Source organism: Bifidobacterium jacchi, assembly GCF_009078285.1.
GTDB classification, from domain to species: Bacteria; Actinomycetota; Actinomycetes; order Actinomycetales; family Bifidobacteriaceae; genus Bifidobacterium; species Bifidobacterium jacchi.
The window spans coordinates 1-43,003 of sequence record NZ_RQSP01000022.1 but is presented as its reverse complement, the minus strand read 5'-3'; the positions used below and the strand labels follow the sequence as shown (position 1 = coordinate 43,003).

At 63.7% G+C, this 43,003-nt stretch carries 30 protein-coding genes, 1 tRNA gene and 1 pseudogene; 20 read left to right on the top strand and 12 right to left on the bottom strand.

Going from position 1 to position 43,003, the window contains the following annotated elements:
* Positions 1-352, bottom strand: a pseudogene (locus tag EHS19_RS06955) (hypothetical protein); the annotation flags it as partial.
* A 52-nt stretch (positions 353-404) separates the two neighbouring features.
* Here EHS19_RS06955 and rpmB point away from each other — a divergent pair.
* The 10 genes from rpmB to EHS19_RS06905 all read left to right on the top strand — a co-directional run bounded on the left by rpmB (position 405) and on the right by EHS19_RS06905 (position 5,235).
* Positions 405-644, top strand: coding sequence for a 50S ribosomal protein L28 (rpmB, locus tag EHS19_RS06950; protein ID WP_151917044.1), 240 nt, complete (start codon positions 405-407; stop codon positions 642-644).
* 57 nt (positions 645-701) lie between these two features.
* Positions 702-872, top strand: coding sequence for a 50S ribosomal protein L33 (gene rpmG, locus EHS19_RS06945; RefSeq protein ID WP_151917043.1), 171 nt, complete (start codon positions 702-704; stop codon positions 870-872).
* A 15-nt stretch (positions 873-887) separates the two neighbouring features.
* Positions 888-1,193 carry a 30S ribosomal protein S14 gene (rpsN, locus tag EHS19_RS06940; protein ID WP_151917042.1) on the top strand — a complete coding sequence of 102 codons (306 nt, stop codon included), beginning with the start codon at positions 888-890 and terminating at the stop codon, positions 1,191-1,193.
* Between the two features lie 97 nt (positions 1,194-1,290).
* A complete protein-coding gene (locus EHS19_RS06935; RefSeq protein ID WP_151917041.1) occupies positions 1,291-1,548 on the top strand; it encodes a type B 50S ribosomal protein L31 in 258 nt (85 codons plus the stop codon).
* A gap of 41 nt (positions 1,549-1,589) precedes the next feature.
* Complete coding sequence (gene ykgO, locus EHS19_RS06930; protein WP_150354018.1) at positions 1,590-1,712, top strand: type B 50S ribosomal protein L36; 123 nt, start codon at positions 1,590-1,592, stop codon at positions 1,710-1,712.
* On the top strand, positions 1,712-1,879 hold the full coding sequence (rpmF, locus tag EHS19_RS06925; RefSeq protein WP_151917053.1) for a 50S ribosomal protein L32: 168 nt from the start codon (positions 1,712-1,714) through the stop codon (positions 1,877-1,879). Before ykgO ends, rpmF begins: the two co-directional genes overlap by 1 nt.
* Before the next feature lie 58 nt (positions 1,880-1,937).
* Complete coding sequence (locus tag EHS19_RS06920; protein ID WP_175578358.1) at positions 1,938-3,557, top strand: metal ABC transporter substrate-binding protein; 1,620 nt, start codon at positions 1,938-1,940, stop codon at positions 3,555-3,557.
* An 80-nt stretch (positions 3,558-3,637) separates the two neighbouring features.
* The gene (locus EHS19_RS06915; protein ID WP_151917039.1) at positions 3,638-4,087 is read left to right on the top strand and encodes a Fur family transcriptional regulator; all 450 of its coding nucleotides are present in this window, start codon (positions 3,638-3,640) and stop codon (positions 4,085-4,087) included.
* A gap of 89 nt (positions 4,088-4,176) precedes the next feature.
* Positions 4,177-4,524, top strand: a complete 348-nt coding sequence (locus tag EHS19_RS06910; protein WP_151917038.1) for a lectin-C — start codon at positions 4,177-4,179, stop codon at positions 4,522-4,524.
* Between the two features lie 9 nt (positions 4,525-4,533).
* Positions 4,534-5,235 (top strand): DUF4143 domain-containing protein, encoded by a 702-nt coding sequence (locus EHS19_RS06905; protein WP_151917037.1) that lies wholly within the window; start codon positions 4,534-4,536, stop codon positions 5,233-5,235.
* Between the two features lie 66 nt (positions 5,236-5,301).
* Here EHS19_RS06905 and EHS19_RS10950 read toward each other — a convergent pair whose 3' ends face one another.
* The 5 genes from EHS19_RS10950 to EHS19_RS06875 all read right to left on the bottom strand — a co-directional run bounded on the left by EHS19_RS10950 (position 5,302) and on the right by EHS19_RS06875 (position 10,477).
* Positions 5,302-6,285 (bottom strand): MerR family transcriptional regulator, encoded by a 984-nt coding sequence (locus EHS19_RS10950; RefSeq protein ID WP_194162101.1) that lies wholly within the window; start codon positions 6,283-6,285, stop codon positions 5,302-5,304.
* A 715-nt stretch (positions 6,286-7,000) separates the two neighbouring features.
* Entirely contained in the window at positions 7,001-7,405 is a 405-nt protein-coding gene (locus tag EHS19_RS06890) for a Fur family transcriptional regulator (RefSeq protein ID WP_151917036.1), read from the bottom strand.
* 262 nt (positions 7,406-7,667) lie between these two features.
* The gene (purK, locus tag EHS19_RS06885; protein ID WP_151917035.1) at positions 7,668-8,837 is read right to left on the bottom strand and encodes a 5-(carboxyamino)imidazole ribonucleotide synthase; all 1,170 of its coding nucleotides are present in this window, start codon (positions 8,835-8,837) and stop codon (positions 7,668-7,670) included.
* Positions 8,821-9,318 carry a 5-(carboxyamino)imidazole ribonucleotide mutase gene (purE, locus tag EHS19_RS06880; RefSeq protein WP_151917034.1) on the bottom strand — a complete coding sequence of 166 codons (498 nt, stop codon included), beginning with the start codon at positions 9,316-9,318 and terminating at the stop codon, positions 8,821-8,823. The genes purK and purE overlap by 17 nt, the downstream gene beginning before the upstream one ends.
* Before the next feature lie 154 nt (positions 9,319-9,472).
* Positions 9,473-10,477: a zinc-binding dehydrogenase gene (locus tag EHS19_RS06875; protein ID WP_151917051.1), complete on the bottom strand. Its 1,005-nt coding sequence runs from the start codon at positions 10,475-10,477 to the stop codon at positions 9,473-9,475.
* Between the two features lie 292 nt (positions 10,478-10,769).
* Between EHS19_RS06875 and EHS19_RS11385 the strand changes: the two genes are divergently transcribed.
* Positions 10,770-13,139, top strand: a complete 2,370-nt coding sequence (locus EHS19_RS11385; protein ID WP_241677132.1) for a 1-deoxy-D-xylulose-5-phosphate synthase — start codon at positions 10,770-10,772, stop codon at positions 13,137-13,139.
* 46 nt (positions 13,140-13,185) lie between these two features.
* On the opposite strand, the gene EHS19_RS06860 is transcribed toward EHS19_RS11385, so the two are convergent.
* Positions 13,186-13,836 carry an RloB family protein gene (locus tag EHS19_RS06860; RefSeq protein ID WP_151917033.1) on the bottom strand — a complete coding sequence of 217 codons (651 nt, stop codon included), beginning with the start codon at positions 13,834-13,836 and terminating at the stop codon, positions 13,186-13,188.
* Entirely contained in the window at positions 13,833-15,149 is a 1,317-nt protein-coding gene (locus EHS19_RS06855; RefSeq protein ID WP_151917032.1) for an AAA family ATPase, read from the bottom strand. The genes EHS19_RS06860 and EHS19_RS06855 overlap by 4 nt, the downstream gene beginning before the upstream one ends.
* Before the next feature lie 295 nt (positions 15,150-15,444).
* On the opposite strand from EHS19_RS06855, the gene EHS19_RS06850 reads away from it, so the two are divergent.
* Positions 15,445-15,518: transfer RNA gene (locus EHS19_RS06850), tRNA-Arg, on the top strand.
* 622 nt (positions 15,519-16,140) lie between these two features.
* On the opposite strand, the gene EHS19_RS06845 is transcribed toward EHS19_RS06850, so the two are convergent.
* From EHS19_RS06845 to EHS19_RS06830, 4 genes are all read right to left on the bottom strand, one after another.
* Positions 16,141-17,544 (bottom strand): MFS transporter, encoded by a 1,404-nt coding sequence (locus EHS19_RS06845; RefSeq protein WP_151917031.1) that lies wholly within the window; start codon positions 17,542-17,544, stop codon positions 16,141-16,143.
* Positions 17,541-18,356, bottom strand: coding sequence for a GNAT family N-acetyltransferase (locus EHS19_RS06840; RefSeq protein WP_151917030.1), 816 nt, complete (start codon positions 18,354-18,356; stop codon positions 17,541-17,543). The genes EHS19_RS06845 and EHS19_RS06840 overlap by 4 nt, the downstream gene beginning before the upstream one ends.
* Positions 18,357-18,495: 139 nt before the next feature.
* A complete protein-coding gene (locus tag EHS19_RS06835) occupies positions 18,496-22,752 on the bottom strand; it encodes an ATP-dependent DNA helicase (RefSeq protein ID WP_151917049.1) in 4,257 nt (1,418 codons plus the stop codon).
* 44 nt (positions 22,753-22,796) lie between these two features.
* Positions 22,797-27,128, bottom strand: a complete 4,332-nt coding sequence (locus EHS19_RS06830; RefSeq protein ID WP_151917048.1) for a PD-(D/E)XK nuclease family protein — start codon at positions 27,126-27,128, stop codon at positions 22,797-22,799.
* A gap of 452 nt (positions 27,129-27,580) precedes the next feature.
* Between EHS19_RS06830 and EHS19_RS06825 the strand changes: the two genes are divergently transcribed.
* The 8 genes from EHS19_RS06825 to EHS19_RS11050 form a co-directional block, all read left to right on the top strand.
* A complete protein-coding gene (locus EHS19_RS06825; protein ID WP_151917029.1) occupies positions 27,581-29,026 on the top strand; it encodes a serine/threonine-protein kinase in 1,446 nt (481 codons plus the stop codon).
* A gap of 30 nt (positions 29,027-29,056) precedes the next feature.
* Positions 29,057-35,089 carry an Ig-like domain-containing protein gene (locus EHS19_RS06820; protein ID WP_151917028.1) on the top strand — a complete coding sequence of 2,011 codons (6,033 nt, stop codon included), beginning with the start codon at positions 29,057-29,059 and terminating at the stop codon, positions 35,087-35,089.
* A gap of 353 nt (positions 35,090-35,442) precedes the next feature.
* Positions 35,443-36,927 (top strand): AAA family ATPase, encoded by a 1,485-nt coding sequence (locus EHS19_RS06815; protein ID WP_421745387.1) that lies wholly within the window; start codon positions 35,443-35,445, stop codon positions 36,925-36,927.
* A gap of 266 nt (positions 36,928-37,193) precedes the next feature.
* Entirely contained in the window at positions 37,194-38,354 is a 1,161-nt protein-coding gene (locus EHS19_RS06810; RefSeq protein WP_151917046.1) for a DUF58 domain-containing protein, read from the top strand.
* A 116-nt stretch (positions 38,355-38,470) separates the two neighbouring features.
* Positions 38,471-41,005, top strand: a complete 2,535-nt coding sequence (locus EHS19_RS06805) for a transglutaminase domain-containing protein (RefSeq protein ID WP_151917045.1) — start codon at positions 38,471-38,473, stop codon at positions 41,003-41,005.
* A 1-nt stretch (position 41,006) separates the two neighbouring features.
* A complete protein-coding gene (locus tag EHS19_RS06800) occupies positions 41,007-41,894 on the top strand; it encodes a PP2C family protein-serine/threonine phosphatase (RefSeq protein WP_151917027.1) in 888 nt (295 codons plus the stop codon).
* A 14-nt stretch (positions 41,895-41,908) separates the two neighbouring features.
* Positions 41,909-42,730, top strand: coding sequence for a variant leucine-rich repeat-containing protein (locus EHS19_RS06795; RefSeq protein WP_151917026.1), 822 nt, complete (start codon positions 41,909-41,911; stop codon positions 42,728-42,730).
* 45 nt (positions 42,731-42,775) lie between these two features.
* A partial coding sequence (locus EHS19_RS11050) for a hypothetical protein (protein ID WP_206666334.1) occupies positions 42,776-43,003 on the top strand: 228 nt, incomplete at its 3' end.

Genomic DNA, 43,003 nt, shown 5'->3' with positions numbered 1-43,003 from the left:
CCCCCACCCCGACACCCATCGCAGATGCCGAGCATATCGTTTTCAGCACACGCCCGACGTCATGCTTCACCGTGCAGCTCATGCAGCACTCCTCCAAGCCGAATGACTCCGACTCGCCGAACATCAGACCGTCGGCACGGGAACGCGCGACCGTGCGGATGATGTCCAGCCCGGACTCGATGGCGGCATTCGGACGCACGTCATAGGCGATCGAACATACGGACGGACAGGAATCGGCCAGCGAAAACGCCACGGCATCAAGATTGAGCCGATCCACACCGGTGAGCAGCACCACCGGCACACCGGCGCCGCGTTCCGCGTTTCCCAATGATTGCAATACCGGATGAACCATAACGACCTTTCTTTTTGATAATGGTTATCATTATGGTGTATAGTCTGCAATCATGTCCAAACAATGTCAAATTCTGGGCACGCGCGCCTCGACAGGCAATCGCGTCTCCCATTCGCATCGGAAAACCAAACGAACATTTGCCCCGAACCTGCAATCCAAGCGGTATTGGGTTCCCTCGCAGGGGCGCTACGTCACATTGACGGTCAGCGCGAAGGGCATGAAGACCATCGACCGCATCGGTATCGAAGCGGCCCTGGCACGCATCGAACGCCGCGCGTCACACGGACGCTGAACCCCGCGACAGGAATCCGCTGCAACTCACAGAACCACATCAACGAAAGAGACAGTCATGTCAAGCAAATCATCGGAAATCAGACCGGTCATCACCCTCAAATCCACGGCGGGAACCGGCTTCACCTACACGACCCGCAAGAACCGACGCAACACGCCGGACCGACTCGAACTGACAAAGTTCGACCCAGTGGTGCGCAGGCGCGTCATCTTCCGGGAATCGCGCTGAGCAGGAAGAAATCCCATGGCCAAAACCAGCAAAATCAACCGACAAATGCAACGCGAGCGCATCGTGGCGAAATACGCCGAACGGCGAGCGCAATACAAACGAGACAGCATCAATCCGCACCTGAGCCCCGAAGAACGTACCGAAGCCATGCGCAAGCTGCACGCACTTCCCCGCGACGCCAGTCCGACCCGTCTGCGCAACCGGGACTCCATCGACGGCCGGCCTCGCGCCTTCAACCGCAAGTTCGGCCTCTCACGCATCAACCTGCGCGAAAAGGCGCACCGGGGCGAACTGCCCGGCGTGACGAAATCCAGTTGGTGACCGTCATACGAACAAGCGAGCGCTCGGTTCCATTCTTCGCCGCCGGCTCCATCCGTCGACTTCGAACCCAGCAACACAACAACGAAAAGAATACGACATGCAACAAGGCATCCATCCCGAATACGGGCCTGTGGTCTTCTACGACCGCTCGGCCGACAAGTACATCCTCACAAAATCCACGCTGGCCTCCAAGGCCAAAAGCCTGCCAACCATCACATGGGAGGACGGCAACACCTATCCGCTGGTGAATGTGGAGGTATCCCGCTACAGCCACCCCTTCTACACGGGCAAGAACGTGGTGCTCGATACCGCTGGCCAAGTGCAGAAGTTCAACGAGCGGTACGGACGGCAATAGCCGTATCAACCACTAATCCAATAAACCCAACAGGAGCTTATATGAAAGTCAAGGCATCGATCCGCTCGCTGGCGCGCAAGGACGGCTCAGTCGTCGTGCGCAGACGCGGGCATTTGTACGTCATCAACAAGAAGAACCCCAGATGGAAAGCGAGGCAAGGCTGATGGCGTTGCCGAAATACCGGACCTCACGGTCACATACCCATTCACGCCGAGCCAACTGGAAGGCGAAAGTCCCGCAGTTGGCCACGGTCACCACGCCGGAAGGCGAAGTCGTCCAGGTTCCCCAGAATCTGGCCGCAGCCGTGCGAAAAGGATATATAAAACCATAGCGGCCAACCTCCCGACATGAACGATCGGGGCGGAGACAACAAGGTAGAAAGTACAGACATGACTAACCCAAATGCTAGCCAGCCCACACCGGAAACCAATCCCAGCACTCACGCATCCATCGGCGACCGTCGTAAACCGGTTATCGCCACCATCGCCGCATTCTGCGTCGGCGCTTTGCTCTCCGGCGGAATCGTCGGCGGAATCGCCTACGCAAGACAAGGTCAGATAGCCGGCGGTGAGCCCGGCAGCACCACGGCAACCGAGGCCGTCGCCGACTCCTGTGATACGACGTTCACCGTGGTCGCCTCGGTGAACCAGTGGGGCTCGCTCGCGCAGCAGCTCGGCGGCTCCTGCGCCGAAGTCACCTCGCTGATCAACTCGACCTCCGCCGACCCGCATGATTACGAGGCCACTGCAGCCGATCTCGCGAAGCTCGCCAAGGCCGATATCGTGGTGCTCAACGGTGCCGGCTACGACGGATGGGCCGAGAAGGCGCAGCTGAATCCGGACAAGCAGCGTATCGTCAATGTGGGTGACCTCATGGGCATCACCGCCACCGAGGAGCACTCCCACGAGCATGAGGAAGGCGAGGAGGGCCATCACCACCACCACGGCTCCACGAACCCCCATGTGTGGTTCAGCCCCGAAGGCGTGCTCAAGGCCGCCGAGGCGATCAATAACGCCTACGTGGCCGAGGCCGGAGAGCACTCGAAGACCGCAGCAACCGTACAGCGTCACTTCAACGAGTGGAACGGCGAATATGCCGACTTCGTCGCGCTGGTCAACAAGGGCCGCTCCGCCGGAGTCAAGCGCAGCTACGTGGCCACCGAATCGATCATCAGCTACCTGCTCGATTACATCGGCGCGACCGACAAGACCCCCGAAACCTACACCAACGCGATGAACAGCGAGGCCGAGCCCTCTGCGGCCGATCTGAAGAGCGCGATGGACACCGTAGCCGGCGACGACGTGGACATCCTCGTCGTCAACCCGCAGGAAATGGGCGGCTTCGCCAAGAAGCTCAACGAAGCTGCGGTCTCCTCCAACAAGACGATCATCTCCGCCACCGAACAGCTGCCCGAAAACCAGAAGACACTGCTCGGATGGCTCACTCTGATCGCCAAGCAGGCACTGGCGACCGACACCACGAACGGCTTCTTCCTCACTCAGGACGTCAAGGACCGCACGCTCGCCGATTATGAGGGCGAATGGCAGTCGGTGTACCCGTACCTTCAGGACGGCACGCTCGACACGGTGATGGAGGCCAAAGCCAAGAAGGGCGACATGACCGCCACCGAATACAAGCAGTACTACGACACCGGCTACAAGACCGACGTGGAGAAGATCTCCATTAAGGGCGACCGGATGAGCTTCACCCGTGGCGGCAAGACCGTCACCGCGACCTACAGGTACGACGGTTTCAAGGTTCTCGATTACGCGAAGGGCAACCGCGGTGTGCGCTTCCTGTTCACCGCCACCGGTGATGTACCCGAGGGCGCGCCGAGGGTCGTGCAGTTCTCCGACCACGGCATCGCGCCGGGCAAGACCGCACACTTCCACATCTTCATGGGTGACTCCTCACAGGAGGAGACCCTGAAGGAGATGGACAACTGGCCCACCTACTACCCGGCCTCAATGAGCGGCAAGGAAATCGCCACCGAAATCATGGCACACTGAGCCATGCCCGTGGCGTCGTTCCGACTTGTCCTCCAAGTGATAATAATTATCATTAGCTAAAGAAGCGGGGGGAGGGAACAATGGCTGACCATGACGAGCGCACGGCGCAGTCGCCCAATCCCCGCATCACCAGGCCACGCATGCTGATCGAGCAGACGCTATCAGAATTATCACGCTTCGCCACCGCCCAGGAGATCACCGATATTCTGCGCAACCGCGGCACGCGTATCGGCACCACTACCGCATACCGGAATCTGCAGATGATGGCCGATCAAGGCAGACTCGACGTTATTCATCTCAATGGCGAAACCCTGTATCGCGCCTGCGATGACCACCGTCACCACCATCACATCATGTGCCGGAATTGCGGGAAGACCATAGAAATCGAAATTCCGGGACTGGAACAATGGATCGAACAGGCAGCAGCCAAACTGCACTACACCAACGTCGCCCATGAGCTGGAAATCTACGGCCTGTGTCCACGCTGCGCGCGGAAGACCATCAACGGCGCCCACAACGACGAGCAGTGAAACCGGTAACCACTTTCACTAACTTTCGCACGCATCACACGCGGCTTACCCTTTCAATCGAAAACATGAGCGCATTGAAAGGAAAAACAATGACCATCAAGACCATCGATCAGCACGCCTACGAAATCGTCACCGAAGAAGGCACTTTCGCCGTCTGCAAAGACACCCTCGCCAAGTTCGATGTCACCAAGCACGAGCACGGCGTTGCCGCATGCGGCTGCTGCGGCTGCTGCTTCACCGGCGACTGCTGCGACGACAACGACTGCACGCACGGAACCGACGAGGAGTGCGAGGGCAAGGCCTGCCTACACGCCTGCCACGAGAACCGCGAAGGCCACGAGTGCGCGTTCTGTCACCTCGCCTTCGACACCAACGAGAAGTGCCACGAGGAGATCCTGGCCAATCTCAAGGCGCTCAAAGCCGAGCTCGCCGCCTGAAACGCATTTGTGCAGCGCGGCATTCTCGATCTGTACCGTCAGGACATCGCCAAATACGCCGCCACCAAGATGCACATCCGCTCCATCTTCGACGCGATCCCCTCTCAGCTCGACAAGAAGAACAAGCGGTTCGTTCTCGCCGACCTATCCAAAAGCGCACGCATGGAACGCTACGCCAGCGATTTCATGTGGCTCGCGGACGCCGGCGTGGTCATTCTCTGCCGCAACGTGACCGAACCGGTCAGCCCTCTGAAGATCAACGAGCACCGGAGCCTGATGAAGGTGTTCATGGCGGATGTCGGCCTGCTGAGCGCATTCGGCATGGGGGACGCGCGCCGCGAGCTGCTCACCGGCGATGCCGGCATCAACTGGGGCAGCTTTCTTGAGAATCTGATAGCCCAGGAACTGCTCGCCCACGGGCTCGAGCCCTACTATTACGACCGCGCCCGGATTGGCGAAGTGGATTTTCTCGTCGAACGAGACGGACAGGTCATTCCCATCGAAGCGAAATCAGGCAAGGACTACACGAGGCATGCGGCCTTGAACAACCTGCTGGCGGTCAGGGAATGGGGGTTGGACCAAGCAATCGTGCTGTGCACAGACAATGTATCCGTCGACGACGATGAACCGGCCATCACCTACATGCCTTGGTATATGACGATGTTCATCGAAAAGCCACAGCCCGAACACATCATCATCGAAGAGCCATGATGATACGTCGTCCGATTCCGCACGATGTCCCAAACAATCCGCCGATGGTCACGGAACGTAACGGAGTCAACCATCTGACAGCCAAATCGCATTGTCCGGGCGTGCATCATGTGCAAAACGTTCGGCGACATGCTGCGCGTGGATGCGGGTGGCCTCGTTGACGAAGTCTGCGCAGGCCTTGCTGTCGTAAAGCGCCATACCACAGGGGTCGGCAAAGCGCGGGTCGCCGGTCAACGCGGTGCGAATCGCGCCAAGTATGGCCGACAGCGGCATGGCCGGGGACGGCGAATCGGCATCAGGCATCGTAGTGTTCGCCGTTGCGGCGGATGGTTGACCAGCCGGCAGTGCCGTTCGCGCAGCCGCTTGGATATTCCGGTTCATGATGCGTTCGGCCAGCTGCTGCGCTTCCACCGAATCTGGGGAGACACCGGTATTGAACAGTTGCTCCCATTGCTTGGCGTCGGCGAGCATCGTTTCATGTGCATGGCGTTCGGCATCGTCCCGCGCTCGTTCGACTTGTTTGCGTTGCTCGTCGGATAGCTTGTCCCATCGCTGTGCCGCAACGATTCCATATCGAGCCAGTGCCGGATTGGATGCGGTCTGGCGCATCTGCGGAATATCGCCGTTATCGTCGCACAGGTCAGACAGGTTGTGCAGCACTTGCAGCTTGTGTTGCATTGCTGCGATTTGACGGTGCATATCCTCCGTCTTGGCATCGATTGCCTGTCGGATGTCGTGTGCCCCCGGCTGTACTATCGCGGCGATATCCGCAATAGACAGTCCGGCATCGCGCAACAGGATCACGAACTGGAGCCGGATCAAGGTCGGCCAGTCATACCATCGTTCGCCGCCGATGGAAGTCTCGGTTGGCTTGACTAAACTTGTCTCGTCGTAATAACGTAACGTACGCGTCGTCACGCCGCTGACCAGAGCAGCCTGATTTATCGGCCATAGCTGATTCACATCCAGCAGGTCACCCTCCACATCGAGCATATCGGTATCGGCATCGATGTAGGTCCCATTGTTCGCCGTATTGTCGTGCTCGCTCATGATCCATCTCCTTTGCAAGCAATCATCCGTTCCTGTCCACGACGCACGGTCTGCGTCGCTGCAAACAGTATGGCCCTTTACGTAACGTCAGCCGCAAGTCGCGTCACCACGCATCACACGAGCATGTACATGGGCATGGGCATGGGCATGGGCATGCGAACGTACATGCCCATGCGTGAGCCGGTATACGCCGGTAAGGGCCGGTGTCAAATGGCGCCCACTGCTCGTTGTGGGCCCGTCTGCTCCATCAACAATCATCGTGTGCATGGAGCGTACATATCGGGGGCACGACGGACCACCTTGACCGTGTCGTGCCGTCGATCGTGTGCATGACACGTACGTAAGGCGCTCCTGATCGTGTGCATGGGGCGTACATCTACGCGATCGTGTGCATAGAACGTTCACGAAGCGCACGTTTTACGGCTCTACACATACGTTCCATGCACACGATGCTTCCGACGGCATACGTGGGATGCACACAATGCCCGCACGACAGTCCATGCGGCATACGTTGCATGCACACGATAGGTGCGAAAGGCACGGTGAGGGCCTGTTGGGGCGGTCTCCAGTGAACATTATTCGGGAGTAATGGGCTACATTCCCGAAAACAGTTCACTGAGAAGTCCCAGTCAACATAATTCGTCAGATCGCAGTTCTTGTGATTGCGCCATGTGGACTGCTGCATCACCGGTGCTGCATCACCGGTCAGCGTCGATCAGCGCGCGGTTTCTTTCTGACAGTCGGGGCACAGACCGAAGACCTCGAGCGTATGGCTTTCGACGGTGAAGCCGTGGCTGGTGGCGATCCTGCGAAGCCACGCCTCGCTCGGAGGGTCGATCTCGACGGTCTTGCCGCACTCGCGGCACACCAGATGGTGATGATGCCCGTCGTCGCCGCACAGGCGGAACAGCTGCTGGCCGTCGAGACGAATCGTGTCGGCCGCGCCGGAGTCGGCGAGCGCATTGAGCTGCCTATAGACGGTCGCCAAGCCGATCTTCACGCCCTCATCGTCGAGTCTGCGATGCAGATCCTGCGCGGAGACGAAATCGTCGCATTCGCGCAGCTGCCGCAGCACGGCGTCCTTCTGTCTGGTGTGTCTTGCCGGTGAATCCGCGGTCATGCTCACATCCCCTGCCCCGCCGGCAATGTCGTATGCCTCTCGTATGCGCACCAACCGACGTTATTATCAATAACAATCAACTAATGATAATAACGTCTGCGGAACTATGCAAGGAGGCCGGTCGATATCACAACCGATTCGACCGCCCTCCTCATGCAACGGCAGTTCCCAGCGCCTCCGCGAGGCGGCCTCGAACAGACTCCAGCGGATTGTTCTCAGCGAATTGCCGCATCGTCCAGACCACTCGAGATCTATGTGAGGTCTATTTGAGGTCATCCCAGCAACCGGTGGCCTCCAGCTCGGCGACCGTGCGGGCGGTGTCGTCGGTGAGCACGGTGATGTGACCCATCTTGCGATTGTGGCGCACCTGCGCCTTGCCGTAGTCGTGCACGTTCCATTCCGGATGTTCGGCGATGAGCGCGCGCGTGGGCGCGACATGCTGACCGAGCACGTTGACCATGACGGCGGGACTCAGGAGCTTCGGCTGGATGAGCGGCCATCCGGCGATGCCGCGGATATGCGCGTCAAACTGGTCGATCGAGCACGCCTCGATGGTGTAGTGGCCGGAGTTGTGCGGACGAGGCGCGAGCTCGTTGACGATGACGCGATTGTCGCGGGTGACGAACAGCTCGATGGCGAGCGTGCCGGCGAGCTCGAAGCCCTTCGCGAGCGCCAGCGCCATCTCGTGCGCGGTGCGCGCGATCTCGGGCGAGACTTCGGCGGGGGCGATCGTCATGTGCAGGATGTTGTTGCGGTGGTCGTTGCGCACGATCGGGAATGTGACGTAATCCTTGCCGTTGCCGGAGACGAGGATCGACGCCTCGAACGCGAAGTCGACGAACCCTTCGAGAATGCTCGGCGGGAAGCCGCCGCCGCGATCGCCGCGGGCGCGGATCTTCTCCAAATCCATATCGTTTTTGAGCACGTGCTGGCCATGGCCGTCGTAGCCGCCGGAGCGGGTCTTGAGCACGCACGGGTAGTGCAGCTCGTCGATGGCTGCCTCGAGCTCGTCGAAGTCGTTGACCTCGCGCCACGGCGCGGTTTCGATGCCATGCTGGTTGATGAACGTCTTCTCATGGATGCGGTCCTGGGTGACGCGCAGCAGGTCGGTGCCCTGCGGGGCTGCGACCAGGTGGCGCACCTCGTCGATGGAATCGGCATCGACGTTCTCGAACTCGTAGGTGAGTACGTCGGATTTTTCCGCCAGATCATGGATGGCGGTCTTGTCATCGTACTCGCCGACGATCTGGAAATCGGCCACCTGCGCTGTCGGGCAGTCCGGCGTCGGGTCGAGCACGCCGATGCGGAATCCCATGTATTTGGCCGACAGAGCCATCATGCGCCCGAGCTGGCCGCCGCCGATGATACCGATCGTCGCCCCCGGCTGGAGCATCTTGACCGCGCCGTGCGTTTCCTCAGACAAGCTGGGCATTGGATTCGGCCACCTTTTCCTTCAGTCCGTCACGATAATCCTGCAGCGCGTTGGCAAGCCGCTCGTCATTGGTGGAGAGGATCTGCACCGCGAGCAGGCCGGCGTTGGTCGCACCCGAGTTGCCGACCGCCGTGGTGGCGACCGGAATGCCGCCGGGCATCTGCACGATCGACAGCAGCGAATCCCAGCCGGACAGCGCATGGGAGCGCACCGGCACGCCGATGACCGGCAGCGTGGTCTGCGCGGCGACCATGCCGGGCAGATGCGCGGCGCCGCCGGCACCGGCGATGATGACCTTGAAACCGTTGGCGCGGGCGGCATGCGCGAAGTCGCCCATCAGCTCAGGAGTGCGGTGCGCGGAAATGACCTGCTTGTGATAGGGCACGGCGAACTGGTCGAGGATGTCGCACGCGTGCTTCATCGTCTCCCAATCGCTTGCCGAACCCATGATGACCGCCACTTGTGGCCTGCTGTCTGCCATAACGAACCTCCGAACATGGATACGAACGGTAATGCGGATACCGACACCACTGTACGCAATCCCGGCTACAGCACGCCGCCAGATCATCATCAATCCGCCGTCAATCCAAGTTGATCCGCCATCAGCGCATCATCAACGCATCATCAACGATTCATCAACGCACCGTCAACGCGACCTTGCCGAACGCCTCGCCGGAGTGCACCCGAGCGAACGCCGACCTCGCATCGTCAAGAGGAACAACGGAATCGATCACCGGATGCAGATCGGCATGCTCGACGAAGCGCAGCAGCCGGGCGAAATCCTCGCGCGTGCCCATCGTGACGCCCTGCACGCGGATATCCTGGAAAAACACGCGCGTCAGCTCGGCTCCCGGCTGATCGCCGGACGTGGCCCCGCAGATCGCGATCGTGCCGCCGGGGCGCACCGATCGCACCGAATGCCCCCACGTTGCGGCACCGACCGATTCGATCACCGCATCGACCCTGCGAGGCAGTCTGGCACCCGTCTCGAACGCAGCATCCGCGCCCAACGCCAACGCACGCTCACGCCGCGAAGCGCTGCGCGACGTGACGAACACCTCCAGACCGGCCGCATGCGCCAATTGGATCGCGGCGCTCGACACGCCGCCGCCCGCGCCCTGCACGAGAACCGTGTCGCCCGGGCGCACGTCGGATGCCGCAAACACCAGCGAATACGCGGTAAGCCAGCTGGTGCCGAGCGCGGCCGCCTCGGCGAAGTCCAGATTCACCGGCTTGGCGAAGACGTTCGCATCCGGCACCTGCACGTATTCGGCCATCGTGCCCTGATACCGCTCGGAAAGAATCGACCGCCGCTCCCCCGGCTCGACACCGACCCCGGATCGTCCGTCCAGCGAGCCGACGACGGTGTAGAGCACCACCTCGTCGCCGGCCTTCAGCCCGGTCCGCCCGGGAAGGTCCTCGACCAGCGTGCCCGCCGCATCGGTGCCGAGAATCATCGGCGTCTGATCGGCGGACAATCCGACGCCCTTCAGACTCCATAGATCATGGTGATTGACCGTGGCGGCGCTCACCGCGATGCGCGACCAGCCTGCGCTCGGCGTCGGTTCCGGCCGCTCGCCCACGGCAAGCATGTCCAACGGATGCTGTGCATCGGTTCCTGTGGCGTATACGGCTTTCATCATCGGCTCCTTCATTGGGCGCTGCGGCATCGTCGGTCGGCTCGCGGCTGATTCACGGTCGCCACATGGCTGACTCGCGGCTGATTCACGACTGACTCATGGCATGGGCGATATATGGGCAATTGTATGGACATATACGGAGAAGTTGAGCGCATCGGCCGCTACGCCACCGGCAGCGCGCGCATAACGACTATGATGGCCGTTTCGGATTGATGATACGGCAACCGGCGGGAACGGGCGAGACGCGGGCACCCATTGCGAACCTGCATCCAGGGAAAGGACGGAGACAGGCATGGCGGACGACATGGCGAACGGTATTCTCGGAGCGATTCATTCACCGTCCGACGTCAAACGACTTTCCCGAGACGACCTGCACGAACTGTGCCGCAACATACGGGAAACGCTGCTCACCTACGGGCACGCGCATGGCGGACACATCGGCTCGAACCTCGGCATGGTGGAGGCCACGGTGGCATTGCATCGCGTATTCGACTCGCCGCGCGACCGCATCGTCTTCGACGTGTCGCATCAGAGCTATGTCCACAAGATGCTCACCGGACGATCCGCCGCATACCGCGATCCGTCCAGATTCCACGAAGTGACCGGATTCACGAACCCCGAGGAAAGCGAACACGACCAGTTCGTGCTCGGGCACACCGGCACATCCATCTCGCTCGCCTGCGGATTGGCGAAGACGCGGGACATGGCGCGCGCGGCCGGCGAAACGACCGCGAATTCGACCGGAGCGGGCATCGGCAACGTGATCGCCGTGATCGGCGACGGCTCGCTCAGCAGCGGCATCGCCTTCGAAGGGTTGAACAACGCGGCGGAGCAGGGCGGCAATCTCATCATCATCGTCAACGACAACGAGATGTCGATCGCCGGCGATTTCGGCGGCATGTACCGTACGCTGGCCAGGCTGCGCGCATCGAACGGCACCGCGCAGCCGAACCTGTTCAACGCGTTCGGACTCGACTATCGCTATGTCGAGCATGGCAATGACGTGGACGCGCTCATCGAGGCGTTCACCGAGGTCAAAGACATCGATCATCCGGTCGTCGTGCATATCCATACGCTCAAAGGAGCCGGATTCGACGGCGGCGCGAACATCGGTCACAGCGCGATCGCCAACCACAGCGCGATCGCCAGCCACAACGCGATCGCCAACCGTGGCACGAACGGCACTGCCGATGCAGCCGCAGCAGCCAGCGCAACCGGCATCCAGCCGACCGGCAACGTATCCCACGACGAGCCGTGGCATTCCGACCATTGCGATCTGCCCGACGCGGAACCGCACGAAGGGCAGTGCGAGGCATCGCACTGGCAGACTCCGGACAGCGCGTTAAACCGACCTGATGATCCGCGCAAGGCGTTCGGCAAACTGGCGATGGCCGCATTGGAGCCGCGCTTCGCCACCGAGCCGGGATTGGTGGTCATCTCCCCCGCCACACCGGGTTCGAACGGCATCACCCATGCTTTCCGGGAACGTGCCGGAGCGCACTATGTGGACACCGGCATCACCGAGTCCCATGCGGTGACGTTCGCCTGCGGCATAGCCAAGGCGGGTGGCACACCGGTGGTGGCGACCACGGCATCGTTCTTCCAGCGCGCCTACGACCAGTTCTTCCAGGAGATGAGCCTCAATCGCTCACGTGTGACCATCCTCGACTTCCTCGGTGGGCTCTCCGGTTCCGACAACACCCATTCCGGCGCCTATGACGTGGCGATGTTCGCGAACATCCCCGGCATCACCATGCTGGTGCCCACGTCGACGCGGGATTATCTCGATGATCTGGCATGGGCGACGATGCCACGGCACGTCGGCGGTTCGCCGGACGGCCCCGTCGTGATTCGTGTGCCCGGCCAGCAGATCCTTGATCGGGAGCGCGCATGCGGGCATGATCCGGCAAGCGTCGCATCGGCGCTGCGTCTGACGGGCAAGACGTCGGTATTCGCTGCCGCCGGGCGCGACAGGTCTGAGGGCGGCAACACAGGCGGTGATTCGGGAGAACGCGACGCAATACGCGATACGCACGAACGCGACATGCTGGCGTATCGGGTGAATCATCGCGGCTGCGGCGTGGCGATCATCGCGCTCGGCAACACCCATCCACTGGCCGAGCAGGTCGCGCGGGAGCTGCTGCGCGCCGGCGCCGGCAACGCGCCCGGCGGCGACGCAACCGACCGCAACGCGATTGGCGGCATGGCAACCGGCTGCAACGTAACCGACGGCAACGTAACCGACGGCAACACAGGCAACGGCAACGCAGCCTGCGGCAATGCAACCTGCGGCAATGCGGAAATCCGCGATTCAGCCGCCGCAGCAGCGACAATCGACGCGACGGTCATCGATCCGCGGCAATGCTCCACGCTGGACGTCGCGACCCTGGAATCGCTGCGCGCCGACCATCGGCTTGTGGTCACGCTGGAGGACGGCCAGCTGGAGGGCGGATGGGGCGAGAAGATCACCGCCTACTACGCCAACCATCCCGGCATCGGCTCCACCAACGGATGCGACGGCGAGCGCGAACGGATGCAGGTGCTGAACTTCGGCGCGCGCAAGGAGTTCACCGACCGCATCTCGCTGCACGATCTCAACGTGCGGTATGGATTGACGGTCGGCGACATCGTGTCAGCAATCCGCACGCGACTGCGCCCGTGACGAGGGGGCGCGGCGGAACAACACGGCCGGCCTCAAAGCGCAGCAGTCAGCCAAGCGTTTCAATCACCCCCGGCATATCCGTCCACGGTGCGTAATCCGATTCCCGATTGGGCTCAAGCTGGTTTCTTGCCACCGCCTTGTCCTCTTGCGAATTATGGTCTTTCGCATTCCGCACGGCGTCCCGCGTATGCCCATCAATGGCTTCGAAGTTGATGTATTTGTTACGTTTGCCGGCAACCACCCCAAGCTCACCTGCATAGCGTTCCACCGCCGCAGTATCGGTGTATGAAATCGGACATCGCCGCACATGATCGATCAGCCACACTTCGAAGCAGGGGTTGGAAACGACGAGTCGAATCCCGTTGTCTTTGCAGATACGCTGCGCTTGGCGATGATCGTGATAATCATCCACATCCACGACAACGAAAACCGCGGCATAGCAGTCAGCCGAATCGTTATTGCGCTCATCGTCGCGTTTGCATTTCACCGCATAATTCGCAAGCTGAGACGGTGCCATGGTCTTGGAGATCACCCTTATGACTCCCGAATCCATAGACGAACTATAGTGCTCGAAATACTCCGGCTCCGTGGCCTGCCCTCCACAGACGACGAGGTAACGCTTCGCCCTTGCGCGCGTCCTACGGCGCGCATTTCGCCCATGCCGCGGAACGGCGTACTTGCTTTTCACCCGGCTCATTCTGCACCACCTTCCCCGATGATTCTGGCGAACACGGAATGAAACTCCGGCTTTGGAACGGCGCCATACACGCCGTTGAGATAGTTCCGGCCGACATTCTCCTCCTTGCGCACCTTCAAATCAGTCACCGGATACAGCTCGGACGCCCCATCCTTGTTCTTCTCCACCAACCACACCTGATCGGGATCGATAAGGCGACCAGCCGAACCTGATACGTTGATCAAAGATGCGTCATGCGTGGTGAACACCAACTGCGAACCATGCGGATTGGTCGCGGGGTCGGTGAACAACGCGATGAATTCCTCCACCAACGACGGGTGAAGACTGGTGTCGATCTCGTCAATCAGCGTGACCGTGGGACGGGCGAGTTGGCGCAATGCCAGTGAGAAGAACGACAAAGCCGCAATGGTTCCCTGAGACTCGTTACGCTCATCGAACGCGACGGTCGTTTCGGCACCGGCATGTTCAAACTGCAGCTCGGATGCTTGACCGAAAGCAAGCAATCGATCCAACTTGTCAGGGTCGGCCCCAAGCCGTTCCCCGATCTGGGTCTTCAAATCATTCATCACCGTCTTGTCGATGCTCACCGGAGCGCTACGGACATCCACGATTCCAAAATCCGCGTAACGAATCAGAAGAGCCAATTCCTTGGCGAACGACGTCTTACGATTGAACTCCCCCAGAATGTGCGGCTGCTCGTCACGATATCCCTGTGCGTCGCAATACGCGATTCCCTTCATGAAGAAATCGAACGCGGACTGCGTGCAGGCGATGCCCGCGGCAGCCGCCGCCGACAGCACCAACGCGTTCGGCCTCAGCTCGATCGTCTTCCTGATCTGAGACCTCGGACCGCGAAACGCATTGCCAAAGTTGATGCCGCCCTTATCCCTCGAGAACAAACGCGTAGGATGCGAGGACGTTCTATCGCCGATGAGCTTGTACAAGGACAGTTCCTCATGCAGGATGACTTCATCATTGAAGCAGAACCAATACCGGTAGCGCTGACTGTCCTCCGCGATGAACTCCGCGAAGAACGACGAGTCCTCAGGTTTCCCCCCGTCTGACAATAGGAAGGAATCACGCGGTATGTTCGTTCTGGCGCCACCCTGACTGTAGCTTGTTCGCACCATAATCGCCATCGCCCACAACGCTTTGAGACAATTCGATTTCCCTGACGCATTCGGGCCATACACTGCCGCAATAGTGGATTGATTCGCGAACACCCCTTCGGAAAAGCGCTTGTCACGAGTCATGGAAAAACTCTGCTCATCACGGAAACTTCTGTAGTTCGAGAAGCTGAAGTCAATAAGCATGTCAGGCTCCCTTCCTCCACTATTAATGAGTAAATATATCATAGAAAATCACAATATTGCGGTTTTTTGCAAAAAAGCCTCTTTAATTGAATAAAAATATGAAGCACCTGCTGATATCTTGGCCGGCTTCCCATCGGACCTCCGTCCGCTGTTCGACATCCAACTTCGACATCCAACTAACGGGACGCCACCGGAACCGAAGGACCTCATGTTTTGGAACGGTGCGCAACACCAAGGGGAAAGACACGCCCCAGACCCATGTGCCCAGCCGTGCTGGTATGATTTCTCCTCGTTTGGCCCCGTAGCTCAGCTGGATAGAGCATGTGACTTCTAATCGCCGTGTCGCCGGTTCGAATCCGGCCGGGGTCACTAGTGAAAACCCTTGGAATCATGCCGATTTCAGGGTTTTTTATATGGGCGTTTTCCGCTTGTTTTCATCTCAAAACAACCAAAATCGACAGGGCTAAGGATGCACGGGAGATGCAAAGCCATTCAGCATCCTTGGCACTCGACACGCCTCACAGAAAAAACTTGGCGGGGTTATTGCACGACAACCGATATCCTTAGTCAATGAGTCGTTGACGAATTCACAACCCCCCTCAATCCCACTCCGTGGGAGAGGCGAGTTACAGTGCAGTCAATACGCGGATTGCCCTCGGATATCGTGTGGATCGCTGTGTGGATCGCTGCCGATTGCCGCGTAGAGCGTCTACGAGTCGCCTTCGGTCTGTCACGCGGCGTTAAAATCGATGTTTTTGTCGCCGCGTGACACAACTGCGACAGTCTGCGATAATCCGCCATCATGCCACATACCACAAAACGGCGGAATTCCAATGTTTCTTGATGAGACTGGATTAGACTCGCGTGTCACGCGGCGCGAAAAGCGGGCAAAACGCCGTCGCGTGACAAATCGGTCTGTCACGCGACGACGAAATCGTCGATAATTGCGTCGCGTGACAGATTGGCCGCCCCGGATTACCGTTCATCCGAATCACGACCGGCCATCACGACCGCCATCACGACCGCCGCCCGTGCCTCTCGATCGAGACAGCGCCCATCCGAGCACCGCGAGCGGCACCGCGCAGGCGACCGCGATCCAGGGAATCATCATGCTCGCATGCGGTCCCGCCGCGTCAAGCACCGCCCCGGCGAACGTGGAGCCGAACGACGTGCCGATCGACCCGGCAGTGGTCAGCCACGACAGCCCTTCGGTCAGCGAGCGCGCAGGAACCAGCGATTTGACGATCAGACTGCCGGTGGCGAACAGCGGCGAGACGCACAGGCCGGCGACGATCTCCAATGCGCCCAGCAGCAGGAAATTGTCCATCGCCAGACGAAACAGTGCGAATCCGATCGCCAGCAGCGTCAAAAACACCACCATATGCCGCCAATGCGAGCCCTTCAGTTCACGCGAGCCGAAGATCATCGCACCGACGCATGAGCCGACCGCGAACATCGCCAACTGGAGTCCCAGCCATTGCTCCACGCCGGCGGCCTTCATCGTGGCCGTGGTCGACACGTCAAATGCCGTGAAACTCATGTTGAACACGATGAACACGACGAGAATCGGCGCAATGCCGGGCATAAGCAATACGCTGCGCGACGCGCGCCGCGAGCCGCCGCGAGCGCCGCCGCGGACACCGCCCAGCAGCGAGAACGAATCCGCTCGCCCGCCGTTCGCACCCGAATCCGACACGGCGGAACCCGAATCCGATACGGCAGCGCCACCGGCATCGACCTCGACCCGCTCGACCACCGGCGCCGAGGACCGCAGCGAGAAGAACACCGCTCCCCCGATGCCGCACGCCAGCGTCGGCACGAACAGCTGCGAGACGGGATGCACCGAGGTGGCGAGAAACGCGGCGAGAATCGGACCGACGATGAACACGATCTCATCGATCGCCGCCTCCAGCGCATACGCGGTGTTGAGCAGTCGCGGATCGTCGCCGGCATGCGAACGAAGCGCGTATGCCCACCGGGTACGTACCAGCGCGCCGAACGAGAACTGGGTAAAGCCCATCACGATCGCCAATGCGAACAGCAACGGGATCGGCACGCGGCTCAGCGCGGCAAATGCGAACGCGAGCATGGCGACCACCTGCACACCAAGCGCCACTCGTCCCACGCGGCGCTGGCCGAGCCGGTCGAACAGCCGCGCATAGAGCGGCGTGACCGCGGCGACCGCCAGAATGTAGGCGGCGCTCATCGAACCGGCCACCGTCCAGTTGTCGTACAGATGGTTGAGCGCGAGCACGATGCCGAGCGCCATCATCGAGATCGGCAGTCGAGCCACCGCTCCGGATATGCAGAACGCCTTGGTGCCCGGTATGGCGAACAGGCGGGCGTATGGCGAACGCGTTTTGTTCGCGCGTTCGACCGATGCGGCGACGTTCATCGAGTCACCTCCGCCATGCCGGCCGTTTCGCCAACCGCAGCAGACGACGCAACGATGTGGGCCGCACCCACCCGTGTGCCCGGCCGCGCCGCGGCACCGGGCACGCCGGCATAGATGAACAGATCATCCAGCCCGCCGCCGGCCGCACCGCCGCCGGCCGCGCCGCCATCCGCGCGATGATCGGCGGCGAAGCGCTCTGCCACGCGGTCAAGTCCCTGATGATCATAGAATCCGACATCGCAGCTGGAGTCGGTATGCAGGAAGAACCGCTCCACTCCGGCCGAGGCGAGCGCATCCATCGCGCGACGCCACATCCCGCCGCCGATGCCGTGGCCGCGCGCGGATGCGGCGACGAGAAACAGTTCGATCTCCGCCCACTGCGCGACATCGATGCCGTTTGCGGATTCCATGTCGGTCTCCACACGATGCCATCGCAGCGTCTCATGCAACGAGCGCGCACCGATCGGATCGCCCTCCAGCCGCGCGTCGGTCTGCGCAAGCAGCTCCTGCGCCTGCGCGAACAGGCGGGGCGCGCCGGGTACCCGATAGATGAGCGTACCGGCCGGCCGACCGTCGATCTCGGCGATGATGCCGCCTGTCGCCGGTTCCAGATAATGCAATACGAAATGTCTGGAGACGACGACGGATGCCGCCGTGCCCGCAGCCGAGCTGCAATGCCCCCAGGTTCGTTCGAATTCGTCGGTGATGGCGTCGAGATCGGTCCATCTGATCGGCCGGTACGTGACGGTACGCCCGGTCGTTTCGCCGCCGACTGCGGCTTTGGTTGTGCTGGTTGCGCGCATCGCAGCCATGACATCGCTCCTTAACTGTCGTTGCGTCCTCGATGTGTGCCCGCCCACACATCTCGTCCAAGGGTCGCGGCTCCCATCCGCCACGCTGCCGCAATGCGTTTCCTTGCGGTCCGGCCGCGACCCCTTTCGCCGCGTTCCGTCAGTCGTCGTCGGATTGTTCAGGGATGCCGGAGCTCAACTCGGCAAGGATCTCCTGTTCCGTTTTCGCGCGGGCATGAATCTCGCGCCGGCCCTCATCGGGCTCACTCAGATAGTAGAGGGTGGCGTCGATGCTGTCCAGCGGGACACGCTCCATGGCCGACAGCAGCAGTCGATACCAGTCGAGCTGCACCAGCTTGCGCTCCACGTCATCCGGCCTGGCGGGTCGGCGACCGGTTTTCCAATCGACGATCACATAGCGTTTCGTCGGATCGGATTCGTCCAATCCGCCGTGGAAGACCGCATCCAGCTTGCCGTTGATGATCGCTTCGTCAATCGCGTTGTCGGTCGCACCGCCGGCGGCACCGTTGGCGGCATCGCCGCCGGCATCGGCCGACGTCGCCGCATGCCTGGCGAACAACTGCGGCATCGACACGACGATCTGCCGTTCCGCCCACGCGGGTCGGCGACGCGCCCACCGCGAACCGACGAGTCGGCGCTCCCACTGCATCAGTAGCCGCTGTTTGGCGTCGAGCCGATCGGACTCCTGTTCACGCCGGTCCAGATCAGCGATCATCGATTCGCGCGATTCGCCCGCTGCGTCCGTGCCAAACGCCAGTGACGTCATCAGACCGTCCGTGGCATCCAGTGCCGCCATGCCGTCGGTCATCACATCGTCGCCATAGGCGTTCATGAAGCGTTCCGCCCACGCATGAAACAGCGTTCCCGTTTCGGCGGCCGGCGAGACGACGCGCGGAATCGGACGGATCATGCCCCGCCACAGCAGTCTGGATTCCCGCTCGGAGCGTTCCGACGCGCGCATCTGCAATGCGGTGACGTTCTGCCGCCCGCTCGCCAGCAGGCGCGCGGCCTGTGCATGCACCTGCGCGTCGATGCGCGCATCGTCCTCGGCTGAGCGAGGCATGAGATCAGGGTCCGAGACGAGCATGCGCGCGCGTACCAGCAATGAGTCGTCGTCGGAGGCGACCGGAGAACACGCATGCGGCGCTTGCGCGCGAAGCCCGGTGACGCGCAGCCTGTCGAGCAGTTCCTCGGATGGCGATACCGGCCAGCTGATCTCGGTATCCTCCTGCGACAGATCGATTGGCGCGTTCCATGCCTCGTCCACCACCGTATGCAGATAGTCGGCTGCGTTCTCGCCCACGAAGAATCCCGTGGGGCGGGCGGCGCCGATCGCGGACAGCGACACGGCATTCCCGTCGTCGGTGTCGCCGCCGGCGCTATCGACGGTGCCGTCGGCGGTCGCATCAGCAGTCACATCAGCCATATCGACAGCCGAGTCAGCAGAGTCAGCAGAGTCTGCCTTGTCAGCCGCGTCAGCCGACGCATCGATCAGCCCGGGATGCTTGGCGAGCATGTTGTACACCTCCTGCCAAAACACGGACGGCTGGTTCCTCTTGTCCGATTGGCGATCGGCGCCCGTCGCATCGGATGCGACGAGCGTGTTGTCGGAGGAGTGGCTGGAGGTGATCAGCAGGTCATGACGCGCTCTGGTCAGCGCCACGTAGGCGATGCGACGCTCGTCGGCAAGCAGACGGCGACCGTACTCCTCGCCCTGCGTCAGATACCAGTCGTCCGGGTCGACGGCATCCACATCGTCGCCGATGTCATCACGACGCAGATCGCCGTATATCTCATCGTCGATGGCCTCGACGTCGTCCAGCCCGTCCAGAGCGGCAATGGCTCCCTCCACGCCGCCCGACACGTCGGCGTCATGCGGGAACCGCGGCAGGATGCCGGCATCCACACGCACCGGAGCGGGCACGGCAGACGGATCGTCCAGCCACGTCTTGGTGGAGACATGGTATTCGGGCGGCGTCCACGTGCCGTGTTCGAGACCGCCGGGATGCCGCTCATCGTCCGTGATCGACAATCCGCCCTGCGTGCTGGGGAATCCGCCCTTCTTCATGTTGACGACGGCGACCGCATCCCATTCCAATCCCTTGGCCTGGTGGACGGTCATCAGCACCACGTCCACCGGCGTATCGGGCACCTCGACGTTCTTGTCGTTGACATCCTTCAGGGAGTCGATCCATGCCATGAACCCGGAAAGCGTGGGTTTGCGCCCTTCGGCGATCTCCTGCACATAGGTCACCGTCATCGCCTTGAACCGGTCGATCGAGGATCGCGCCCGGGTGGGGTTGATCGCACGCGACGGATAGGCGATCGACTGGGCCACGACCAGGTCGATGTCAAGTCCAAGCGCCTCGACGGCTGTCTCGATCACCTCGTCGAGAGGATTGTTCATCACCGACCGCACCTGCCTGAGCATGCGGCCTGCGTGCACCAGTCGCGCAATGGTCTCGTCGTCGCCACGCATGGCGTCTGTCTTCGCCAGCAGTTCCGCCAGATCGTCGCGCACCAGAAGGTCGGCGAGGAACACCGCGTGCGGTATCCGGTCACGGTACTGTCTGACGATGCGTTCCCGCCGGCGAATCCACTCGTCCGACCATGCGCCGCCATCCGACGAATCTGCCGACTGCGGCGAATCGGACGAAGCGGACGAATCGAACGAATCGCCGCTATCCGAGGAATCGGCGGCATCCGGCTCGACCAGCCCCGCCTCGACCAGCACACGGTAGCGATGCGCGGTGTCCAGCCGATCAGCAAGCTTGGACAGCGCCGACAGCGTCTGCCGGCCGAAGGCGAATCGGGGCGTCGCCAGCAGCCGCATCAGCTCCCCCGAGTCGGTGCGATCGGCGGCGACGTGCAGCAGCGCAAGCAGATCGCGCACCTCGGGCCGTTTGAGCAGCTCCGAGTAGCCGACGATCATCGTCGTCAGCCCGTACCTGTTGAGCCCCTGTTCGAATTCCGTCATGCGTTCCTTGCCGCCGCGGAACAGTACCGCCACATGCGGATGCGCGTCGGTGCCGTCGCCGGACGCATAGCGGGCGATGGCGTGCCTCGCGAACCGCGCCACGGCATCGATCTCCTGGCCGAACGTGTCGAAGTCAAGCACGCCAAGCGTGCCCTCATCGGCATCGGGCAGCGCGGTCAGTTCGGATACGCCGACCTCGCGCATCAGCGAGCTGGAGGCGCGACGCTGCGTCACGCGCAGCGGCTTGGTCAGCCCATTGGCCGCCTCAAGCACGATGCGCGAATTGCGGCGGGTCACGCTCAGCGGGAACGGCTTGGTGTCCGCGGCCATGCCGAAGTCCCTGATGAACATGCGGAACGCGCCGGGGCTGGCGCCACGCCACGCGTAGATCGACTGGAACGGGTCGCCCACCGCGTTCACCGCCGAGCCGGGGTGGAACAGCGCGGCGATCAGCATGGACTGCGTGGTCGACGTATCCTGATACTCGTCCAGCAGCACATGCGTGTATCGGCGTCGGTATCCGGCCGCGATTGAGGGGAACCGCGTCACCAGCTGGTTGGCGGCGATGGTGAAGTCGCTGAATTCCGCCATGTTCTGCCGACGCTTGGTGCGCACATAGTCCTCGACCAGATCGAGCAGCACCTCGCGCTTGCGTGTGGCGGAGCGCAGCACGTCGCACTTCCAGACGCACAGGCTGTGCCACTTGGCTCGGTAGTCCTCACGTTTGCGCGCATACGACTCATCGGTGTCCTTCTTGGTCCGCTTCTTGGGCTTGCCGGGATTCGGCTCCGTGATCGGCACGATCTCATCGCGCAGCGCGACATCGAGTCGTTCGATGAACGCGGCATCCCACCGCCTGATGCGCGCGATGGCCTCCTCCATGTCGGTCACGCCACCGCCGATCATCGCGCTGCCGATCGCGGAGGACAGGTCGCGCACGTGCTCCACGACGGTGTTGAACGCTCCGAGATCCGCGCCGAGCACATCCTCGGCATGACGGTCCACAACCTCGACGGCAAGCTGGATCGCGCCCGCCTCGCTGAGCGGCTGGGTGTTCTGATCGAAGCCGACCAGCAGACCGTACCGGCGCACGATCGACTGGAAGAACGCATCATACGTGGAGATCTCGGGCTTGAGGAACGCGCGACGGGAGCGCGCGGCATCCGCATCGTCGGCAATCGGATTCGCGTTCACCGCGGCCGAAACGCGCGACAGCAGCTCCGCAGCCGCCTTGCGGGTGAAGGTGAGTCCCACAATGCGCTCCGCAGGCACGCCCTGCTCGATGAGCGTGACGATTCTGCGGGTCATCGTGTAGGTTTTGCCGCTTCCCGCACCGGCCACCACAAGCACGTCCGCATCGCTTGGCGCTGCGATGACCGCCGCCTGCTCGGGACTGTCGGTGAATGTCGGCTTGTGCATGTCGCCCGCCTTGATCGTGTTCTCGGTATTCCTGATTTCGCCGCTCATGCCGTCCTCGATTCGTAGATGGTCTCGATGCCGCCCGCGCATGCCGGGCATACCTGCAGCATGCGGCAATATTGAAGATGCGTCTCGCTCGGATGATGGGCCTCGATTCGTGTGGATCTGCTGGCCGCCGCCGCGTAGAACACGCGGGAGATCATGGTCAGCGCCCAGATCGTCTGCGTGCCGCGCAGACCGACCAGCGACGCCCATGCCTCGTCCGACACGCCTTCTGGCGGCGTCTGCGCAGGATCCGGGGCATCCGACAGGCCAGAAAGTGCCTTGTAGCGGTCACGCACGGTGAAGGCCTGATCATTGAGATGCCCGTCAACGGCCAGCGGCGGCTGAAACAGCCCCTCCGGCGAATAGCTGTGCGCCGGAGCGTTCTTCTGCGCCACATGGAACAACGCGCAGCCGCCGATGGGCGGTATCACGCCGTTGTGAGCGATGCTCCGCGCCACTGCCGAATCCGAATCGGCGAACAGCACGCCAAGCTGGTAGCACACCAACTGAAGATCGTTGAAGATCCGCTCCTTCTTGGGTGCGCCTCCAGTCTTGTAATCGATCAGATGCAGAATCGAGGAACCGTCGTCCATAAGCCGCCGTTCGATGCGATCCGCCCGCCCCGACAGGCGCACCCGCAGATCGTCGCGGAAGCCGTCCGGCCAGCCGCCGATCAGGCTCCCCATGATCGCGGCGAGCTCCTCGATGCCGACCGGTGCGATGCCGGGAATCGCATTGTAGAGGGCCTGGATGTCGTTCAGCCCGATCGTGGCCGTGAATTCGACCTCGCAGTCGGACTGCTGCAGTGTGCCGATGGAGAAGTATTTGGCGTTCCCGCCCGGATAATCGGCGGTGTTGGAGGTGACGAAATAGTCGGCGATGTTCCTGATCGTCTCTGCGGCCTTGGCATCCTTCTGCAACGCCTTGTATCGATCCGTGGGATCGGATATGAGACGCGGATCGGCGCGCAGATCGCGATAGACCGCCATCATCTCGTCACGAATCGCGTCGATGCGCCCATCGATCGGCAGTTCGGCATGATGATCCGGCAGATCCCACCCCTGTTCCGCCGCCTTCTGGGCGACCGCATGGATGATCGTGCCGAATGAGAGCGCAGCGCTTGAGATGCGCGGACCGGAGAATCTGTTCTCCAGCAGCCAGCACACCGGGCACTCCCATAATCCATCGACCGCGGACGGCGACAGCACGACGATGGGTGCGGCATCCGCCCGCACGGCCGAGTCGGTCGAATCGGCTGATCGAGAGGATGCAGACGACGCAACCGACGCCGCCGACGCGCCGGGCAGCGGCTCGTGCACGGCAGGCAATGCATCGCCTTGCGCATGGCGCTCCGCCTCGTGCGAAAACGCCCATTGCTCGGGGTCAGCCGCATCGATTCCGGCCGAAGCCAGTTCGTGCAGTGCTGCGACGGCATCCGCGGCACCGGCCGAATCATGGGCGTTCGACGCGAGCTCCACGCGCGCGGCGGCAACCAGCGCACGCGGCGTCATATCGAGTCCGGCGAAGCGGTCGTCATGCCCCACTTCGGTGTATCGGCGACGATGCGGATCGGCATGCTGCGCGCGATCATACCGCTCCGGCAGATAGCCGTAGAGGAAATCGGAGGGCGTCGTGTCGTCGTTGCACACCGCGCTGATGGACAGTCGCTCGTCGGCGCGCGTGATCGCCACCAGCAGACCGCGTTGTTCGGCGGCCAGCGTCGCCTCCAGATGGGGATCGCCCCCCTGGTCGCGCTCATCGGACAACACGCCGTCAAGCACCACGTCGGCAAGATCGTCGCCGCCGAACATGGCGTTGCGTTCTGCAAGATTCGGCCATACGCCCTGCTGGATCGCGGGAAGCCACACCAACGGCCAGTGACGACCCGCCGCACCGGCCGGCGTGGTGAGCGTCACCGCCTGGTCGAGTGGCGCGACCTTGGCCAGCGAATCCGCCTCGATGCGCATCGAACGCACCTGCGCGATGAACCCGTCGAGATCACGGGCGGCTGCGGCACCCGACGCATAGTCGAACAGCCGCATCGCCGCATCCAACCGATCATTGGCGGCACGGGCGGCGTCGTCATTGCCCAATGCCACGCGCTGCCAGCGATTCGCGACATCGCAGGTCTGCCAGGCGAGCCACAGCGCGTACTGCGGCTCGTCCGACGGCAGACCGGCGAACCCGCCGCGCACGCGATCGACCAGATTCCACAGGTGAGCGAACGCGTCCGCATTGCGATCGGAGCCGCACACCGCCTGAATCGAGGCGAGCACCTCATCGCAATCGCCGAACATGATCAGCAGATAGAGCGCATCCCGCCCGAACGACGGCTCGTCGACGGCCGCCGATGCCACCGTCGGTTGTGCCGACAACGGTGCCGCGTTCGGTGCGGCTTGCGGCGACGTGGCTTGCGGCAATGCGGCTTGCGGCGACGTTGCCGAATCCGCCGACTGCCCGGCGACCAGCGAATCGTCCACGATCACGTCCGCTTGGCCGCGCGCCTGACGCGCCCTGCCCAGCATCGCATCCCACTCATGGATGAGCCCCATCAGCCTAGTGCCGGCATCGGATCCAATCCCGGTCCCGACCCCGGCAGCGGCGTTGTCTGCCGCATCGCTCTGCGCCGCAGCCGGCGACGCGGCATCCGCGTTGTCTGCGCCGACGATTCCAGCGAGCGATCCGATCGAGTTCATGGCCGATTCGATGACGTCCAGACGTGCCGGACGCCCCTCGTGCGTGCGATCCGCGCCAACGGCGATCAGCGGACAGTCCATGAGCATCCTCACCCGCGAGCGCACCGTCGCCGCCAATGCGGTCAGGCTCGCACCCGAATCGATCGGGCCGCCGCCATCGCCATTGCCCCGCCGCGCCTGATCACGCAGACGGGCGAGCTCCAGCAGCGCGAAAAGCCCTTGAACGAACGGCTCGTCACGCAGCGGGCGTGTGACCGACGAATAGCGAACCGGCACGCCGTCGTGGCGCAGGCGCTCGCCGAACGCGCGAACGGTCGTGTTGTCATGGGCGATGAGCGCCATGTCGCTCCACGGGCGGCCATTGAGCAGATGCTCGCGTTTGATGCGCCATACGACGTCGTCGATCTCCTCGGCGGGGCTGCGGTACAGACCGGTTTCCACGCCGCGATCGGCCGCCCTGCGGTCGTCGGCGGCAAGCGTGCGGATCGGCGCGGCCCCCTCAAGCGCAGGCTCCTTGCCGGCACGCAGCGCGATGGGGCGATCCTCGTGCCGTGTCGAATGAATCGACAACGAGATGCGCGACGCCAGCAGATCGGCGTAGGTGCCGCCTCCGTCTCGCAGCGCTCGCAACGTGCGCTCGTGGCGCGGGCGGTCTGCGCGACTGCTGTGGTCTTCCGCAATGATGTCGGCGGGACTCACGATGCGCAGTTCCCTGGCGGACAGGCGGGTGCGGGCCTGCTCGAACAGGTACTCGGGGAACGAGCCGCGGAAGGTCTGCACGGCTTCGTCCGGGTTGCCGACGAGCGCAAGTCCGACGCCTCGGTCGTGCAGCGTCTCAAGGAAGGCGAGGCCGGCCAGCGTCAGATCCTGATATCCGTCCACCACAATGAACCGGGGAAGCAGCTCGTCGGGGCAATCGCGCGCGATCTGTGCGCCTTCGACAAGCAGCCGCGACGAGTCGAGGCGGAATTGGCCGGGGTATGCACGTTCGATCATGTCCGCATATTGGCGTCGCAGCGCGAACGCCAGCATCCATTGGATCCTCAGTCGTTCGACGCGCGCGGTCCACAGCGGCGCGTTGCGCGGACCGGACGGCGCGGCCGCACCCAGTGCCGTGAGGATGCGCGGCTCGCGGGAGGCGTCGATGCCAAGCTCGTTCATGCGCGAGATCATGTCGCGCAGCTGCATGACGAACGAGTCGTCGATGCCGCGGGGCAGATCGTCGTCGCGTTCGCGCGACATCACGTTCGCCCAATCGTCGGATGCGAAGTACGAGCGCAGCAGCGCGCACACGTCGCAGGGTTCGCCGGTCTGGACGTGGCGCACATGCGAGTCGGCGACCTGACGCAGCAGCGCATCCTGCTCGGCTCCGTTGAGCAGCTTCGGCAACGGCATGCCGCCGCGCGAGCGCATCGCGTTGATCAGACGAAACGCCACCGCGGACAGCGTGGTCACCGGTCTGGCCTGTGAGGTGGCCCCCAGCTCGCGAATCACCTCGTCGCCGATCCGGTCGGCCTCCTGACGTCCGGCGACGCACATCACGCCTGCACCGTCGCCCGCCGCGCGAAGCCCAGCGACCAGCAGGCGACGGCACAGCAGCGTCTTGCCCGACCGCGATGGACCTCCGATCAGCATGACATTGGCATCGCCGCCCGAAAGTAGCCCCGATGCCAGTTCATCCACGCCGATTCGGCGATTGTCCGCAGGCCGCCCGTCGGAGCCGAGCGGCTCGACGCACGGCCAAGCGGCGCCACCCCCCATCACGCCGGCCGCATTCGATGCGCCGGCCGCATCCACTGCTCCAGCAGCATCCGCGGATCGGGCCCTGCGGCCGTCATCCGTTCGTTCGTCACGGTTATGCATATGCCACCTCATTCCTTGATCGGTCCTGATGACTCGATGCTCATTGATTTCCATTGCCGCTTTCGCGGGTCTCACCATCATCAACCGGACAATATGGCCACACACGTCGTGGGGGCAATCCTATCGGCGGCAGACGACGCGCGGCACGCCATCCGAACACTGTCCTTGCTCCAACATAGGAATAGGAGGAACGATGTCCGACGCGAGGAAGGGAGGGCAGGGACATGGTCTCGCATCCCATGCCGCCGCAGCTGCCCGGGTATGATTTCGTGCGCGCGCTGGGCTCCGGCTCCACCGCGTCCGTCTATGAGTATCACCAACGCGTTCCCGCGCGGGACGTGGCGGTGAAGGTCTCCAGCTCGTCGCTGGACCCGCGTGCGGCGGCGCGTTTCCGCAACGAGGCGAACTTCATGGCCGCGCTGAGCACGCATCCCTACATCCTTTCGATCTACGACGCCGGCGTCACCAGCGAGGGACTTGGCTATATCGTGCTCGAATTCGCGCCGGGCGGCTCCTACAAGGAGATCATGCGCACCCATCCGCTCGACGCGCCGGGCATGCTCGATCTGGGCATCAAGCTCGCAGGCGCGCTGTATTGCGCCCACAGACGCGGCATCGTGCACAGGGACATCAAGCCGGCGAACATCCTCATCACCGCGCAGGGGCTGCCGGTGCTGGCGGACTTCGGCATCTCGACGAACGTGTATCAGGCGAATGTGCGCACCGGATTCTCCTACCCGTGGGCCGCACCGGAGGTGCTCACCGGCCGCAGCGGCGGCAACGAGGCCTCCGACATCTATTCGCTTGCGGCAACGTTGTTCGGCATTCTCACCGGGCGTTCGCCGTTCGAATACGGGTATGCCGTGCACACGCAGGACGAGCTGGCCCAGATCATCGTCAACCGGGAGCTTCCGCATCTTCGTCGGCCCGACGTGCCAGCGGACGTCGAGCGCGTGCTGCGCCGCGCGATGAGCAAGGACCCGGACGCACGCTACGGGTCGGCCCTTGAATTTGCGCGGGCCATGCAGCGGGCGCAGTATCGCTGCTATGGGCGAGTCACGCCGGTCACAGCCGAAGGCGTGCCCGAGTATCCCGATCGGCTCATCGAACGCCGCGGACCAGACGCTGCCAATCCTGCCGCCCCCTCGCTCGCCTCGGCGCGGCGCAACTGGGTCAGGCCCGCAGCGATAGCCGCCGGCATCGCGGCCGTCATCGCGGCGATCGCCATCATCTTCGTCACCGTCGTCGCGCCTCGGCTGGATGCATCCCCATCCGAGGACCAGTCGAGCCGCACCTCGCCGCTGACCGAGGACGATCCGGGCGCAGACAAAGGCGGCGACGGCAGCGATGCGGATGCCGATGCCAACGCCGATGCGGTCGCCGGACAGAACGTGCCATCGCCCACGAACGCGACTGGCTCGTATCAGGGCGACGCCGTCACCTTCACCTGGACCAACCCGGATCCCCGGCAGGGCGACACCTACGCCTGGCAGCTGGTGGAGGGGGCCGCGGTCGATTCCAGCACGGACACCGGCATCGTGGACAAGCCCACGGTGACGATCACTGACGTCACGGCGGCGCAGACCTGCATCCGCATCAGCATCGTGCGGTCTGATCGGCACATGTCCACCGAACCGACGATCGCATGCGCGGTACGCCCTCAGGGCTGATAATGGCATTGAGCTGCTAAGGAGAGGGATATGGGCATTCGACAGACGAACAGACGCTCCGGACCATCTCGATTCGCGCTTCGACGCCTTCTGCCCGCCAGCGGACGCACATGGGTGACGCCCGTGGTCACCCTGCTCATGCTGCTCGGCATCATCGCCGGTGCCGTGATCATCAGTTCGGTCACCAATCCCCACGTCCATCTCGACGACGGCACCGTATGGGTGACCTCGCTCAACAACCGCAAGGCGGCACGGCTCAACGTCCGGCTTGCCGAGCCCGATGGCGCCGTCTCCTCGTCGGCGGCGCGCTTCGACGTCGCCCAGCACGATGCCGACATGGTGCTCGCCGAGGGAACCAAGGCCACCGGCTTCTCCGCGTCCACGCTGTCCATCGCCGGCAGAACGCAGATCACCTCCGCAATGGACGCACAGGTGGGCGGCGACACGATCGCGTTCCTCGACTCGAAAAGCGGCAAGGTGTGGACGGGACTGGCCTCGAAGCTCGACGCCGTCTCGCCCACATCGTCAGAGCCTCGGATGACGCTGGGCGCGGGAGGCAGGATCGCTCTCACCCACGACGGCAAGGTCTACGGATACCGCCCCTCAGACGGTTCGGTGCTGGTGATCGACGACCCGCAGTCGTCCTCGCCGCGCACGCTCCTGACGCTCAGCGACGGACGTCCCGCCCCGGCAGACGACTTCACCGTCATCGCCGGCGTGCCGGTCATCGTCGCCAACGGCGTGATCACATGGAGCGGCGGCACCGCATCGACCGGCTCCGGCGAACGGCTGGTCCTGCAATCGCCCGACACCGACGGACGCCAAAGCGGATGGGTCGCCGCCGCCGGCGCCGGAACGCTGTATCTGGCGGATCTCAACGCCTCCGGTCAGGCGCGCCGACTCGCCTCGGGCGGCGACGGCGAGGCGGCGAAGCCCGTGTCCGCCAACGGCTGCGTGCACGCGGCATGGGCGCAGAGCGCCAGAAACTACATCAGGGCATGCGATCGCAACAGCAGCGAGAAGGCCTTCGAATCACTCCCCCAGGTCGGCACGACATCCGATCTGGTGTTCCGCACCAACCATCGTCTGGTCATTCTCAACGACCGCGCCAACGGCAACGTCTGGAATCCCGACGTCAACACCGATCTGATCAAAATCCAATGGAACAAGATCCAGACGGAGCAGACCTCGACGAAGAACAGCAACGACCAGTCCGCCAACAACCAGCGTCGGTTCAGCCGGACCTGCTCCGCCCAGTCCGGCCAGATCAAGGCGCAGGACGATCAGCTTCAGGCACGCGCCGGCGGGCATCAGATCCTCGACGTGCTGCGCAACGACCAGCAGACCGACTGCTCGGTCCTGACCATCACCAAGGTCGGCGCGCCGGACGGAGCAAGCATCGCCGTCTCGCCGATCTATGACGGCCGGTTCCTGCAGCTCGACGCATCCAAGGCCACGGCCGGCACGGTGACGTTCAGCTACGACATCAGCGACGGACGCGGCCAGACGTCCTCGGCCACGGTCACGCTGACCATCGTCTCCGCCACCGGCAACGGCGCCCCCAAGCAGACCGACACGCCTCCCGAATACGATGTCGAACAGGGTGCCACCTACACGACGAACGCGCTCGGCAGCTTCTCGGACCCGGACGGAGACCCGCTGACGCTCGTCGGCGCAACGGTGCGCAACAGCGATCAGGTGGTCGTCTCCACGCGCGCCGACGGACAGCTGACCTTCGACGCCGGTTCGGCCACAGGAGGGCGCGTGGCCGTGGAGCTCACCGTTTCGGACGGCAGAAAGACCGGCACCGGTCTGGCGTATTTCTCCATTCGCCCAGCGAACACGCTTGCCGCGACGATCGACGCGGTGGCGCGACGCACCATGCCGGGCACGCAGACGACGGTCGATCTCAAACCCTATGTGCACGGCACGTCGGCGCAGCCCGCGCAGCTGTCCGCGGCGGATACGCCGTCCGGCACGAACGTGACGGTGAACGCCGCCGATCTGACGCTGACGTTCAAGGCATCCGCTCCGGGCACCTACTATGTGCCGTATACGATCACACAGGGCACGATCGCGGCCACCGGACTGGCCCGCATGGAGGTGGCTCCCGCCGACGGCCAGAACGCGAAGCCGGTCGCCGCCAACGACGTGGCGCTGCTCGACTCCGACAACACGGCGATCGTGGAGCCGCTCGCCAACGACGTCGATCCCATGGGCGGCGTGCTGTCCGTCACATCGGTCACGGCCGACCCGTCGCTCGGCGTCAAAACCGGTCTGGTCAGCCATCGCAGGGTGTATATGACCGCGCGTCAGGTGCCCACCAGCCCGGTGGAGATCACCTACACGGTTGCCAACGCCGCCGGTTCGTCGCAGGGCGTGATCGTGCTGCAGCCTCCGGCGCTGACCGGCTCCGACAGCGCACCCAAGGCGTCGAACATCAACGCGCAGGTGCGCGCAGGCGGCATCGTCTCGGTCAACGTCCTCGATCACGTCTCCCACGCGGACGGCGTCGGCGTCACGCTGCAGAACGATCTGAAGACCGACAAGGCCACCTTCAGCGGACTGGCCTTCGTGTCCGGCGACACCGTGCGCTATCAGGCGTCCGACAAGACCGGCGTGTTCCCGATCACGTACACGGTCAAGGACGACCGCGGCAATGCGGCATCCGGCACGATCACCATCACCGTGCACGAGAAGAACGCCTCCGGCAAGGCCGCACCCACCCCCGCCGACGTCGAGGCGCAGGTGGCGGCAGGGCAGAAGGTCCGCATCCCCATCACGCTCACCGGCATCGACGTCGATGGCGACGACGACCAGCTGCTCGGATTGGGCAACAAGGCACCGAAGCTGGGACGCATCAGCGAAGTCGGCGCGAACTACATGGTCTATGAGGCGTACGCCGATTCCTCCGGCACCGACACGTTCTCCTACGCCGTCGAGGATTGGACCGGACAACGCGCCCAGGCGCAGATCCGAGTCGGCGTATTCCAAGGGGCATCCGATTCGGGCGTCTACGCACGGGACGACGAGATCACGCTGCGCCCGAACACGGCGGCCACGGTGCCGGTGCTGCTCAACGACATCTCCGGCGACAACACCGATCTGCATATCGAACCCAAACTCGATATGCAGGGGATCCAGGGAGCCAAGGTGAGCGACGACATGATCGCGTTCACCACGCCGAACGCGGCGACGACCGGGTACATCGTGTACACCGCGGCCGACAAGGCAGGGCTGAGCGACACGGCGACGCTGACCGTGCACGTCGATCCGAACGCGCCGATCGAGCCGCCCACCGCATACGACTATCGCGTGCCGGCGGCGGCGACCATCGACAAGAAGACCGTCGAGGTGGACGTCTCCCCATGGATCGCCAATCCGTCCGGCCCCATCGACGAGCTCAGCGTCGATGTGGACGCCTCGGCCAAGGCCCATGCGCGACTCAAGGGCGGGCAGCGTTCGACCGTGATCTCGGTGGATCTGACCGAGGAGGCCCGCGCCGTGCCCTATACGGTGACGAACACGAAGTACCACATCACCTCCACGGCGTTCATCCAGGTGCCCGCATACGGCGTGTTCCCGCCGACGCTGCGCCCGAAGGCGCCGGCGCTGCGCGTCAACGCGAGGGAAAGCATCACCATCAACATCGCCGACTATGTGCGCGTCGGCGTCGGCAAGGAGCCGTATGTGGCGTCCCCCGACTCGGTGAGCGCCACCAAGGCGGCGGACGGCGACCTGTATGTCGATGATCAGACGCTCAAATTCACCGCTCCCAAGGATTATGCGGGACCCGCGTCCATCACGTTCACCGCAGTGGACGCCAAGGACACCGACAAGGCGAAGATCGTCAATTCCGCGGTGCTGACCCTGCCGATCACGGTGATCGGCCGTGACGTGCCCCCGCCCACGTTCTCCTCCTCGACGATCGACGTCGTGGCCGGTGAAGAGGCGAAGACCATCGATCTGACCGCGCTCACCCATGCGCCCGAAGGACTTTACGAGGACGAGAAGGCATACACCTATGCGGCGTCCCCCGTGTCCGGACCGATCGAGGCGAAGGTCAGCGCGGCCGGACTGCTCACCGTCAGCGCGCCGAAGGACGCGAACCCCGGAACCACGGTGAGCGTGCCGATCGCCATCTCGTATGCCAAGGGCACGGTGAACGCCGGCGTGACCGTTCAGGTCGTCCAATCCACCAGACCGCTGGCGCGTGTCAGTGCGAAGGAGGCCAAGCTCAAGGCTGGTTCGACGACAAGCGTGGATCTGCTGGAGGGGGCCTACAATCCGTTCCCGGAAACGCCGCTGAGCGTGATCGGCTGCACGTCCGACGACGCCGCCAAACTCTCCGTGGAATGCCCGGCAAACGGCAACGTGACCATCAGGGCCGCGTCCGACATCGGCGCGTCGACGAACACGGTGCTCGCCACCATCCAGGACGGAACGAAGACGCAGGCGCGTCAGGTGACGGCTTCGATCACGGTCTCCGTGATCGATCGGCCCGCGGCACCGCTGCTGTCGCCTATCTCCGGCAAGCCCGCGGACGGCGCGGTCGATCTGAGCTGGACGCCCGGTGCCGCCAACGGCAGCCCGATCACCGACTACGAGGTCTCCTGGGACGAGGGGAAGAAATCCTGCGGAGCGGTCACCACCTGTCATATCGATTCCCTGACCAACGGCAAAACGTATTCGTTCACCGTCAGGGCGCGCAACGAGGTCGGCTGGTCCGAGCCCTCCGCCCCCGTGACCGGCAAGCCGGACAAGGTGCCGTCGGCGCCCGGCAACGTGCGGGTGGAGGGCGGACACAACGTCGCCACCGTCAGCTGGGATCGGCCGAACTACGAGGGCACGGCTCCGGACGGCTACACGGTGACGCTCACCGGCAGCAAGGGGTGGACCGCGACGCAGACCACCGACGGGGCGACCCGCTCGCAGTTCACGGTGCCCAATGAGGCGATCGTGGACGGCGAGACGTTCTCGGCCACCGTCAAGGCGCATAACGTCACCGGCGACGGCCAGCCGAGCAAGCCGAGCGACGGGGCGGTCGTCTACGGAGACCCGGACAAGCCGACGCTGACGCTCACGCAGGACGGCGACAGGATGCGCATCAGCGTTGCGCTCGGACAGCTGCGCAACGCGGGATGCGCGTCGATCGACATTTCCGGATACGCCACAGGAGTCCTCCCCTGCGATGATCCGACAGATACCAAGGACATTCCACAGCAGGATCTGTTCAGCAAGAAGCGGATCACCGCGACGCTTAAACCTCTGCAGGCGAGTGCCCGCTCCTCCTCGGATACGAAGGAGATCGAGCTGAAGGGCGACATCAGCAAGCCGAAGGATGTGGCCATCAAGGCCGGCGACAGCTCATCCGATCAATGCGTGGTGACGTGGGCGCCCGGCGATTCAGGGCACTGGGACTCCTTCACCGTCAGCGTGAACGGCGGCGGCACGACGACCACCAATGCGACGAGCGCATCGTTCACCCTCAAGCCGTGGACCACCTGCACCGAGCCGAAGGTGACCGCGAAGCTCAACGGGCGCGACGGCCAAGGCGTCACCGGAACCGGCAGCCACACGTACAAGCGCGCGGCTCAGATCAGCGACACGGGCTCGCTGAGCTGGGATGAGAAGGAGCATGATCTCATCCATGTCACGCCGCCCGTCTACGAAAGCTGGGGGCAGCCGAACGAACTGCGCTACGTCATCACCGTAGACGGCAAGTCCTATGAATTCGGCGCATCGAAGGAACATACGATCGATGCCAAGGGCATTCCCGATGCCGACACGTACCAGTGGACGGTTCTGGTGAAGGGCACGGACAGTGCGCTGGACACCGTCAGCGACAAGCATGACGTCGAGCGCAAGCGCGCGCCGGTCACCACGCCGGTCGAACCGGACAAGCCGACGGAACCGACCGAACCGACCGAGCCGACGGAACCGACATCATCAACGCAACCGACGTCGCTGCCCGACATGATCCGCGCCGCGCGTCAGGAACGTGTCCGGTATCCCGGTTTCGCGGCTCTCGCGCTCAACGCACTGCGCGAAGGAGGACTATGACGCGACAGGCATCATCCATGCATCCATAGTCCATCACTCCGCCATCGTCATCACCCACATTGCCATCATCGAGAACATCGCCATTCTCAACCACAGGAAGGGAACCCATGAGCACACCGAGCATCCCGCCGCTGGACGATCCCACCAACATCACCGATCCGACGCATATGTCGGATGCCACGCACATCACCGATCCGACGAATGTCTCCGGCGCTTCGCCACTGGATGATGCCACGCAGCTCTCCGACGCCACGCATATCACGTCCAACAGCCGTGCGGTCTCCACCGGCACCAGCGCGACGCTGGTCGGTGCCGCAGCCACCTTCGACGACACGATCACCCGCGCGCCGATCATGCAATCGCCGGCGGCAGCTGCCGTTGCTGCAACCGCGGTCGCATCGCCCGCCATGCCGACTCGGCCGGCGCCTGCGAGGTCGTCCACATCCGCGGCGTCAGCGGTCAGCGCAACGCCAGTCTCGACTCCGTCGCTGCCGACGGCTCCGGTGTCGCTCGACGACAAGACGCGCGTGATCACGGCAACAGGACGCGCGGCTGCGGTCTCCGCCGCGATTGCCCAACAGTTCGGCGGCTCGCGGGAAGGAACGGCAGCATCACCCGCCGCAGGAGCGAATCAGCCATATCCGGCCGCATCGCCGGTCATGCCCACTGCGGCAGCGACCCCGACGGCACCGGCCATACCGGCCTCGGCAGCCACCGTTCAGCCGAACGCGACCGCCGCGGCAGCGCCGATCACCGGAGCCGCCACGTCGTTCAGCCCCGCGGCAACGAATCCCGCAGCCACAGCCACCGCAGCCACAGCCACCACAGCCACCGCGCGCGCCGCATCGTCGCCCGTACTTGCCGCCACGCCAAGCGCGCAGGTGAGCGAATTCCAGCATGCGTTCAACGCGCTGCTCACCAACGTCTCCCGCGTGGTGGTCGGCAAGGAGCGCGCGATCCGCCTGTGTCTGACGGCGCTCATGGTCGGCGGCCACATCCTGCTGGAAGACAACCCTGGCACCGGCAAGACGCAGCTTGCCCGAGGCATCGCGCACTCCATCCAGGCACCGTTCAAACGCATCCAGTTCACGCCGGATCTGCTGCCGTCCGACGTGGTCGGCGTCACGTTCTACAACCAGAAGACCGGCGAATTCACATTCCGAGAAGGACCCATCTTCGCCTCCATCGTGTTGGCGGACGAGATCAACCGCGCCTCGCCGAAGACCCAGTCGGCACTGCTGGAGGTCATGGAGGAGCGCAAGGTCACCGTTGACGGCGTCACGCACGAGGTGCCGCAGCCGTTCATCGTGATCGCGACGCAGAATCCGATCGAGCAGCTCGGCACCTACAAACTGCCGGAAGCGCAGATGGACCGATTCCTCATCAAGACCTCGATCGGGTATCCGGGTCATGATGTGAGCGTGGGCATTCTCCGCCAGGTGGACGTGACCGATCGCGCCGATACGGTCTCCCCCGTGCTCACCGGCGATGATGTGATGCGACTGCGCGGCGTCGCCGAAGGCATCCACATCGACGACGCGCTCCTCGAATACATCGTGCGCATCGTCGAAGCGACCCGACGCAGCGAGAAGATCGCCGTCGGCTCATCGATGCGAGGCGCGTTGGCGCTCACCCGCTGCGCGCGCATCTGGGCTGCGGCGGACGGACGCGGATACGTGGTTCCCGACGACGTCAAGGAGCTGGCGGTTCCGGTGCTCGCCCACCGCATCGCACTCACCCCCGAGGCGACGTTCGCCGGCGACGACGCGCAAAGCGTGATCACCCGACTGCTGGAGGATGTCCCCGTGCCGACGGTCGGCGCGGCATTCGGCGCGTAGGATCGCACGGAACCGCACAAATCGCACAGACCGCACAGAACCCATGTCAGACCGTGGAACGCGAGGAGCGTAGAGAAGCAACACAAGGAGCATCCATGGCACATCCACAGGCCGCGCGACAACGCATCCGGCGGGATTCCGCCGACAGGCGCTCCGACAGGCGCTCCGGCAGGCGTGTCGAGAAGCGCAGTGCGAAGCGCGCTGATCAGCGCTCCGATAAGCGCGCTGACCGCCGTTCCGTTGCGCAACGGCGCATTCGCCGCATCATGCGCGCGCTGCGTCACGTGCTAACCGGCTACGTCTCGACGCTCGGCTGGGTGACGATCGGCATCGGCGCGCTCTCCTTCGCCGCGTTCGCCCGGTTCGGCTGGCATGAGCTGCTGGCGATCGGTGCCATCATGACGACGATGATGCTCGCCGCGCTGCTGATGTCGTTGGGCAACACCGGATTCCGCGCGTCGATCGATGTGTCGAACAAGCGGGTGGCGGTCGGCGACGAGGTTTGCGTCAACGTCGACATCGACAATCCGGGGCGCACCGCCACCACGACCGCTCGCGGCGATCTGCCCATCGGCACGATGCACGAGCGGTTCTCCATCCCCATGCTCGCCCCCTCGCAGTCGAAACGGACGGTCGTGCAGTTCACGGCGATGTCCCGCGCGGTGCTTGGCATTGGCCCTCTTCGCGTGCGCAAGGGCGATCCGTTCGGGCTGGCCCGCCATGAAAAGGATCTGGCCGAACGCGTCACCATATTCATCCATCCACGCATCGTGCATCTGCCGAATCTCGACGCCGGCGTGGCGCGTGACCTCGAGGGGCAGCCAAGCGGGCAGATCGTCGACGATGATCTTGATTTCTATGGTCTTCGCGAATACCGTCCCGGCGATGATGTGCGCAACGTGCACTGGCTGAGCTCGTCGAAGACCGGCACACTGATGATCCGGCAGTACGAGGCGACCCGACGCACCGACACGTCGCTGACGATCAGCGTCAATCCCGAGGACTACATCAGTCAGGACGAGTTCGAGCTGGCGATCTCGGTCTACGCGTCGATCGGCGTGCAGTGTCTGGCGCTCAACAGGCCGCTGGCCTCGCATGCCGCGAACGCGCATGCCACGCCGAAGCTGGCGATGGCGTTCCTCGACTCGTGCAGCGCGATCGTCCCCGATCGCGGCGACGATCCGAATCTCGTCCGGTCCACACTCGCCCACACGCCGGATGCATCCTTCTACTACTTCGTGGTCGGCTCGATCAAAAGCATCGACCAGGTCAAGCGCATGCTGCTGGCACTGCCCGCATCCGCTCGCCGACTGGTCATCCAGACCGTTCCCGGAGCCAACAAATCCATCCGCCGATTCGAAGGCTTCACGCTGGCCACCGTCGCCTCGCTCGACGATCTGCCATTGGTCATGGAGGCACTGTCATGAACGTTTCCTCCGGCAACGCGGCTCCCCGCCATTTCAATCCACGGCCGGCTTCCCCCGGTTCCCCGGCTGCTCCGGTCGCCCCGACCGCATGGTCGACAGCGGCCGCTCAGCCAGGCATGCAACCCGGCGCGCAACCCGGCGCGCAACCCGGCGCACTGCCGAACCCGCAGCACGGTCCTCGTCTCGACGCAACCGCCTCGGCCACCGCGTCGACCACCGGTTCGTGGGCGGATTCGACCCGTTCGGTGATCTGGATGACGCGTGGCGGCCGCCCTAGGCACCCGGTGGCGTACGACGAACGCCATTGGGGCGCATCCTGCGTCAGCGCTCTGGTCGCGGCGGCACTGACGTTGATCGCCACGTCGAACCTCATCGACATCTACGGCTCGTTCCTCCTATGGGTGCCGGCCGCGCTGACGGCATCGCTGATCGGCGCGCTGATCGGTCTGGCCGGCGTTTCCTCGGCGCTGCGGCTATGGTGGCAGCTGGTGTTTCTGGCGGCGGCGCAGTGGGTGATCGGCCCGATCCTCGCGCTCAACGAGACAACCATCGGACATGTCGTGCCGACGCTCGACACGCTGAGCCGTGGATGGTCGGCGACGTTCGGATCGTTCAAATACCTGATCTCCATTCAGCCGCCCATCGGCGCCGATGGCGGCTCGCTGATGGCCGTATGGACGATAGGCCTGTGGATCGCCTTCCTCACCGCCGCGCTCGCCGTGGCCGAACCGCGCTGGGCAGTACTGCTGTGCCCGCTGCCGCAGGCCGTCGCGCTGGTGGCATGCGCACTGCTGGGCACATCATCCGGATTCCATCGCATCGCCTCGGGTGTCGCCGCCGCGATCATCGCCGTCATATGGATGTCGTGGCGCATGGGACTGCTCGAATTGGGCCGTTGGATCAGCGCGACGATCATCGTGACGCTCGCCGCCGCGATCGGCATCGGCGGCTGCATCCTGATCGGTCAGCAGCGCATGACGCTGCGCGACATGTACGATCCGCCGCTGAGTCCCTACGACTATACGAGCCCGCTAAGCGGCATGCGCGCCTATATCAAGGACCACAAGGACGATACGCTGGTGCGCGTCACCGATCTGCCCCAGGGCACGCCGCTGCGTCTCGCCGTCATGGATTCATTCGACGGCAGCGTGTGGAATCTGTCCGACTCGCGCGAGGCATCGGGATCATCCGACTACCGCCGCGTCGGCACGCGCATCCAGCGCGCCGGCGACGCGGACGATGCCAGCGACAACAACAGCAACAACAGCAACGGCAGCAACGGCAGCCGCAAGACGGCAGGCACCGCGATCAACAGTACGTTCACCATCGAAAAGGGCTTTTCCGAATACTGGCTTCCGCTGGCCGGCGAGGCCACGTCGGTGCGATTCGGCGACCAGTCCCTCACCGATCGCTTCTACTACAACACCGACACCGATTCCGCGATCGTCAAAGACAAAGTCGGCGGGGGCGTCACCTATACCGAGGAGGGCGTCATACCGGCGACGCCGACGGACCGGCAGATCGCCGACGCCGACGCCGCGCAGGTGCTTCAGCCTCAGGCCAAGGACGTGCCCGATTCCGTCGGCAAGTTCGCCACCGCCGCGGCCGGCGGGCAAGGCCATGCCGGTTCGACTGCCCTGACGCTCGCCACCAAGCTCAGGGATTCCGGATGGTTCTCGCATGGTCTGACCGGCGATTTCCAGTCGCTTCCCGGGCACGGCAGCTATCGCGTGAATCTGCTGCTGGCCGGCACGCAGATGGTGGGCGACAGCGAACAGTACGCCTCGGCCATGGCGCTGATGGCCCGTGAACTGGGACTCCCCTCGCGCGTGGTGCTCGGATTCCTCCCGAAGGACGACGAGGGCGGCATCAGCGACAAACGTACCGTCAAGCAACCGGACGGCTCCACGCTCACCGAGTTCAAGGGCAACGACATCGAAGCATGGGTCGAGATCAAACTGGAGGGGTACGGCTGGGTCGCGTTCTATCCGACGCCCAAGGAATCGAAGATTCCCGACGACAATCAGGATCTGACGCCCCCGAACCCGCAGACGCTGGTCCGACAGCCTCCAGTCCCGCTCACCGATCCGCTGCGCGACGAGACGCAGGCCCGCGGGCAGTCGGCGCTCGCCGGAACCGATGCCGAAGGCGGCAACGCCGACGATCTGGCGTGGGCGCGGATTCGACGCATCGTCATCACCGTGCTGATCTGGTCCTCACCCCTGTGGATTCCGCTGCTCATCGCGCTGCTGATTCTGCTGATCAAAGCCATCGCACTGGCTCGCTCTCGCCGTCGCGGCAATGCCGGGCAGCGCGTTGCCGCAGGATGGCATGCGATCCACGCGCTCGCACGGCAAAGCGGCATCGCGGCATCGGGAACACGACGCGAACAGGCCGTCGCCATCGCCCGGCAGCTCAACATCGACGCGATGCCATTGATCACGCTTGGCCGCGAAGCCGACTATGCGGCGTTCTCAGCAGAGCCGATCGACGATGCCCAGGCGCACGACTACTGGCGTGACGTGATGCGCACGCGTCGCACCATGCTCGCCAGCCAGCCCCGTCTTCGGCGCATCCGCACGAGGCTCTCTCTGCGAAACGCGTTCAACGGACCTATACTGTCACATATCAGGAAACGAAAGGGCCGGTGATATGACCGAACGGCATATTCAAGCCGCCATAGCCAGCAATATCGGGCTTCGGCGCAAAAACAACCAGGACAGCGGCATGGCGGAGAACGGCGTGTATCTCGTCTGCGACGGCATGGGCGGAGGTGTCGGCGGGCAGCGTGCGAGCGCCTCGGCAGTGGCCAGACTGCGCGATCTCGCCGCGATGCCGTTCCGCTCACGCGCCGACATCGAGAACGTGCTCGCACAGGCGCAGCATGATGTGCTGGCCATCGGCGACGAGCTGCACGGCGTGTCCGGGACCACGGTCACCGGCATGATCAGCCCGCATGCCCTGACCGAAGGTGCCGAGCGGGAGCCCGGCATGTGGTACGTCATCAATATCGGGGATTCACGCACCTATCATCTTGATCGCGACGAAAACGGGGCGTGGGACGCTTCGACGATCTCGCACGTCACCAAGGATCACTCCAAGAGGCAGGAGGCCATCGACTCGGGCACCATGCTGCCCGAGGTGGCCGAGGCGACGATTCCGCGCAATATCATCACCCAGTGCATCGGCGATCCCGAGGGCATTCGCCCTGACTTCTACGCCGTCGAGCCGGATGGCCGGTTCATCATCTGCTCCGATGGGCTGCACGGCGAGGTGGACGACGATACGATCGCCTCGATCGCGGCCGCGAACCGTGAACCGCAGGATGCCGTCGACGCGTTGATCGCGGCCGCCTTGGATGCCGGAGGCACCGACAACGTGACCGTCATCGTCGCCGATATCACCAATGAAGACGATTCGACCCTTCTTCCATGGCATGCAAGTAAACTAGCCGAGGGAGAGGATCTTGAATCCGTTTCGGACGAGACCCTTGATGCCCTGCGCATCCAGACCACGTTCGACCATGCCCAGGAACAATAAAGAAAGAGGTAACCATGGTTGATTACGAACTCGCCGTTGCAACGGTGCAGGATCCGAACGCCGATCCCGTGCTGCTCGCGAAAATCGCCTACGAGAATCCCGATTTCGGTGCCAATGTCGCCGCCAATCCGCGTGCGTATGCCGGACTCAAGCGCTGGATCGCCGAATTCGGCGACGAACGCGCCCGCCAGTATCTGGCTTCTCTGGGCATCGTCGCCCAAGCTGGTCCGGTCGTCGATCAGCAGGCTCCGGCCACTGCTGCAGCCGCAACTCCGGCTGCTGTGACCGAGCCTGCCGCAACGCCGGCTGCGGCACCGGCGACTACGGAGCCGGCCGCACAGCCTGTGGCGGCAACCTATGACTATGCGCAGCCGGCCGCTCAAGCCGCTGTGGAGCCGACCGCTCAGCCGGCATATGCCGCCGCCGATTACGCGGCGCAGCCTGTGTCCGATGCAGCCTACGCCGCCGCACAACCGCAGAACGTACAGCAGACCTATCAGCCTGCCAACTACGCCGACGCTTCGCAGAGCGCGTATGCCGCGGCGTATGCGGCCGAGCCGCAGCCCGCGGCCGCACAGTCGGCGGCCGTCCAGCCCGCCGCCGCGCAGCCCGCCGCATCCGGATTCGAGGTTCCGGTGGCGACCAACCAGTACGGCTACACTGCGGAGCAGGCTCTTGATCCGAACACCGACGCCACCACGCTGGCCTACATCGCCCAGTACGCGCCGGAGCTGCGTCCGTGCCTCGCGCGCAACCCCAGCACCTACCCCGAGCTGCTCGAATGGCTCGGTCAGCTCAACGATCCGGCCGTCAACGCCGCGCTTGCCACGCGCTAAGCGCTAAACGCCTAAACGCCTATACGGTCAGAGGACGGGGCCGGCGTGATGCTTGATGGAGTGCTCACTGCGAGTTATATCAAGCATCACGCCGGCCCCTTGCATGTGAGCCGCATTGCGTATGTTTTATTGCGCGAGTTTTCCCCTCTCCCGTTCGCGAGCGATGCTGCTCGCGAACAATATCTGCGAACGGCATCTGCAAACGGCACCTGCAAACGATATCCGCGAACGACACAGGCCGATCCACACAGCATGGGTTCCATTTGTCGCCTT

What these genes read in the sequence shown, in the direction of transcription:
- rpmF (WP_151917053.1), top strand. Translation starts at nt 1,712, where the DNA reads ATGGCGTTGCCGAAATACCGGACCTCACGGTCACATACCCATTCACGC.
- EHS19_RS06935 (WP_151917041.1), top strand. Translation starts at nt 1,291, where the DNA reads ATGCAACAAGGCATCCATCCCGAATACGGGCCTGTGGTCTTCTACGAC.
- EHS19_RS06840 (WP_151917030.1), bottom strand. Translation starts at nt 18,356, where the DNA reads ATGGCTGCGATGCGCGCAACCAGCACAACCAAAGCCGCAGTCGGCGGC.
- EHS19_RS06830 (WP_151917048.1), bottom strand. Translation starts at nt 27,128, where the DNA reads ATGCTGATCGGAGGTCCATCGCGGTCGGGCAAGACGCTGCTGTGCCGT.
- purK (WP_151917035.1), bottom strand. Translation starts at nt 8,837, where the DNA reads ATGCCCAGCTTGTCTGAGGAAACGCACGGCGCGGTCAAGATGCTCCAG.
- EHS19_RS10950 (WP_194162101.1), bottom strand. Translation starts at nt 6,285, where the DNA reads ATGAGCGAGCACGACAATACGGCGAACAATGGGACCTACATCGATGCC.
- EHS19_RS11385 (WP_241677132.1), top strand. Translation starts at nt 10,770, where the DNA reads ATGGCGGACGACATGGCGAACGGTATTCTCGGAGCGATTCATTCACCG.
- EHS19_RS06845 (WP_151917031.1), bottom strand. Translation starts at nt 17,544, where the DNA reads ATGAACGTCGCCGCATCGGTCGAACGCGCGAACAAAACGCGTTCGCCA.
- EHS19_RS06910 (WP_151917038.1), top strand. Translation starts at nt 4,177, where the DNA reads ATGACCATCAAGACCATCGATCAGCACGCCTACGAAATCGTCACCGAA.
- EHS19_RS06805 (WP_151917045.1), top strand. Translation starts at nt 38,471, where the DNA reads ATGCAACCCGGCGCGCAACCCGGCGCGCAACCCGGCGCACTGCCGAAC.
- EHS19_RS06800 (WP_151917027.1), top strand. Translation starts at nt 41,007, where the DNA reads ATGACCGAACGGCATATTCAAGCCGCCATAGCCAGCAATATCGGGCTT.
- rpmB (WP_151917044.1), top strand. Translation starts at nt 405, where the DNA reads ATGTCCAAACAATGTCAAATTCTGGGCACGCGCGCCTCGACAGGCAAT.
- EHS19_RS06795 (WP_151917026.1), top strand. Translation starts at nt 41,909, where the DNA reads ATGGTTGATTACGAACTCGCCGTTGCAACGGTGCAGGATCCGAACGCC.
- EHS19_RS06825 (WP_151917029.1), top strand. Translation starts at nt 27,581, where the DNA reads ATGGTCTCGCATCCCATGCCGCCGCAGCTGCCCGGGTATGATTTCGTG.
- rpmG (WP_151917043.1), top strand. Translation starts at nt 702, where the DNA reads ATGTCAAGCAAATCATCGGAAATCAGACCGGTCATCACCCTCAAATCC.
- EHS19_RS06915 (WP_151917039.1), top strand. Translation starts at nt 3,638, where the DNA reads ATGGCTGACCATGACGAGCGCACGGCGCAGTCGCCCAATCCCCGCATC.
- ykgO (WP_150354018.1), top strand. Translation starts at nt 1,590, where the DNA reads ATGAAAGTCAAGGCATCGATCCGCTCGCTGGCGCGCAAGGACGGCTCA.
- purE (WP_151917034.1), bottom strand. Translation starts at nt 9,318, where the DNA reads ATGGCAGACAGCAGGCCACAAGTGGCGGTCATCATGGGTTCGGCAAGC.
- EHS19_RS06875 (WP_151917051.1), bottom strand. Translation starts at nt 10,477, where the DNA reads ATGAAAGCCGTATACGCCACAGGAACCGATGCACAGCATCCGTTGGAC.
- rpsN (WP_151917042.1), top strand. Translation starts at nt 888, where the DNA reads ATGGCCAAAACCAGCAAAATCAACCGACAAATGCAACGCGAGCGCATC.
- EHS19_RS06855 (WP_151917032.1), bottom strand. Translation starts at nt 15,149, where the DNA reads ATGCTTATTGACTTCAGCTTCTCGAACTACAGAAGTTTCCGTGATGAG.
- EHS19_RS06835 (WP_151917049.1), bottom strand. Translation starts at nt 22,752, where the DNA reads ATGCACAAGCCGACATTCACCGACAGTCCCGAGCAGGCGGCGGTCATC.
- EHS19_RS06820 (WP_151917028.1), top strand. Translation starts at nt 29,057, where the DNA reads ATGGGCATTCGACAGACGAACAGACGCTCCGGACCATCTCGATTCGCG.
- EHS19_RS06920 (WP_175578358.1), top strand. Translation starts at nt 1,938, where the DNA reads ATGACTAACCCAAATGCTAGCCAGCCCACACCGGAAACCAATCCCAGC.
- EHS19_RS06860 (WP_151917033.1), bottom strand. Translation starts at nt 13,836, where the DNA reads ATGAGCCGGGTGAAAAGCAAGTACGCCGTTCCGCGGCATGGGCGAAAT.
- EHS19_RS06815 (WP_421745387.1), top strand. Translation starts at nt 35,443, where the DNA reads ATGCAATCGCCGGCGGCAGCTGCCGTTGCTGCAACCGCGGTCGCATCG.
- EHS19_RS06890 (WP_151917036.1), bottom strand. Translation starts at nt 7,405, where the DNA reads ATGACCGCGGATTCACCGGCAAGACACACCAGACAGAAGGACGCCGTG.
- EHS19_RS06810 (WP_151917046.1), top strand. Translation starts at nt 37,194, where the DNA reads ATGCGCGCGCTGCGTCACGTGCTAACCGGCTACGTCTCGACGCTCGGC.